Source organism: Saccharopolyspora shandongensis, from assembly GCF_900106995.1.
GTDB classification, from domain to species: Bacteria; Actinomycetota; Actinomycetes; order Mycobacteriales; family Pseudonocardiaceae; genus Saccharopolyspora; species Saccharopolyspora shandongensis.
In genome coordinates this window covers 169,885-225,976 of record NZ_FNOK01000011.1, presented here as the reverse complement: position 1 = coordinate 225,976, position 56,092 = coordinate 169,885, and the positions used below count along the sequence as shown (strand labels likewise).

The 56,092-nt window shown below is 69.9% G+C and carries 54 protein-coding genes, 4 tRNA genes and 2 rRNA genes (1 of these 60 cut by a window edge); 49 read left to right on the top strand and 11 right to left on the bottom strand.

Translation table 11 applies throughout. The annotated features are described in order from the left end of the window. From BLW84_RS14780 to BLW84_RS14690, 19 genes are all read left to right on the top strand, one after another. A 23S ribosomal RNA gene (locus BLW84_RS14780) occupies positions 1–252 on the top strand; the annotation flags it as partial. 141 nt (positions 253–393) lie between these two features. Beyond that, positions 394–510: ribosomal RNA gene (gene rrf, locus BLW84_RS14775) — 5S ribosomal RNA — on the top strand. A gap of 390 nt (positions 511–900) precedes the next feature. Then, a complete protein-coding gene (locus BLW84_RS14770; RefSeq protein ID WP_093265746.1) occupies positions 901–2,199 on the top strand; it encodes a geranylgeranyl reductase family protein in 1,299 nt (432 codons plus the stop codon). A 113-nt stretch (positions 2,200–2,312) separates the two neighbouring features. Beyond that, a complete protein-coding gene (locus BLW84_RS14765) occupies positions 2,313–2,723 on the top strand; it encodes an NADH-quinone oxidoreductase subunit A (protein ID WP_093265744.1) in 411 nt (136 codons plus the stop codon). Positions 2,724–2,793: 70 nt separating this feature from the next. Next, positions 2,794–3,468, top strand: coding sequence for a NuoB/complex I 20 kDa subunit family protein (locus tag BLW84_RS14760; RefSeq protein WP_093265743.1), 675 nt, complete (start codon positions 2,794–2,796; stop codon positions 3,466–3,468). 36 nt (positions 3,469–3,504) lie between these two features. Continuing rightward, positions 3,505–4,188, top strand: coding sequence for an NADH-quinone oxidoreductase subunit C (locus tag BLW84_RS14755; RefSeq protein ID WP_093265741.1), 684 nt, complete (start codon positions 3,505–3,507; stop codon positions 4,186–4,188). A 106-nt stretch (positions 4,189–4,294) separates the two neighbouring features. Then, entirely contained in the window at positions 4,295–5,650 is a 1,356-nt protein-coding gene (locus BLW84_RS14750) for an NADH-quinone oxidoreductase subunit D (protein WP_093265787.1), read from the top strand. Next, the gene (nuoE, locus tag BLW84_RS14745) at positions 5,647–6,417 is read left to right on the top strand and encodes an NADH-quinone oxidoreductase subunit NuoE (RefSeq protein ID WP_093265740.1); all 771 of its coding nucleotides are present in this window, start codon (positions 5,647–5,649) and stop codon (positions 6,415–6,417) included. The genes BLW84_RS14750 and nuoE overlap by 4 nt, the downstream gene beginning before the upstream one ends. Positions 6,418–6,425: 8 nt before the next feature. Continuing rightward, the gene (gene nuoF / locus BLW84_RS14740; RefSeq protein ID WP_093265785.1) at positions 6,426–7,727 is read left to right on the top strand and encodes an NADH-quinone oxidoreductase subunit NuoF; all 1,302 of its coding nucleotides are present in this window, start codon (positions 6,426–6,428) and stop codon (positions 7,725–7,727) included. Further along, complete coding sequence (locus BLW84_RS14735; RefSeq protein WP_093265738.1) at positions 7,724–10,246, top strand: NADH-quinone oxidoreductase subunit G; 2,523 nt, start codon at positions 7,724–7,726, stop codon at positions 10,244–10,246. Before nuoF ends, BLW84_RS14735 begins: the two co-directional genes overlap by 4 nt. Then, on the top strand, positions 10,243–11,556 hold the full coding sequence (gene nuoH, locus BLW84_RS14730) for an NADH-quinone oxidoreductase subunit NuoH (RefSeq protein ID WP_093265737.1): 1,314 nt from the start codon (positions 10,243–10,245) through the stop codon (positions 11,554–11,556). Before BLW84_RS14735 ends, nuoH begins: the two co-directional genes overlap by 4 nt. Beyond that, positions 11,543–12,109 (top strand): NADH-quinone oxidoreductase subunit NuoI, encoded by a 567-nt coding sequence (gene nuoI, locus BLW84_RS14725; protein ID WP_093265735.1) that lies wholly within the window; start codon positions 11,543–11,545, stop codon positions 12,107–12,109. The genes nuoH and nuoI overlap by 14 nt, the downstream gene beginning before the upstream one ends. Further along, positions 12,106–13,059, top strand: coding sequence for an NADH-quinone oxidoreductase subunit J (locus tag BLW84_RS14720; protein WP_093265734.1), 954 nt, complete (start codon positions 12,106–12,108; stop codon positions 13,057–13,059). The genes nuoI and BLW84_RS14720 overlap by 4 nt, the downstream gene beginning before the upstream one ends. After that, on the top strand, positions 13,056–13,355 hold the full coding sequence (gene nuoK / locus BLW84_RS14715) for an NADH-quinone oxidoreductase subunit NuoK (protein WP_093155324.1): 300 nt from the start codon (positions 13,056–13,058) through the stop codon (positions 13,353–13,355). Before BLW84_RS14720 ends, nuoK begins: the two co-directional genes overlap by 4 nt. 68 nt (positions 13,356–13,423) lie before the next feature. Continuing rightward, positions 13,424–15,397, top strand: coding sequence for an NADH-quinone oxidoreductase subunit L (nuoL, locus tag BLW84_RS14710; RefSeq protein ID WP_093265783.1), 1,974 nt, complete (start codon positions 13,424–13,426; stop codon positions 15,395–15,397). A 91-nt stretch (positions 15,398–15,488) separates the two neighbouring features. Further along, entirely contained in the window at positions 15,489–17,066 is a 1,578-nt protein-coding gene (locus BLW84_RS14705) for an NADH-quinone oxidoreductase subunit M (protein WP_093265732.1), read from the top strand. A gap of 41 nt (positions 17,067–17,107) precedes the next feature. Then, positions 17,108–18,649: an NADH-quinone oxidoreductase subunit NuoN gene (nuoN, locus tag BLW84_RS14700; RefSeq protein ID WP_093265782.1), complete on the top strand. Its 1,542-nt coding sequence runs from the start codon at positions 17,108–17,110 to the stop codon at positions 18,647–18,649. 46 nt (positions 18,650–18,695) lie between these two features. Next, a complete protein-coding gene (locus BLW84_RS14695) occupies positions 18,696–19,727 on the top strand; it encodes a polyprenyl synthetase family protein (RefSeq protein WP_093265731.1) in 1,032 nt (343 codons plus the stop codon). Between the two features lie 332 nt (positions 19,728–20,059). Further along, the gene (locus BLW84_RS14690; RefSeq protein ID WP_093265729.1) at positions 20,060–21,097 is read left to right on the top strand and encodes a LapA family protein; all 1,038 of its coding nucleotides are present in this window, start codon (positions 20,060–20,062) and stop codon (positions 21,095–21,097) included. Positions 21,098–21,109: 12 nt separating this feature from the next. On the opposite strand, the gene BLW84_RS14685 is transcribed toward BLW84_RS14690, so the two are convergent. Next, positions 21,110–21,553: an Lrp/AsnC family transcriptional regulator gene (locus BLW84_RS14685; protein ID WP_093265728.1), complete on the bottom strand. Its 444-nt coding sequence runs from the start codon at positions 21,551–21,553 to the stop codon at positions 21,110–21,112. A 74-nt stretch (positions 21,554–21,627) separates the two neighbouring features. Between BLW84_RS14685 and ddaH the strand changes: the two genes are divergently transcribed. After that, positions 21,628–22,482, top strand: coding sequence for a dimethylargininase (ddaH, locus tag BLW84_RS14680; protein WP_093265726.1), 855 nt, complete (start codon positions 21,628–21,630; stop codon positions 22,480–22,482). A gap of 58 nt (positions 22,483–22,540) precedes the next feature. On the opposite strand, the gene BLW84_RS14675 is transcribed toward ddaH, so the two are convergent. After that, positions 22,541–23,452 carry a YceI family protein gene (locus BLW84_RS14675; protein ID WP_093265724.1) on the bottom strand — a complete coding sequence of 304 codons (912 nt, stop codon included), beginning with the start codon at positions 23,450–23,452 and terminating at the stop codon, positions 22,541–22,543. A 253-nt stretch (positions 23,453–23,705) separates the two neighbouring features. On the opposite strand from BLW84_RS14675, the gene htpX reads away from it, so the two are divergent. Beyond that, positions 23,706–24,581 carry a zinc metalloprotease HtpX gene (htpX, locus tag BLW84_RS14670; protein WP_093265723.1) on the top strand — a complete coding sequence of 292 codons (876 nt, stop codon included), beginning with the start codon at positions 23,706–23,708 and terminating at the stop codon, positions 24,579–24,581. Between the two features lie 25 nt (positions 24,582–24,606). Here the strand turns inward: htpX and rfbA are convergent, their stop codons facing one another. From rfbA to BLW84_RS14650, 4 genes are all read right to left on the bottom strand, one after another. Beyond that, positions 24,607–25,488, bottom strand: a complete 882-nt coding sequence (gene rfbA, locus BLW84_RS14665) for a glucose-1-phosphate thymidylyltransferase RfbA (protein ID WP_093265721.1) — start codon at positions 25,486–25,488, stop codon at positions 24,607–24,609. Between the two features lie 20 nt (positions 25,489–25,508). Then, positions 25,509–26,000 carry a YajQ family cyclic di-GMP-binding protein gene (locus tag BLW84_RS14660; protein WP_093265720.1) on the bottom strand — a complete coding sequence of 164 codons (492 nt, stop codon included), beginning with the start codon at positions 25,998–26,000 and terminating at the stop codon, positions 25,509–25,511. Positions 26,001–26,190: 190 nt separating this feature from the next. After that, positions 26,191–26,272, bottom strand: a tRNA-Tyr gene (locus BLW84_RS14655). 72 nt (positions 26,273–26,344) lie between these two features. Beyond that, positions 26,345–26,653 (bottom strand): hypothetical protein, encoded by a 309-nt coding sequence (locus BLW84_RS14650; protein WP_093265718.1) that lies wholly within the window; start codon positions 26,651–26,653, stop codon positions 26,345–26,347. A 104-nt stretch (positions 26,654–26,757) separates the two neighbouring features. Between BLW84_RS14650 and BLW84_RS14645 the strand changes: the two genes are divergently transcribed. Beyond that, complete coding sequence (locus BLW84_RS14645) at positions 26,758–27,015, top strand: hypothetical protein (protein WP_093265717.1); 258 nt, start codon at positions 26,758–26,760, stop codon at positions 27,013–27,015. Between the two features lie 18 nt (positions 27,016–27,033). Here the strand turns inward: BLW84_RS14645 and BLW84_RS14640 are convergent, their stop codons facing one another. Then, positions 27,034–27,453 carry a TIGR03668 family PPOX class F420-dependent oxidoreductase gene (locus BLW84_RS14640; protein ID WP_093265780.1) on the bottom strand — a complete coding sequence of 140 codons (420 nt, stop codon included), beginning with the start codon at positions 27,451–27,453 and terminating at the stop codon, positions 27,034–27,036. Between the two features lie 28 nt (positions 27,454–27,481). On the opposite strand from BLW84_RS14640, the gene BLW84_RS14635 reads away from it, so the two are divergent. The 7 genes from BLW84_RS14635 (at position 27,482) to BLW84_RS14605 (ending at position 33,318) form a co-directional block, all read left to right on the top strand. Further along, complete coding sequence (locus BLW84_RS14635; protein WP_245761144.1) at positions 27,482–28,459, top strand: alpha/beta hydrolase; 978 nt, start codon at positions 27,482–27,484, stop codon at positions 28,457–28,459. A gap of 313 nt (positions 28,460–28,772) precedes the next feature. Continuing rightward, positions 28,773–31,406: a putative bifunctional diguanylate cyclase/phosphodiesterase gene (locus BLW84_RS14630; RefSeq protein ID WP_093265714.1), complete on the top strand. Its 2,634-nt coding sequence runs from the start codon at positions 28,773–28,775 to the stop codon at positions 31,404–31,406. A 133-nt stretch (positions 31,407–31,539) separates the two neighbouring features. Continuing rightward, positions 31,540–31,612: transfer RNA gene (locus BLW84_RS14625), tRNA-Thr, on the top strand. Positions 31,613–31,717: 105 nt separating this feature from the next. Continuing rightward, positions 31,718–31,793: transfer RNA gene (locus BLW84_RS14620), tRNA-Met, on the top strand. A 64-nt stretch (positions 31,794–31,857) separates the two neighbouring features. Beyond that, positions 31,858–32,022, top strand: coding sequence for a 50S ribosomal protein L33 (rpmG, locus tag BLW84_RS14615; protein WP_010315521.1), 165 nt, complete (start codon positions 31,858–31,860; stop codon positions 32,020–32,022). Positions 32,023–32,291: 269 nt separating this feature from the next. Beyond that, complete coding sequence (locus BLW84_RS14610; protein ID WP_093265712.1) at positions 32,292–32,756, top strand: MaoC family dehydratase N-terminal domain-containing protein; 465 nt, start codon at positions 32,292–32,294, stop codon at positions 32,754–32,756. A gap of 136 nt (positions 32,757–32,892) precedes the next feature. Further along, a complete protein-coding gene (locus tag BLW84_RS14605) occupies positions 32,893–33,318 on the top strand; it encodes a MaoC family dehydratase (RefSeq protein WP_093265711.1) in 426 nt (141 codons plus the stop codon). A gap of 60 nt (positions 33,319–33,378) precedes the next feature. Here the strand turns inward: BLW84_RS14605 and BLW84_RS14600 are convergent, their stop codons facing one another. After that, a complete protein-coding gene (locus BLW84_RS14600; RefSeq protein ID WP_093265709.1) occupies positions 33,379–34,608 on the bottom strand; it encodes a pyridoxal phosphate-dependent aminotransferase in 1,230 nt (409 codons plus the stop codon). Positions 34,609–34,813: 205 nt separating this feature from the next. On the opposite strand from BLW84_RS14600, the gene BLW84_RS14595 reads away from it, so the two are divergent. From BLW84_RS14595 to rplA, 5 genes are all read left to right on the top strand, one after another. Then, positions 34,814–34,886, top strand: a tRNA-Trp gene (locus tag BLW84_RS14595). A 30-nt stretch (positions 34,887–34,916) separates the two neighbouring features. Continuing rightward, a complete protein-coding gene (secE, locus tag BLW84_RS14590; protein WP_093265778.1) occupies positions 34,917–35,327 on the top strand; it encodes a preprotein translocase subunit SecE in 411 nt (136 codons plus the stop codon). Between the two features lie 82 nt (positions 35,328–35,409). Further along, on the top strand, positions 35,410–36,261 hold the full coding sequence (nusG, locus tag BLW84_RS14585; RefSeq protein ID WP_093265708.1) for a transcription termination/antitermination protein NusG: 852 nt from the start codon (positions 35,410–35,412) through the stop codon (positions 36,259–36,261). 157 nt (positions 36,262–36,418) lie between these two features. Next, entirely contained in the window at positions 36,419–36,853 is a 435-nt protein-coding gene (gene rplK / locus BLW84_RS14580; RefSeq protein ID WP_093265707.1) for a 50S ribosomal protein L11, read from the top strand. Between the two features lie 82 nt (positions 36,854–36,935). Further along, positions 36,936–37,643, top strand: a complete 708-nt coding sequence (gene rplA, locus BLW84_RS14575; RefSeq protein ID WP_093265706.1) for a 50S ribosomal protein L1 — start codon at positions 36,936–36,938, stop codon at positions 37,641–37,643. Between the two features lie 135 nt (positions 37,644–37,778). Here rplA and BLW84_RS14570 read toward each other — a convergent pair whose 3' ends face one another. Then, on the bottom strand, positions 37,779–38,630 hold the full coding sequence (locus BLW84_RS14570) for a hypothetical protein (RefSeq protein ID WP_093265777.1): 852 nt from the start codon (positions 38,628–38,630) through the stop codon (positions 37,779–37,781). A 317-nt stretch (positions 38,631–38,947) separates the two neighbouring features. On the opposite strand from BLW84_RS14570, the gene rplJ reads away from it, so the two are divergent. The 13 genes from rplJ (at position 38,948) to BLW84_RS14505 (ending at position 51,572) form a co-directional block, all read left to right on the top strand. After that, the gene (gene rplJ, locus BLW84_RS14565) at positions 38,948–39,475 is read left to right on the top strand and encodes a 50S ribosomal protein L10 (protein ID WP_093265704.1); all 528 of its coding nucleotides are present in this window, start codon (positions 38,948–38,950) and stop codon (positions 39,473–39,475) included. An 85-nt stretch (positions 39,476–39,560) separates the two neighbouring features. Beyond that, complete coding sequence (gene rplL, locus BLW84_RS14560) at positions 39,561–39,944, top strand: 50S ribosomal protein L7/L12 (protein ID WP_093265703.1); 384 nt, start codon at positions 39,561–39,563, stop codon at positions 39,942–39,944. Positions 39,945–40,200: 256 nt separating this feature from the next. Continuing rightward, a complete protein-coding gene (locus tag BLW84_RS14555) occupies positions 40,201–41,388 on the top strand; it encodes an ABC transporter ATP-binding protein (protein ID WP_093265702.1) in 1,188 nt (395 codons plus the stop codon). Positions 41,389–41,444: 56 nt separating this feature from the next. Beyond that, positions 41,445–42,176, top strand: coding sequence for an MlaE family ABC transporter permease (locus tag BLW84_RS14550; RefSeq protein ID WP_425441716.1), 732 nt, complete (start codon positions 41,445–41,447; stop codon positions 42,174–42,176). Positions 42,177–42,183: 7 nt separating this feature from the next. Continuing rightward, the gene (locus tag BLW84_RS14545; RefSeq protein ID WP_093265700.1) at positions 42,184–43,023 is read left to right on the top strand and encodes an MlaE family ABC transporter permease; all 840 of its coding nucleotides are present in this window, start codon (positions 42,184–42,186) and stop codon (positions 43,021–43,023) included. Then, on the top strand, positions 43,020–44,369 hold the full coding sequence (locus tag BLW84_RS14540; protein WP_093265698.1) for an MCE family protein: 1,350 nt from the start codon (positions 43,020–43,022) through the stop codon (positions 44,367–44,369). Before BLW84_RS14545 ends, BLW84_RS14540 begins: the two co-directional genes overlap by 4 nt. Beyond that, the gene (locus BLW84_RS14535) at positions 44,366–45,391 is read left to right on the top strand and encodes an MCE family protein (RefSeq protein WP_093265697.1); all 1,026 of its coding nucleotides are present in this window, start codon (positions 44,366–44,368) and stop codon (positions 45,389–45,391) included. The genes BLW84_RS14540 and BLW84_RS14535 overlap by 4 nt, the downstream gene beginning before the upstream one ends. Then, the gene (locus BLW84_RS14530) at positions 45,388–46,368 is read left to right on the top strand and encodes an MCE family protein (RefSeq protein ID WP_093265696.1); all 981 of its coding nucleotides are present in this window, start codon (positions 45,388–45,390) and stop codon (positions 46,366–46,368) included. Before BLW84_RS14535 ends, BLW84_RS14530 begins: the two co-directional genes overlap by 4 nt. Beyond that, the gene (locus BLW84_RS14525; protein WP_093265694.1) at positions 46,365–47,534 is read left to right on the top strand and encodes an MCE family protein; all 1,170 of its coding nucleotides are present in this window, start codon (positions 46,365–46,367) and stop codon (positions 47,532–47,534) included. The genes BLW84_RS14530 and BLW84_RS14525 overlap by 4 nt, the downstream gene beginning before the upstream one ends. Before the next feature lie 263 nt (positions 47,535–47,797). After that, on the top strand, positions 47,798–48,934 hold the full coding sequence (locus BLW84_RS14520) for an MCE family protein (protein ID WP_093265693.1): 1,137 nt from the start codon (positions 47,798–47,800) through the stop codon (positions 48,932–48,934). Then, positions 48,934–50,037, top strand: coding sequence for an MlaD family protein (locus tag BLW84_RS14515; RefSeq protein ID WP_093265691.1), 1,104 nt, complete (start codon positions 48,934–48,936; stop codon positions 50,035–50,037). Before BLW84_RS14520 ends, BLW84_RS14515 begins: the two co-directional genes overlap by 1 nt. 13 nt (positions 50,038–50,050) lie before the next feature. Next, the gene (locus tag BLW84_RS14510; RefSeq protein ID WP_143060949.1) at positions 50,051–50,578 is read left to right on the top strand and encodes a nuclear transport factor 2 family protein; all 528 of its coding nucleotides are present in this window, start codon (positions 50,051–50,053) and stop codon (positions 50,576–50,578) included. Positions 50,579–50,615: 37 nt separating this feature from the next. Beyond that, on the top strand, positions 50,616–51,572 hold the full coding sequence (locus BLW84_RS14505; RefSeq protein WP_093265690.1) for a hypothetical protein: 957 nt from the start codon (positions 50,616–50,618) through the stop codon (positions 51,570–51,572). A gap of 158 nt (positions 51,573–51,730) precedes the next feature. Here the strand turns inward: BLW84_RS14505 and BLW84_RS14500 are convergent, their stop codons facing one another. After that, positions 51,731–52,099 carry a DUF1801 domain-containing protein gene (locus BLW84_RS14500; RefSeq protein WP_093265688.1) on the bottom strand — a complete coding sequence of 123 codons (369 nt, stop codon included), beginning with the start codon at positions 52,097–52,099 and terminating at the stop codon, positions 51,731–51,733. 144 nt (positions 52,100–52,243) lie between these two features. Here BLW84_RS14500 and BLW84_RS14495 point away from each other — a divergent pair, with 144 nt between their 5' ends. Continuing rightward, positions 52,244–52,567, top strand: coding sequence for a YciI family protein (locus BLW84_RS14495; RefSeq protein ID WP_093265683.1), 324 nt, complete (start codon positions 52,244–52,246; stop codon positions 52,565–52,567). Then, positions 52,564–54,546 (top strand): sigma-70 family RNA polymerase sigma factor, encoded by a 1,983-nt coding sequence (locus tag BLW84_RS14490; protein WP_245761143.1) that lies wholly within the window; start codon positions 52,564–52,566, stop codon positions 54,544–54,546. The genes BLW84_RS14495 and BLW84_RS14490 overlap by 4 nt, the downstream gene beginning before the upstream one ends. 270 nt (positions 54,547–54,816) lie before the next feature. On the opposite strand, the gene BLW84_RS14485 is transcribed toward BLW84_RS14490, so the two are convergent. Then, positions 54,817–56,092, bottom strand: partial view of a CHAT domain-containing protein gene (locus BLW84_RS14485; RefSeq protein ID WP_093265681.1) — the 3' portion only. It continues 1,862 nt past the right edge of the window; the window shows 1,276 of its 3,138 coding nt (coding positions 1,863–3,138); its start codon lies off the right edge, out of view; its stop codon occupies positions 54,817–54,819.

Sequence of the window (56,092 nt, the reverse complement as noted above, 5' to 3'; positions counted from 1 at the left end):
TGTCCCTAGTACGAGAGGACCGGGACGGACGAACCTCTGGTGTGCCAGTCGTTCTGCCAAGGGCGTGGCTGGTTGGCTATGTTCGGGAGGGATAACCGCTGAAAGCATCTAAGCGGGAAGCCTGTTCCTAGATGAGGTCTCCCACCCTTTGTGGGTTAAGGCCCCCAAGAGATGATTGGGTTGACAGGCCAGATATGGAAGCACTGTAAGGTGTGGAGTTGACTGGTGCTGATAGGCCGAGGACTTGCTCACAAAGATTGCTACGCACCCACTATACGGTATCTGAGACAGCAACCAGGCCACGGTTGTGTGTTGATAATTGAATTGATGATCGCTTGTTGATCGTCGACATCCTTGAGTTTCCTGCCCCGTGTGTGGGTGGGGTTGAGGGTTGTCGGTGGCGATGGCGGGGAGGGTCCGCCCGGTCCCATTCCGAACCCGGTAGCTAAGCTCCCCAGCGCTGATGGTACTGCACTCGACAGGGTGTGGGAGAGTAAGACACCGCCGACACACTATTTGAGAAGGGTCCCTTCTTTTCCGGTTATCCGGAAGAGAAGGGACCCTTTTTTGTTCCCGCACAGTCCGGCGGAACCGGCAAAAATTGCCTCGGCTGGGAAAAATCACTCGCCTCCGGCCGCGGTGGCAACGCGGGCGCCGCCGCGTGGTCCTCGGGCGCGCCGGCCGAGCCCTCCGCGGGCGTGCGGAGGTCACCTGGTCGGCCTACTCCGACCGCTCTAACTGGGGCGATGCTCACTCGGGTGGCGTAGTTCGAGGGCTCGATCGCGCGGTTCGTCCGGCTTAGACTCGGGAGTTAGTGAACTCGTTCACAAGCGGGTTCCCCGGGGCGGTCCACCGGGACGAGCGGGCCGCGCCGCGCATTGCACCGGATCAAGGAGTGTCATGACCAGCGCCACCAGCCGCCGCCGACCGGACGAGGACGCCGAGGTGATCGTCGTCGGAGCAGGACCGGCCGGATCGACGGCTGCGACGTACCTGGCCCGCGCCGGCCTGGACGTCCTGCTTCTCGAGAAGAGCGTGTTCCCGCGGGAGAAGGTCTGCGGCGACGGCATCACCCCGAGAGGCGTCAAGCAGCTCATCGACCTGGGCATCGACACCCGCGAGGAAGCGGGCTGGCTGCACAACCGGGGCCTGCGGGTCGTCGGCGGCGGCGTGCGGATGGAACTGGACTGGCCGAGCCTGGCCGACTTCCCGCCCTACGGCGTGGTCCGCCCCCGCAACGACTTCGACGACCTGCTCGCCCGCAACGCCCAGCGCGCCGGGGCCCGGCTGCTGCAGCAGACCACCGTGACCGGCGCGATCACCGACGAGCGGACCGGCCGGGTGGTCGGCGTCGAGGCGAAGGCCGGACCGGACCGGACACCGGTCACCTACCGCGCGCCGTTGGTGTTGGCCTGTGACGGGGTGTCGGCCCGGCTGGCGCTGTCGGTGGGCATCGAGAAGCGCGACGAACGGCCGATGGGCGTCGCGGTGCGCCGGTACTACACGAGCCCGCGCTCCAAGGACGACTTCCTGGAGTCGCACCTGGAGCTGTGGGACCGCTCGAACCCCGACGAGCCGAAGCTGCTGCCGGGTTACGGCTGGATCTTCGGGATGGGCGACGGCACCGTCAACGTCGGACTCGGGATCCTGTCGACCTCCAAGGCCTACGGCAAGACGGACTACCGCCAGCTGATGCGGTCCTGGTTGGACGGTACCCCGGAGGAGTGGGGTTTCCGGGAGGAGAACGCCACCGGCCGGATCGGCGGCGCGGCGCTTCCGATGGGCTTCAACCGCACGCCGCACTACCGGAACGGGCTGCTGCTGGTCGGTGACGCCGGCGGGATGGTCAACCCGTTCAACGGCGAAGGCATCGCCTATGCGATGGAATCCGCCGCGCTGGCAGCGGAATGCGTGGTGCACGCCCTCGCCCGGCCGGCCGGCTTCTCGCGGGAGCAGGCGCTGCGCCGGTACCCGACGGCGGTGCAGCAGGCGCTCGGCGGCTACTTCCGGATGGGCAACATCTTCAGCAAGTTGATTGGCAATCCCACCGTCATGAAGGTGGCCACCAAGCATGGTCTGCCGAGGGCGACGCTGATGCGTTTCGTGTTGAAACTGTTGGCAAATCTGTACGACGAGAAGGGCGGCGACGCCATGGATCGTGTGATCAGCACCACTACTCGGCTGACCCCTAGCGCTTGACCGCGCGAGTCTGGTCAGATGTCCCGAGCAGTGTGCCAGACGTCTCAAAGTTAGGTTCGCCTCACTACGGAGTCGATACGGTCGACCGCATAGAGTGCGCACCGAAGCCGTAGATGTGTTCTGCGTCTCGGCGGGGGCCGCCGAAGGAGGGCAGCGGAGTGCTCGATCCCTACATCCCGCTGGTGCTGTTGTTCGCGCTGGCACTGGCGTTCGCGGTGTTTTCCGTCGCGATCGCGCCATTGGTCGGTCCCCGCCGTTACAACAAGGCGAAGCTCGACGCCTACGAGTGCGGCATCGAACCGTCGCCGCAGCCGGTCATCGGCGGCGGCCGGATGCCGGTCGCCTACTACCTGACCGCGATGTTGTTCATCCTGTTCGACATCGAGATGGTCTTCCTCTACCCGTTCGCGGTCTCCGCCGACGCCCTGGGCCTGTTCGGCGTGGTCGAGATCGTGCTCTTCATCGCCACCGTCGGTTTCGCCTACGTCTACGTGTGGCGCCGCGGCGGCCTCGACTGGAACTAGCACCGCCAAGCAAGACGACCGCACGACTCTTAAAGGACTAGCCGCAGCGAAGCGGGAAGGAGTGCCGGAGATGGGGCTCGAAGAGCAGCTGCCCAACGGCATCCTGTTGGCCAACGTGGAAAAGCTCGTCAACTGGACGCGGAAGACGTCGATGTGGCCGGCGACGTTCGGGCTGGCCTGCTGCGCGATCGAGATGATGACCGTCGGCGGTTCCCGCTACGACATCGCGCGCTTCGGCATGGAGCGGTTCTCCGCGACCCCCCGGCAGGCCGACCTGATGATCGTCGCGGGCCGGGTGACCAACAAGATGGCGCCGGTGCTGCGGCAGATCTACGACCAGATGCCGGAGCCGCGCTGGGTGCTGGCGATGGGCGTGTGCGCCTCGAGCGGCGGCATGTTCAACAACTACGCGGTCGTGCAGGGCGTGGACCACGTGGTGCCGGTGGACATGTACCTGCCGGGCTGCCCGCCGCGGCCGGAGATGCTGCTGGACGCGATCCTCAAGCTGCACGCCAAGATCATGGACGAGCCGATCAACGCGAAGCGTGCGCAGCTGCGGTTGGAGAGCGGCGAGCGCACCCCGATGATCCCGTCCTCCGAGCGGTACGCGCCGAAGAACGGGGCGCAGCGGCGCCGGGCCGAGCGGCAGCAGGCCAAGCAGCGCCGGGAGATGGGTTCCGATCCGTCGTTGGGGGCGCTGGACCCAGCGCCGAAGCGCCCCCGCGAGCTCAAAGCGGGCAGGTGAGTTCGGTTGGCAGACAATGAATCCCAGTCCGGGGCGGTGGAGCCGACCCGGCAGGGTTCCGCGCCGGTTTCCGGTCGCGCCCGGCAGGGCATGTTCGGGGTTCGCGGCACCGGCGACACCTCCGGCTACGGCGGTCTGCGGCTGCCGGCCTACGTGCCGCCCGCCGCGGAGCGCCCGTACGGCGGCTGGTTCGACGAGTTCGCCGACAACTTCTTCGCCGCGCTGAACGAGCAGGGCCTGCCCGCGGACACCGTGCAGCAGGTGACCGTCGATCGCGGCGAGATCACCTTCTACGTGCGGCGGGACCACCTGCTGGAGGTCTGCCGGACGCTGCGGGACGACCCGGCACTGCGCTTCGAGCTGTGCAGCTCGGTGTCCGGTGTGGACTACGGGCCGGAGGTGCCGCAGCGGCTGCACTCGGTGTACCACCTGACGTCGATGACCTACCGGCGCCGGATCAGGCTGGACGTCGCGCTGGAGATCGACGACCCGCACGTTCCTTCCGTCGTGCCGGTGTACCCGACCGCCGACTTCCAGGAACGCGAGGCCTGGGACATGTTCGGCATCGTCTACGACGGGCACCCGGCGCTGACCCGGATCCTGATGCCGGACGACTGGGACGGCCACCCGCAGCGCAAGGACTACCCGCTCGGCGGGATCCCGGTGGAGTACAAGGGCGCCGAGATCCCACCGCCGGACCAGCGCAGGGCGTACTCGTGATGGCCGGGCGGCGAAGGTTTTCCGCGATTTCAACGGAGATCGAACCTCTGATTTCCGTTGAAATCGCGGTCCGAGGACCGCAGCACACCGCGGAGAGGTGCTGGAGATGACTACCGAACCACTGGCCGACACCGGCCTCGACGACCCGCACGCGCACCCGGGCGAGGCGGAGTCGCGGGAGACCACCGAGGGCCGGGTCTACACCGTCACCGGCGGCGACTGGGACGAGTTCATCGACGAGACGGCCGGCGAGGAGCGGGTCGTCATCAACCTCGGCCCGCAGCACCCGTCCACCCACGGCGTGCTGCGGCTGGTGCTGGAGCTCGAAGGCGAGACGGTCACCAAGGCCCGTTCGGTGATCGGCTACCTGCACACCGGCATCGAGAAGAACACCGAGTACCGCACCTGGACGCAGGGCGTCACGTTCGTGACGCGGATGGACTACCTGGCGCCGCTGCACAACGAGGCCGCCTACTGCATGGCGGTGGAGAAGCTGCTGGGCATCGAGGCGCCGCGGCGGGCGCAGGTGTTCCGGGTGATGCTGATGGAGCTCAACCGGATCTCCTCGCACCTGGTGTTCCTGGCCACCGGCGCGATGGAGCTGGGCGCGACCACCGGCATGACCTACGGCTTCCGCGAGCGCGAAGAGGTCCTGCACCTGCTGGAGTACCTGACCGGCCTGCGGATGAACCACGCGTTCATCCGGCCCGGCGGCGTCGCCCAGGACCTCCCGGCGGACTACCGGGAGAAGATCCAGAACTTCATCAAGGTGATGGACAAGCGGCTGCCGGACTACGACAAGCTGTTCACCGGCCAGCCGATCTGGAAGCGGCGCCTGAAGGACGTCGGCTACCTACCGCTGGACGGCTGCCTGCAGCTCGGCGTCACCGGCCCGCTGCTGCGCTCCGCCGGGCTCGCCTGGGACCTGCGCAAGATCGAGCCGTACTGCGGCTACGAGGAGTACGACTTCGAGGTGCCCACCAGCACCGACGCCGACTGCTACGCCCGGTACCTGCTGCGGCTGGAGGAGATGCACCAGTCGCTGAAGATCATCCGGCAGTGCCTGGACAAGTTCGAGCCCGGCCCGCACATGGTGGAGGACGCGAAGATCGCGTGGCCGGCGAAGCTGAGCATCGGCCCGGACGGCATGGGCAACTCGCTGGAGCACGTCCGCAAGATCATGGGTCAGTCGATGGAGTCGCTGATCCACCACTTCAAGCTGGTGACCGAGGGCTTCGACGTGCCGCCGGGCCAGGTGTACGTGCCGATCGAGTCGCCGCGCGGCGAGCTCGGCTACCACGTGGTCTCCGACGGCGGCACCCGGCCGATGCGGGTGCACGTGCGGGAACCCAGTTTCGTGAACCTGCAGGCGATGCCTGCCATGGTCGAAGGCGGACTGGTGGCGGACGCGATCGCGTCGGTCGCCTCCATCGACCCGGTGATGGGCGGGGTGGATCGATGACCGAGCAGTTCGACTTCACCACGACGGAAGAGGCGGTTCACGAAGCCGTGCCTATTTCTGGCGCTACGTCGGTGTTCGGCGAGGACGTGCGGGCCGACGCGAAGCAGATCATCGCGCGGTACCCGGAGTCCCGGTCGGCGCTGCTGCCGATGCTGCACCTGGTGCAGTCCGTGCAGGGGCACGTCAGCGCCGAGGGAATCCAGTTCTGCGCGGAGCAGCTGGCACTGTCCACTGCGGAGGTCAGCGCCGTCGCGACGTTCTACACGATGTACAAGCGCAAGCCCTGCGGCCAGCACCTGGTGAGCATCTGCACCAACACCATGTGCGCGGCGCTCGGCGGCGACGCGATCTACCGGAAGGTCAGCGAGCACCTCGGCGTCGGGCACAACGAGACCGCCGGCACGCCGGGCGAAGAGGGCTCGGTCACCCTGGAACACGCCGAGTGCCTCGCCGCGTGCGACCTGGCCCCGGTGCTGCAGGTCAACTACGAGTACTTCGACAACCAGACGCCGGAGCAGGCGCTGGAGCTCGTGAAGGCGTTGCAGCGCGGGGAGAAGCCGGCGCCGACGCGCGGTCCCGCGCTCTCCGACTTCCGCGGCGCGGAGCGCCAGCTGGCGGGCTTCTTCGACGACCTCGAGTCCACTGTGGCCGGGTCGTCGGCGGCGGTCGAGACCCTGCGCGGCGCGCAGCTGGCCAACGAGCAGGGCTGGACCGCGCCGAGCATGCCCGACGACGCGGAACTCCCGCCGCTGCCGGAGAAGAAGTGAGGGTGGCCATGACCGAACCCAGCACCAGCCCGGTGACCCCGGTACTGACGAAGCGGTGGCTGTCGCCGACCTCCTGGACGCTGCGCACCTACGAGCAGCTGGAGGGCTACACCGCGCTGCGCAAGGCCCTGAAGGCGCACCCCGACCAGCTGATCGAGCTGGTCAAGGGCGCCGGGCTGCGCGGCCGCGGCGGCGCCGGGTTCCCGGCCGGGGTCAAGTGGAGCTTCATGCCCAAGGACCCGGTCAAGCCGCACTACCTCGTCATCAACGCCGACGAGGGCGAGCCGGGCACCTGCAAGGACATCCCGCTGATGATGGCCGACCCGCACTCGCTGATCGAGGGCTGCATCATCGCCAGCTACGCGATGCGCGCCAACCACTGCATGATCTACGTGCGCGGCGAGGCGCTGCACCCGATCCGGCGGCTGAACAACGCGGTCCGCGAGGCCTACCAGGCCGGATACCTCGGCAAGAACATCCTGGACTCGGGCTTCGACCTGGACATCGTGGTGCACGCGGGCGCGGGCGCCTACATCTGCGGCGAGGAGACGGCGCTGCTCGACTCGCTGGAGGGCAAGCGCGGTCAGCCGCGGCTGAAGCCGCCGTTCCCGGCGGCCGCCGGGCTCTACGCCTGCCCGACCACGGTGAACAACGTCGAGACGATCGCCTCGGTGCCCTTCATCGTCAACGGCGGCGCCGAGTGGTTCCGCAAGATGGGCACCGAGAAGTCGCCCGGCCCGAAGATCTACTCGATCTCCGGGCACGTCGAGCGGCCCGGCCAGTACGAGGCGCCGCTGGGCACCACGCTCCGCGAGCTGCTGGAGCTGGCGGGCGGCATGAAGGACGGCATCCCGCTGAAGTTCTGGACGCCGGGCGGCTCGTCGACGCCGATGTTCACCGCCGAGCACCTGGACGTGCCGCTGGACTTCGAGGGCGCCGCCGAGGCCGGGTCGATGCTGGGCACCACCGCGGTGATGGTGTTCAACGAGACGGTTTCGGTGCCGTGGGCCGTGATGAAGTGGACCCAGTTCTACGAGCACGAGTCCTGCGGCAAGTGCACGCCGTGCCGGGAGGGCACCTACTGGCTGGCGCAGGTGCTGGAGCGGATGGTCGACGGGCACGGCACCGAGGAGGACATCGAAACCCTCCTGGACGTGTGCGACAACATCTTCGGCCGCTCGTTCTGCGCCCTGGGCGACGGTGCGGTCAGCCCGATCGTCAGCGGCATCAAGTACTTCCGCGAGGAGTTCCTCGCGCTGTGTGAGAAGAACAAGACCGCTGAGTCCGCATTGGTTGGAGCGGCCCGATGACCGTGGCACCAGAAGCCGAAACCCGTCCGGTACCGGAGGGGTATGTTCGCCTGACCATCGACGGCATCGAGGTCGTGGCGCCCAAGGGCGAGCTGCTGATCCGGACCGCGGAGCGGATGGGCATCACCATCCCGCGGTTCTGCGACCACCCGCTGCTCGACCCGGCAGGCGCCTGCCGCCAGTGCCTCGTCGAGGTCGAGATGGGCGGGCGGCCGATGCCGAAGCCGCAGGCGTCCTGCACGATGACCGTGGCCGACGGCATGGTGGTCAAGACGCAGCAGACCTCGCCGGTGGCGGACAAGGCGCAGCAGGGCGTGATGGAGCTGCTGCTGATCAACCACCCGCTGGACTGCCCGATCTGCGACAAGGGCGGCGAGTGCCCGCTGCAGAACCAGGCGTTGAAGCACGGCCGGGCGGAGTCCCGCTTCCACGACACCAAGCGGACCTTCGCCAAGCCGGTGCCGATCTCCTCGCAGGTGCTGCTGGACCGGGAGCGCTGCGTGCTCTGCCAGCGCTGCACCCGGTTCTCCAAGCAGGTGGCGGGCGATCCGTTCATCGAGCTGCTGGAGCGCGGGGCGTTGCAGCAGATCGGCATCGGCGAGCAGCAGCCGTTCCAGAGCTACTTCTCCGGCAACACCATCCAGATCTGCCCGGTCGGGGCGCTGACCAGCGCGGCCTACCGGTTCCGGTCCCGGCCGTTCGACCTGGTGTCGACGCCCGGCCAGTGCGAGCACTGCGCGTCCGGCTGCGAGATCCGCAACGACTGGCGGCGCGGCAAGGTGATGCGGCGGCTGGCGGGCGACGACCCGGAGGTCAACGAGGAGTGGATCTGCGACAAGGGCCGCTTCGCCTTCCGCTACGCCACCGCCAACGACCGGATCACCCGGCCGCTGATCCGGGAGAACGGCGAGCTGCGGCCCGCGTCCTGGACCGAGGCGCTGCAGGCGGCCGCGAAGGGGCTCGCCGAGGCGCGTGACGCCGAAGGCGTCGGGGTGCTGCCCGGCGGCCGGCTGACCGTCGAGGACGCCTACGCCTACGCGAAGTTCGCGCGGATCGCACTGCGCACCAACGACATCGACTACCGGGCCCGGCCGCACTCCGACGAGGAGCTGCGGTTCCTGGAGTCCACTGTGGTCGGTACCAGCCCGGGCAACGGCGTCACCTACCGGGACCTGGAATCAGCGCCCGCGGTGCTGTGCGTGGCGTTCGAGCCGGAAGAGGAATCGCCGATCGTCTTCCTGCGGCTGCGCAAGGCGGCCCGCAAGGGTGCCACCAAGGTGTTCCACTTGGCACCGTGGGCCTCGCCGGGCGTGGAGAAGACGACGGTCATCGTGCACGACGGCGGACCGGTGCGGACCGGGTCGCTGGTGCCGTGCGTGCCCGGCGGCGAAGCCGCGGCGCTGCGCGAGCTCCCGTCCGATGTGGATGAAGCGCTGCGGCAGCCGGGAGCGGTCCTCCTCGTCGGTGAGCGCGCCGCGGAGGTCCCCGGGCTGTACTCGGAGATCCTGCGCACCGCGCAGCGGACCGGCGTGAGCGTCGCGTGGATTCCCCGCCGCGCCGGCGAGCGCGGCGCGATCGAGGTCGGCGTACTGCCGACGCTGCTTCCGGGCGGACGCCCGGTGGCCGATGCCGAAGCCCGCGCCGAGCTGGAGCGGCACTGGGGCCTCGCTCCGGCCGCCCTGCCCGCCCGCGCCGGCCGCGACGTCACCGGAATCCTCGCCGCGGCGGCCGCCGGAGACCTCTCCGGGCTGGTCGTCGGCGGTGTCGACCCCAACGACCTGCCCGACCCGGCGCTCGCCGAGAAGGCCCTGCGCCGCGCGGGCTTCGTGGTCAGCCTGGAACTGCGGCCGAGCGCGGTCACCGAGCACGCCAACGTGGTGCTGCCCATCGCGCCCAGCACCGAGAAGGCCGGCAGCTACCTGAACTGGGAAGGCCGCCACCGCGAGTTCCGCACCACCATCGAGGGCACCGGCGCGCTGCCGGACTGCCGGGTGCTGGACACCCTCGCGGTGGAGATGGACGTGGACCTGTTCACGCAGACCCCGGCCGCCGCGCTCGCCGAGCTCGAACGCGTCGGGCCGCACCTCGGCGCGGGGCTGCCCGCCCCGGACGAGCCGCCCGCGGCGGCACCGAGACCCGGCGCGGGGCAGGCGGTGCTGGCGACCTGGCGGCAGCTGCTGGACAACGGATCGATGCAGTCCGACGAGCCGAACCTGGCCGGCACCTCGCGGCGCACCATCGCGGTGCTCTCGCCGGGCACCGCGCAGCGGATCGGGCTCGGCGACGGGCAGCGCATCGAGATCCGCACCGCCAAGGGCGCGATCGTGCTCGCGGCGGAGCTCGCCGAAATGCCCGACGACGTGGTGTGGCTGCCCGCCGACTCCGGTGCCTCGAAGGTGCACCGGACGCTGGGCGTCGGCCACGGCGCGGTCGTCGACATCGCCGCCACCACGGCGATGTCTCCCGCCGCCGGAAACGGCTACGGCGGCACGACCCACCTCGACGGGGGGAGAGCATGACCAGAACCGCGGAACTGCTCGCCGACGATCCGCTCTGGCTGATCCTGCTGAAGGTCGTCGTGATCTTCGTGTTCCTGGTCGTCATGACGTTGTTGACGATCTGGGCGGAGCGCCGGGTGATCGGGCGGATGCAGCACCGGCCCGGCCCCAACCGGGCGGGCCCGTTCGGGTTGCTGCAATCGCTGGCGGACGGCCTGAAGCTGGCCTTCAAGGAAGACATCCGGCCGGTGCTGGCCGACAAGTGGGTGTACTTCCTGGCCCCGGTGATCTCCGCGACGCCCGCGCTGGTGTCGTTCTCGGTGATTCCGATCGGCCCCGAGGTCACCATCTTCGGCGAGCCCACCGCGTTGCAGCTGGTGGACCTGCCGGTCGGCCTGCTGGTCGTGCTGGCCTGCGCCTCCATCGGCGTCTACGGCATCGTGCTGGCCGGCTGGGCCTCCGGCTCGCCGTACCCGCTGCTGGGCTCGCTGCGCTCGGCGGCGCAGGTGATCTCCTACGAGATCGCGATGGGCCTGTCGTTCGTCGCGGTCATCATGTACGCGGGCACGCTGTCCACCTCGGGCATCGTCGAAGCGCAGAAGGACGGCTGGTTCTTCCTGCTGCTGCCGTTCAGCTTCGTCGTCTACGTGGTGTCCATGGTCGGTGAGACCAACCGCGCCCCGTTCGACCTGCCGGAGGCGGAGTCGGAGCTGGTCGGCGGGTTCCACACCGAGTACTCGTCGCTGAAGTTCGCGCTGTTCTTCCTCGCCGAGTACATCAACATGGTCACCGTCTCGGCGCTGGCGACCACGCTGTTCCTCGGCGGCTGGCACGCACCGTGGCCGCTGTCGCTGATCGGCGACGGGGTGCTCAACACCGGCTGGTGGCCGGTGCTGTGGTTCCTCGGCAAGACGGTGGCGTTCCTGTTCTTCTTCATCTGGCTGCGCGGCACGCTGCCCCGCCTGCGCTACGACCAGTTCATGAACCTGGGCTGGAAGTTCCTGGTCCCGCTCAGCCTGCTGTGGATCATCGCGGTCACCGTGATCCGCGCGCTGCGCAACGAGGAAGCGGTCAGCTCGCAGCAGTTCCTCATCGGCGGCGGCATCGTGATCGCGATCCTGCTGGCGGCGACGTTCCTGATCCCGGACCGCAAACCGGCCAAGGACGCCGACGAGATCCCGCTGGCCGGCAGCGGATACCCCGTTCCGCCGCTGGACCTGCAAGTCCCCGAGACCCCGCCGCGCCGCACCCCGGTGCACAGCGGTGCCGACCGCACTGCGGGCGAGGTCGCGGGTCCGGAAGGCGAGGAGGCGCCTCATGGGAATGTTTGATCCGATCAAGGGCTTCGGCGTCACCTTCTCGACCATGTTCAAGAAGGTCGTCACCGAGGAGTACCCCGAGGTCAAGAAGATCCCGGCGCCCCGGTTCCACGGCCGCCACCAGCTCAACCGGCACCCGGACGGGCTGGAGAAGTGCGTCGGCTGCGAGCTGTGCGCGTGGGCGTGCCCGGCCGACGCGATCTTCGTGGAGGGCGGCGACAACACCGAAGAGGCCCGGTACTCGCCCGGTGAGCGCTACGGCAAGGACTACCAGATCAACTACCTGCGCTGCATCGGCTGCGGGTTGTGCATCGAGGCCTGCCCGACGCGCGCGCTGACGATGACCAACGAGTACGAGACCGCCGACGACAACCGCCAGGACCTGATCTACACCAAGGCGGACATGCTGGCGCCGCTGCTGCCCGGCATGGAGCAGCCGCCGCACCCGATGCGGCTCGGCAACGACGAGCAGGACTACTACGTGCGCGGGCCGGAATTGGCCAAGCAGCGGGGAGTCCCGGCGGAGCAGACGGTCGAGTCCGGGCATGAGGAGGCCGGGAGATGACCAGCGAAGCGGTGCAGTTCCTGGCGCAGGCGCAGAGTAGCGTCGTAGCGGGCACTGTGGGCACCGGCGAGACGGTGGCCTTCTGGGTGCTCGGACCGCTGGCGCTGGTCGGCGCGCTGGGCATGGTGTTCGCCCGCAACGCGGTGCACTCCGCGCTGTGGCTGGTGCTGACGATGCTGTGCCTGGGCGTGCTCTACATGGCGCAGAGCGCACCGTTCCTCGGGTTCACGCAGATCATCGTCTACACCGGCGCGATCATGATGCTGTTCCTGTTCGTGCTGATGATGGTCGGCCGCGACTCGTCCGACTCGGTGGTCGAAGTCCTGCGCGGGCAGCGGTTGTGGGCCGGGGTCGGCGGCATCGGCCTGGCGGCCCTGCTGGTGTCCGGCCTGGCGCGGGCGCTCACCGCGGTGACGCCCGCCGCGCCGCTGAACCCGTGGACGCCGACCGGCGGCGGTGCGGGCGGCCTCGGCCGGTTGATCTTCACCGACTACCTGTTCCCGTTCGAGCTGACCTCGGCGCTGCTGATCACCGCCGCGGTGGGCGCGATGGTGCTGGCCTACGGCGGCAAGGGCCGCGGCCCGCGGCTGAGCCAGCGGGAGCGGGCCGAAGCCCGGTTCCGCGGCTCCCGCCCGTCGCCGCTGCCCGGGCCCGGCGTGTACGCGACGGCCAACTCGGTCGCCGTCCCGGCGCTGCTGCCCGATGGCTCGGTGGCGCCGGAGTCGCTGTCCGAGCTGCTGGAGAACCTGCCCGCGGACCGGCTCGGCGACGAGCGGCGCGCGGTCGCCGGCCGGCAGCCGGGTCCCGACCCGCACGCGCTGACCGGCGGGCACCACGAGGAGACGCCCCCGGCGCCCGAGCAGAAGTCGCCGCACACCAACGGGAACGGGGCCCACCACAACAACGGCCACGAGTCCGAGCACGTCTCCTCCGAGGAGGTCCGGCAGTGACCCCCACCTACTACCTGCTGCTGTCGGCGTTGCTGTTCACCATCGGCGCCGTCGGGGTGCTGGTGCGGCGCAACGCGATCGTGGTGTTCATGTGCATCGAGCTGATGCTCAACGCGGTCAACCTGACGCTGGTGACCTTCGCGCGCATCGAGGGTTCGGTGCACGGGCAGGTCATGGCCTTCTTCGTGATGGTCGTCGCCGCGGCCGAGGTGGTGGTCGGCCTGGCCATCATCATGTCGATCTTCCGGACGCGTCGCTCGGCCTCGGTCGACGACGCCAACCTGCTGAAGTACTGAGAGGGCGCGTGGTGACGGCAATGATGACTACCGGGGCCTTCTCCCTCACCGGGCTCCCGCCGGACGCGATGGCCCCGGCGGGAGCGTTCCAGGAGGCCGCCTGGCTGGTGATCGCGTTCCCGGCGCTGGGCGCGTTGATCCTGCTCGTCGCCGGGCGCCGGGCCAACGGCTGGGGGCACATCCTCGGCTGCGCCACCGTGATCGCGTCCTTCCTGTACGGGCTCGGGCTGTTCAGCTCCGTGGTCGGACTCGGCGAGGAGAGCAGGGTGCGGGAGTTGCACCTGTTCTCGTGGATCCCGGTGAACGCCCTGCAGGTCGACTTCGGGATCCGGATCGACCCGCTGTCGATGGTGTTCGTGCTGCTGATCACCGGCGTCGGCGCGCTGATCCACATCTACTCGATCGGCTACATGTCGCATGACCAGGAAGGCCGCACCGGGCGGGACAACACCGAACGCCGCCGGTTCTTCGCCTACCTGAACCTGTTCGTCGCGGCGATGCTGATCCTGGTGCTGGGCAACAGCTTCGTGACCCTGTACCTCGGCTGGGAGGGCGTCGGTCTCGCGTCCTACCTGCTGATCGGCTTCTGGCAGGGCCGGCCGTCGGCGGCCGCGGCGGCGACCAAGGCGTTCGTGATGAACCGCGTCGGCGACGTCGGGCTGGCGCTGGCGATCTTCCTGCTGTTCGCCAACCTCGGCACCACGCAGTACACCGAGGTCTTCGCCCGCGCCGGTGAGCTGACGCCGGGCGTGCTGCTGGCCATCACGCTGTTGCTGCTGCTGGGCGCCTGCGGCAAGTCCGGCCAGGTGCCGCTGCAGGCGTGGTTGCCGGACGCGATGGAGGGCCCGACCCCGGTGTCCGCCCTCATCCACGCGGCGACGATGGTCACCGCGGGCGTGTACCTGATCGCGCGGTCCAACCCGCTGTTCACGCTCTCGCCCGGTGGGCAGCTGGCCGTCACCATCGTCGGTGCGGTGACGCTGCTGGTCGGCTGCATCATCGGCTGCGCCTACGACGACATCAAGAAGGTCCTGGCGTACTCCACGGTCAGCCAGATCGGCTACATGATGCTGGCCGTCGGGCTCGGCCCGGCCGGATACGCGCTGGGCATCATGCACCTGCTCACCCACGGCTTCTTCAAGGCCGGGCTGTTCCTCGGCGCCGGTTCGGTGATGCACGGCATGAACGACGAGGTCGACATGCGCAAGTTCGGCGGCCTCTACCGGTTCATGCCGATCACCTTCGCCACCTTCGGGCTCGGCTACCTGGCGCTGATCGGCTTCCCGTTCCTGTCCGGGTACTACTCGAAGGACGCGATCATCGAGGCGGCGTTCGGCCAGGAGGGCTGGCGCGGCTGGGTGTTCGGCGGCGCGGCGATGCTGGGCGCGGCGATCACCGCGTTCTACATGACCCGCCTGGTGCTGATGACGTTCTTCGGCGAGAAGCGCTGGGAGAAGCTGAATGCGGAGAATGCGCCCGGGGGCGCGAACAGAGCCTTCCACCCGCACGAGTCGCCCGCGGTGATGACCGCGCCGATGATCGTGCTGGCCATCGGTTCGGTCGCGGCGGGCATGTTCCTCGCCGGCGGCGACCGGCTGGTCGGGTTCCTGACGCCGTCGCTGGGCGAGCTGCGCGAGGCCGAGCACACCGCGATCCCGCACGCGCTGATCCCGGTGCTGACCGTCGCGCTGTCCGCGCTGGGCGCGCTGATCGCCTGGCTGGTGGTCGGTCGCAAGCCGGTGCCGGTGGAGCGCCCGGAGCGGGTTTCGCCGATCGTCCGCGCGGCCCGCGCGGACCTGGGCGGCAACGCGCTGAACAACGCCTTGGCGGTGCGGCCGACGTTCGGCCTGTCGCGCGGGCTGGTCACCGTGGACCGCAAGGGCGTTGACGGCGCGGTCAACGGCATCGCCGGGTTCCTCGGCTTCAGCTCCGGCCGCCTGCGCCGGCTGCAGACCGGTTTCGTCCGGTCCTACGCCCTGTCCATGCTCTTCGGCGGAATCCTGCTGATCGCCGCCCTGATGGCAGTGGGGATCCCGACATGACGACCTGGCTGCGCCCCGGACCGCAGTTTCAATTGAAACTGCACGTCCACTGTGGACTCGGTCGGTTGAGCGAGCTCCGGGAGGAGATCCGATGACCCTGCTCGTCGCACTGATCCTGCTGCCGATCGCCGGGTCGGTGGTGGTGGCGCTGCTGCGCGGCAACGCGCCGGTGGCCAAGTGGACCGCGCTCGGGTTCTCCCTGGTGGAGCTGGTGATCGCGCTCGCCGCGTGGGCCGCCTACGACCCGGCGGGTCCGCGGCTGCAGCTCACCAGCTCGGTGGAGTGGATCCCGGCGTTCGACATCCGGCTCTCGCTCGGCGTGGACGGCATCGCGCTGGTGATGATCGCGGTGATCGCGCTGCTCACCCCGCTGGTCCTCGGCTACAGCTGGGGCGAGCGGCTGCCCGCCGGGCGCACCCACGGCGGCTTCTTCTCGCTGCTGCTGCTGGAGCAGGCCCTGACGGTGGCGGTGTTCGCCGCGACCGACCTGTTCCTGTTCTACGTGCTCTTCGAGATCATGCTGATCCCGATGTACTTCCTCATCGGCGGCTACGGCGGCGAGAAGCGCACCTACGCCGCGGTGAAGTTCTTCCTGTACTCCTTCCTCGGCGGCCTGATCATGCTGGCCTCGGCGATCGGCGCGTACGTCTACAGCGCGGAGGTCACCGGCACCGGCACGTTCGACTGGGCGACGCTGGTGCCGGTGCTCGCCGGAGCGCCGACCAGCGTGCAGGTGTGGCTGTTCCTCGGGTTCTTCACCGCGTTCGCCATCAAGGCCCCGCTGATCCCGTTCCACACCTGGCTGCCGGACGCGGCGCAGCAGGCGCCGATCGGCGTCGCGGTGATCGTCGTCGGTGTGCTCGACAAGGTCGGCACCTTCGGCTTCCTGCGCTACAGCCTGCCGCTCACGCCGGAGGCGTCGAAGCTGCTCGCCCCGCTGGTGCTGGTGCTCGCGGTGATCGGCGTGCTCTACGGCTCGCTGCAGGCCTTCGGCCAGACCGACCTCAAGCGCTTCATCGCCTACGTGTCGATCGCGCACTTCGGCTTCATCGCGCTGGGCATCTTCGCGTTCACCTCGCAGGCGCAGGTCGGCGCGGTGTCGTACATGATCAACCACAGCATCGCGACCGGCATGCTGATCCTGGTGATCGGCATGGTGATCGCGCGCGGCGGCTCCACCCGGATCGCCGACTACGGCGGCATGGCGAAGGTGGCGCCGCTGCTGGCCGGCACGCTGCTGATCGCCGGGCTGAGCACCCTGTCGCTGCCGGGCACGAACTCGTTCATCAGCGAATTCCTGGTGCTGGTCGGCGCTTTCCGGACGCAGCCGGTCTACACCGTGCTCGCCACCATCGGCATGGTGCTGGCCGCCGTCTACGTGCTCTGGCTGTACCAGCGGACGATGCAGGGCCCGGTGCGCGGCGACGCGCTGCTGGGCTCCGCCGGCGGCCCGGGCGCGGTGACCGACCCGAACAAGCCGGGCGCGCACCGGCTGCGGGTGGCCGACCTCGGCGCCCGCGAGATCGCGGTGCTGACCCCGCTGATCGTGCTGGTGCTCGCGTTGGGCTTCTACCCGAAGCCGGTGTTGGACGTGATCAACCCGTCGGTCGCGGCGACCATGAGCGAGGTCGGCGTCACCGACCCCGTGACCTCGCAGGGAGGTAACTGACAGTGGGTGCTTTGACGCAGGGGCCGGCTGCCTTCGCGCAGCTGCCGCCCGTGGAGATCCCGCCGATCGACTACGCGGCCATCGCGCCGATCCTGGTGATCCTCGGCGCGGCCTGCCTGGCGATCCTCGTCGAGGCGTTCCTGCCGCGGCACCAGCGCTGGTCGGCGCAGGTCGGGCTGAGCCTGGTGGCGATCGTCGCCGCCGGGGTGGCGCTGGCGGTGTACGCCCGTTCCGGCGTCACCGGCGTGACCACGCTGTCCGACACCCTCGCGATCGACCCGCCCACGCTGTTCCTCTGGGGCACCCTCCTCGCCCTCGGCCTGGGCGCGATCCTGCTGATCGCGGACCGCTCGGTGGAGCCGGGCGGCGCGTTCGTCTCCGAGTCGCGGGCGAGCGACGGGCCGGGCGCGATGACCCGCGCGGCCGCCGGGGTCGCGGGGATGCGCACCGAGGTCTTCCCGCTCGCCCTGTTCTCGCTCGGCGGGATGATGGTGTTCTGCGCGGCGAACGACCTGCTGACGATGTTCATCGCGCTCGAGGTGCTGAGTCTGCCGCTGTACCTGATGTGCGGGCTGGCCAAGCGCCGCCGCCTGCTGTCGCAGGAGGCGGCGGTCAAGTACTTCCTGCTCGGCGCGTTCGCCTCGGCGTTCTTCCTGTACGGCCTGGCCCTGCTCTACGGCTACGCGGGTTCGGTGAAGCTGCAGGCGATCGCGGACGCCACCGCCGGTTCGGACCGCTCGGACACGCTGCTGTTCGCCGGGCTCGGCCTGCTGCTGGTGGGCCTGCTGTTCAAGGCCTCGGTCGGCCCGTTCCACACCTGGACCCCGGACGTCTACCAGGGCGCGCCGACCGCGGTCACCGGCTTCATGGCCGCCTGCACCAAGGTCGCCGCGTTCGGCGGGATCCTGCGGGTGCTGCAGGTCGCGTTCCAGGCTTCCAGCTGGGAGTGGCGCGGCGTGCTGTGGGCCGTCGCGATCGTCTCGATGGTCATCGGCGTGGTGCTCGGCCTGACGCAGCGCGACATCAAGCGGATGATCGCCTACTCGTCCGTCGCGCACGCCGGGTTCATGCTGATCGGCTCGCTGGCGCTGACCGGTCGCGGGCTGTCCGCCACGCTGTTCTACCTGCTCGCCTACGGGTTCACGACGATCGCCGTGTTCGGGGTGATCAGCCTGGTGCGACGTGCCGATGGTGAGGCAACTCACCTTTCGGACTGGGCCGGGCTGGCGAAGCGTTCGCCGCTGGTCGCAGGCGTGTTCACCTTCCTGTTGTTCGCCCTCGCCGGCATCCCGCTGACTAGCGGTTTCGTCGGGAAGTTCGTGGTGTTCGAGGCGGCGTTGGCCGACGGCATGGCGCCGCTGGTGGTGGTGGCCCTGGTGGCCAGTGCGGTTGCCGCCTTCTTCTACCTTCGTGTCATCGTGCTGATGTACTTCAGCGAACCCGCCGAGGACGGCCCCACCGTCAGCGTGCCGGGTGCGTTCACGACAGCGGCGATCACGCTCGGTGTGGTCGTCACGCTGTTGCTGGGCGTGCTGCCGACTTTGGCGCTGGACTGGGCGAACGTCGGCGGCTTCGTGTCGTAGAGTGCTCGCCCGTAGGGCGAACCGGGGGAGCGAAGGCGACGGTGACGTGAGCAAGCCAGCGGGTGACCCGATCAACGATCTGACCGCGGGTGGATTGGGCGGGTTCGTCGACATCGCCGACGAGGCGTTGGCCGACTCGGTGCGGCAGGGCATGGACCGGGTGGAGCGGCTCCTGCGCGAATCCGTGCGCAGCGACCTCGAGTTCGCCACCCGCACCTCGCTGCACCTGGTGGACGCGGGCGGCAAGCGGTTCCGGCCGCTGTTCACGCTGCTGGCCGCGCAGTTCGGCGACCCCGACGCGGACGAGGTGATCAAGTCCGCCGCGGTGATCGAGATGATCCACCTCGCCACGCTCTACCACGACGACGTGATGGACGAGGCGACCATGCGGCGCGGCGCGACCAGCGCCAACGCCCGCTGGGACAACTCGGTGGCGATCCTGACCGGTGACTTCCTGTTCGCCCGGGCGTCCCGGCTGATCGCCGATCTCGGCGGCGCCGCGGTCCGGGAGATGGCGGGCACCTTCGAGGCGCTGGTCACCGGCCAGATGCGGGAGACCGTCGGGGTCGGCGAGGACGAGGACGCCGTCGAGTTCTACCTGAAGGTGATCTTCGAGAAGACCGGTTCGCTGATCGCCACCGCCGGGCGGTTCGGCGCCTGGTTCTCCGGCGCGAACGAGGCGACGATCGACGGCCTGGAGCGGATCGGCCGGATCATCGGCACCGGTTTCCAGATCTCCGACGACATCATCGACATCGCCTCGCCGGCCAAGGAATCGGGCAAGACCCCGGGCACCGACCTCCGCGAAGGCGTGCGGACGCTGCCGATGCTGCACGCGCTGGCGGACCCGGACACCTCCCCGCGGCTGCGCGAACTGCTGTCCCGGCCGCTGACCGAGGACGCCGAGGTCGACGAGGCGCTGGAGCTGCTGCGCGGGTCCAGCGGGCTCGCGCGGACCCGCGCCACCCTGGACGAGTACGCCGACGACGCCCGCAAGGAACTTGCCTCGCTGCCCGACGTCCCGGCCCGCGAAGCGCTGTCGGCGCTGGTCGACTACGTGGTGGCGCGCACCCGCTGATCGCCGGTGGAACCTGTTTCCAGGCTTGTTTTGCTTGGCGGCCCCTGCGGGATTTACGGGCGCCTTCTCGTTGTGGGATTCCCGACGTCGTGAAGACCGATTCACCACGTCGGGGCTTTCCTGGTGAGAAGGCACCCGCGGCGGTGTCGTTGCGCAGGCGGGCTAGGCGGCTGCGCCGCTTCGAAGAAGAAGCACACGTGCCCGGAAAGTTGCGCAAGCACCACCCACGTGTGTCACGAGCCGGTCAAGCTGGTCCGCGGCCGGGCTGCCGCGTGATAGGTATCCCCGGAGAAATGGCGGCGCTGCTGGAGCCCTGAGGAGGGACATCTCTCGTGATCACCTGGCTGTTCACCCAGGTGTGGCTGTGGAGCCTCGCCGCGTTCGCGCTGGGTGCGCTGATCACCTGGCTGCTCTTCGTCCGCCCGCTGCGCAGGCAACTGGCCGAACTCACCGCCGGCTACCCGGAGGACGAGTACGCGTACGAGCAGGACGAGCAGATCGCGGCCGAGGCCCCGCTGGACCTGCTGCAACCCGCGCCGCCGCGCTGGGAGCGGCCGGACGATCCCGAGGTCGGCGACTGGAGCCGGGCCCCGCGCGCCTGGGTGGCGCCGGAGAAGGCCAAGCCCGAGCGGTCCGACTCGGACAGCGAGTGGTTCCGCCAGTGGGACCAGCGCGTGAACGGGGTCGACCAGGCCGATGCCGCCGTGACCGCGGTGCAGCCGCGGGTGCCACCAGAGGCTGAGTTCCCGAAGCCCGAGTTCCCGAAGTCCGAGTTCCCGAAGTCTGAGTTCCCGAAGTCCGAGGAGCCGGGTGCGGACGAGCCGACGGAGTCGGTGAAGCACGTGCAGCCGCCCGCGGAAGCGCCGGTGGAACCGCCGGCCGCGGAGCGGAAGGCGGAGGAGCCGGCGACCGACATCTCGGCGTGGCCGGAGGCCGAGCCCGAGGAGGCGCAGGTCTCCGGGCGGCTCGAAGGCGCGGACGACGCGACGGAGTCGCGGTTGTCCGGGCAGCTGCGGTCGCTGTTCGAGAACGTGGAGCCGCGCAGCGGCGCAGCGGCGGAGACGCCGTACGTGCCACCGGTCGGAGCGGATGCGACGCAGGTGATCCCGAAGGTCCCAGACCGGGGATCGGAGAGCGCGGAGGGGGCGGCGGAGCCGCCGCCGCTGCCGCGGCGGACGCCCGGCGCCGGGCCGCGGCCCGGGCGGGAGGGCGGCTCGGGGCCGATGATCAAGGGCCACTCCGCGTCCCGGCAGTACCACAGCCCCGAATCGCCGGCCTACGACAAGATCGTCGCCGACGTGTGGTTCCGCACCCCGGCCGATGCGGAGATCGCCGGCTTCGAACCCTGGAACGGTCAGCGCACCACGTGACGCGCCGGACGCTCACTCCGGTTGGGGCTGGCGTTCCAGGAGCCGGGAGAGCACCACGGTCGACACCGTTCGGCTCACGAACTCGACCGACCGCAGGCGCTCCATCGCCTCTTCGAGGTGGTGGATGTTCGCCGCCCGCAGGTGCACGATCGCGTCCGCCTGCCCCGACACCGTGTAGGCCGCGACCACTTCCGGCAGCGGTTCCAGGCCGTTGCGGATCCGGTGCGCGGGGACGTTGCCATCGCAGTGCACCTCCACGAACGCCTCCGTGCCCCAGCCCAGCGCCTCCGGGTCCACGACGGCCGTGAACCCCTGCAGCACGCCCTGGTCCAGCAGCTTGTCCACCCGGCGCTTCACCGCCGGCGCCGACAGGCCGACCTCCGCGCCGATCTCCGCGTAGCTCGCCCGGGCGTCGGCCACCAGGCGCGAAATGATTCGTTGGTCCAAGGCGTCCATACGCAATATTCTGCCGCAAAGAACGAACGTAGCGTTATTGATGGGTGGTCAGGGGAACACTTAGATTTCGATTCATGACGGTTACCGCCGGTCCGGCTCTTGAGACCCTCGCGCCGCCCCAGACCACCACGCGGCACTACGTGATGTGCGCGCCCAAGTACTTCACCGTCGAGTACTCGATCAACCCGTGGATGGACCCGGGCACGCCGGTGGAAGCCGACCTGGCGATGGCCCAGTGGGCGGAGCTGAAGCGCACCTACGAACGGCTCGGGCACGTCGTCGAGCTGGTCGAGCCGCAGCCGGGCCTGCCGGACATGGTGTTCGCGGCCAACTCGGCGACCGTGATCGACGACCGGGTGCTGGGCGCCCGGTTCCGCGCGCCGCAGCGGGCCGCCGAGGCCGAGCACTTCCGGCGCTGGTTCGTCACCCGCGGCTACCGGAACCTGGTGATGCCGTCCCGGATCAACGAGGCGGAGGGCGACTTCGCCTGGACCGGCCGGGTGCTGCTGGCGGGCAGCGGGTTCCGCACCGATCCCGAAGCGCACGCGGAGGCCCAGGAGGTGCTCGGGGTGCCCGTGGTCTCGCTGCGGCTGGTCGACCCGCGCTACTACCACCTGGACACCGCGCTGTTCGTGCTGGAGCGCGGCGAGCGGGCGCAGATCGCCTACTTCCCGGATGCCTTCTCGCCCGGGTCGCGCCGCGTGCTGGAGCGGATGTTCCCGGATGCCGTGATCGCCGACGCCACCGACGCCGCCTGCCTCGGCCTGAACGGGGTTTCCGACGGGCGGCACGTGGTGCTGCCCGCGGAGGCGACCGGGCTCGCCGCGCAGCTGGCCGCCCGCGGCTACGAGCCGGTCCTGCTGGACATCTCCGAGCTGCGGAAGTCCGGCGGCGGCCCGAAGTGCTGCACGATGGAACTCCACGCCTGAGGGGCCGGGGTGCGAAGGGCGTCGTCGACCTGCAGCGACGCCCTTCGTCGTGGCGGCCCTACTGGTCCAGGACGGCCTGCACGCCGAGCTCGATGCTGATCGTGGGGCCGACCACGGCGATGCCCTTGGCCAGGGTGGCCTGCCAGTTGACCGAGTAGTCCTCGCGGCGCAGCGTCGCGGTCGCGTGGCAGGCGACCCGCAGGTCGCCGTCGAAGCCGGGCCCCTGCCACTTCCGCTGGCCCAGGTAGTTGGTCTCCAGCTGGACCGGGCTGCTGGTGCCGCGCAGCGCCAGGCGGCCGCTGATCATCCAGCGGTCGGCGCGCAGGTGCGTGAACCGGTCGCTGCTGAAGGTGATCCGCGGGTGGTTGGCCACGTCGAAGAAGTCCGCCGACCGCAGGTGGTCGTCGCGCATCTTCACGCCGGTCTCGATGCTGGCCGCGTCGATGGCCACCTGGATCCGCGAGTCCTCGAACCGCGGCGCCACCTCCACCACGCCGTCGTAGTTCTTGAACATCCCGTGGATCTTGGACATGCCGATGTGCTGGGCGATGAACCGGATCTCGGTGTGGTACGGGTCGAACCGGTAGCGGCCCGGGCGCGGCAGTTCCAGCGAGGCGTCCGGCTCCAGGCGGATGCCGCCGAGCGCGTAGTGCTGGTTGACCCGCACCTCCACGCGGGTGGTGTACCGGCGGTAGCCGCCCGCGCTGATCGACACCTTGTGGGTGCCGGGCGCGATCGAGGTGGCGAAGCAGCCGTAGCTGTCGGTGGTGCCGTGCGCGGACCGCTGGTTCAGCCGGTCCAGCAGCGTCACGGTCGCGCCGGGCAGCAGCGCGCCGCTCTCGTCGTGCACCTGGCAGGTCAGCAGGCCGCTGTCGAGCGGCGTCGGGGGGAGGAAGCCGCCGGAGATGCCGGTTCGCGCCGGCGTGCCCTTGCTGGTCGAGTTCTTGCGACGCAGCCTGGCGAAGATCATTCGTGCCCTCTTCCCGTCCTCCGGTCCCCGAACCGGATAAAAGTTGTGATTTCAACTAACTGACCATGGTAAGGCCGCGAGCGCGGTGGTCCGGCCTCCCGGCGGCGTTGGCTTCAGCACATCCGCCCAGCGGAACTACGACTCGCGCCGAATCGTTTTCTGGGTGACCTTCGGATTACGTGGAATGGTGTTCGGGGAGGCCATCCATCTCGGTCGGGGAACCGGGGCTGGCCCTCGGGCGGAGGCAGGCACGGTGCACAGTCACGTCAACGGTTTGAAGACCGCTCTGCTGCTCGGCGGAATGAGCGCGCTGGTCCTGCTGGTCGGGTCGATCTTCGGCCGGGCTGGCCTGGTCATCGCGTTCTTCGTGGCGCTGGGCATGAACGGTTACGCGTACTTCAACTCGGCCAACCTGGCCCTGCGCGCGATGCGCGCCCGGCCGGTGTCGGAGGCCGAGCAGCCGGCCATGTACCGGATCGTGCGCGAGCTGGCGACCTCGGCGCGGCAGCCGATGCCCGCGCTGTACATCAGCCCGACGCGCGCGCCCAACGCCTTCGCCACCGGGCGCAATCCGCGCAACGCCGCGGTGTGCTGCACGGCGGGGGTCCTCGAACTGCTCAACGAGCGCGAGCTGCGTGCCGTGCTCGGCCACGAGCTCTCGCACGTCTACAACCGCGACATCCTGATCTCCAGCGTCGCCGGGGCGCTCGCCAGCGTGGTGACCTTCCTGGCCAACTTCGGGATGTTCTTCGGCATGTTCGGCAGCCAGGACGAGGACCGGCCCAACCCGTTCGCGATGCTGCTGGTGGCGCTGCTGGGCCCGATCGCGGCCGCCGTGGTGCAGATGGCCGTCAGCCGCTCCCGCGAGTACCAGGCGGACGCGTCCGGGGCGCAGCTGACCGGGGATCCGCTGGCGCTGGCGTCCGCGCTGCGCAAGCTGGAGCGCGGCACCCAGCAGGCGCCGCTGTCACCGGAACCGCAGCTGGTGTCCCAGTCGCACCTGATGATCGCGAACCCGTTCCGGCCCGGCGAGCGGCTGGCGAGGCTGTTCTCCACGCACCCGCCGATGGCCGATCGAATCCGCCGCCTCGAAGGCATGGCCGGGCACCAGCTCCCGCCGGCCTGGTGACGCGATTTCCGCCGAAGCCGGTGGCTCAGCCCGAGGCGCCGGAGCGGCGGGCGACGTCCATGACGTACTGGCCGTAGCCCGACTTGGCCAGCTTGGCGCCGAGCTCGAAGCACTCGTCCGCCGAGATGTAACCCATGCGCAGGGCGATCTCCTCCAGGCAGGCGATCCGCACGCCCTGCCGGTGCTCCAGCACCTGCACGAACTGCGAGGCCTCCACCAGCGAGTCGTGGGTGCCGGTGTCCAGCCAGGCGAAGCCGCGGCCGAGCTGCGTCAGCCGCGCCCGGCCCGCCTGCAGGTAGGCGAGGTTGACGTCGGTGATCTCCAGCTCGCCGCGGGCCGACGGCGTCAGCCCCTTGGCGATGTCCACCACGTCGTTGTCGTAGAAGTACAGGCCGGTGATGGCCATGTTGGACTTCGGCTCCGTCGGCTTCTCCACGATCGACACCAGCCGGCCGTCCTCGCCCACCTCGCCGACGCCGTAGCGCTGCGGGTCGCGGACCGGGTAGCCGAACAAGGTGCAGCCGTCGAGATCGCGAACGCACTGCTGGAGGACCCGGGAGAAGCCCTGCCCGTAGAAGATGTTGTCGCCGAGCACCAGTGCCACCGGGTCATCGCCGATGAAGTCCGCCCCGATCACGAACGCCTCGGCGAGCCCGTTGGGCTGGGCCTGCTCGGCGTACTCGATGCGGATGCCGAACTGGGAGCCGTCCCCGAGCAGCCGCCGGAACAGCGGCATGTCGGCCGGGGTCGAGATGAGCAGCACTTCCCGGACGCCGGCCAGCATCAGCACCGACAGCGGGTAGTAGATCATCGGCTTGTCGTAGACCGGGAGCAGCTGCTTGGACACGGCCTGCGTCAGCGGATGCAGGCGCGTTCCGTTGCCGCCCGCCAGCACGATCCCCTTCACCTGGATCCTCCAGCGGTGGTTTACCGGAAATTCTCGAACTGGAGCGGGGCGTCGAAGTCGCCGGACTTCAGCAGCTGGATCACGGCCTGCAGGTCGTCCTTCTTCTTGCCGGAGACTCGCAGCTGCTCGCCCTGGATCTGGGCCTGGACGCCCTTGGGGCCCTCGTCGCGGATCTTCTTGGAGATCTTCTTCGCGATCTCCTGCGTGATGCCCTGCACGACCTTGCCGGTGGCCCGGAAGATCTGACCGGAGCTGGCCGGCTCACCCATGTCCAGCGCCTTCAGCGAGATGCCGCGCTTGATCAGCTTCTCCTTGAAGACCTCGATGGCGGCCTTGCAGCGCTCTTCCGTCTCCGACTCCAGCACCACGCCGTTCTCGCCCGACCACTGGATCTTGGAGCCGGTGCCGCGGAAGTCGAACCGGTTGGCGAGCTCCTTGGCCGCCTGGTTCAGCGCGTTGTCCACCTCTTGGTGGTCCACCTTGCTCACCACGTCGAAGGACGGGTTTGCCACGTGACTACCTCCTGTTGAGCCGAAGCAGCGCGAGCTGCGAAGTTCTGCCGCCACACGCTACCGGCCAACCCAGCACACCGGAGACCGGTCGAGCCGGAGTCGATTCGCGCTCGTTCCCGGCGTCGGCCACGAACAGCGCAAACGAAGATGCCCCCGCGACCGGATCGATCACAGGGGCATCTTCGCTGAGTGCCAGGTGGAGGATTCGAACCTCCGAAGGCATTGCCGGCTGATTTACAGTCAGCTCCCTTTGGCCGCTCGGGCAACCTGGCGTGCGCACCAGCATCGCTGGCTTGCGAGGAAATAATACATACCGGCCGCCACCGGAATTCCAGGGGGCCCGCTCAGCCCGGCTCGGGATGGAAGACCAGCGCATCGGCCTGGGCCAGGCCCGCGTCGAGCGCCGCGCGGGCCACCTCGGGCAGCCCGTCGCGAAAATCCGGCCCGGCGGCCTTGACGAGCACCATCAGCCGCTTCGCGAGCCCGCGGGCCTGGGTGAGGCGGATCTCATCGGCCGCCAGCACCTGGCGGGAGTCGGCGATCAGCTTGCGGTAGCGGTGGTTGAGCTCGGCGTGTTCGTCGACGACGTCCAGCGCGCTCGCCAGATCCGCGAGTTCCGCCGTGCTGACCAGGACAAAGTACGGATCGGGCACGAATCCGCAGCCTAGTTGACCCGCGCCCGCCGGCCGCCGGGCGCGGGTTGGCGTCTTCTCGGCAGCACCGGCCGACGGTGCCGCGACCGGGCTAACCTGGGCAGATGGCCATAGATCGAGCAGGTCGGGCGAAGCGGCGGCAGGAGCAGCGCGCCGCGGAGCCGCCCACCCCGGCGCAGCCCGAGGAGCAGCGCCGGACCGCCTCGGCGGCGCTGGGCGTCGAGGGCCTGTTCAGCGCGGGAGCCAGGCACCAGCTGGAACAGCTCGCCTGGGTCGAGGTCGTCAAGGAGGACGACCGGGAGGCGGGCGGCCCGCTCGACCTCGACTCGGACGTCGTCCACCTGGAGCGGAAGCGGGCCTGAGGCCCCGTCGCCGGAGCATCACGGCGGTTCGGCCGACCAGGCGCTCCACCGCGTCACCCGGATCACGATCAACGTGCCCGTCGGCGGATTCTCCCGGTACTGCGGGTACTTCTCCGCGAGCGCCGCGACGAGGTCCGGGCGCGCCGCGCCGCCGGTCTGCTCCGCCTCGCCGTCGGCGCGCGCCCACCACAGGCGGGACCAGTCGTCCTCGTAGTGGTCGGCGAGCAGCGCCACCTGCGGGTTCGCGGCGATGTTGCGCAGCCGCCTGAGGTTCGTGGTCCGCTTCGGCTTGTGATCCACTGCGGTGACGATCACATCCCCGCGGATCGCGAAGGTGATCGGCACCAGATGCGGTCGTCCCAGCTCATCGGTGCTGGCCAGGCGCGCTACCCGTGCCCTCGCGAACCAGGTCCGTGCCTGCTGTTGGCTGATGCGCATCGTCCGGTCCGGTCCGTATGTTCGGAGTGTGCCTTCGGCTCCATCCACCCCAGGGTCCGCCACCGTCGTCGGCCCCGGCTACCGCGACCAGCAGTACTGGCTCCGCTACCAGGACTTCTTCCCCGGTGCGCTCCGCGTCACCGCGGAGAACGCCCCGGCCGAGCAGTGGTGGCCGTGGCGCGGCACGGCGGTCCACCTCGACCGCGTCGCGCGCCCGCGCGCTCCGACCAAGCTGATCGCGTTGCACGGAGTCGGCACCTACGGCCGCATGCTCGCCCCGTACGGGCGGCTGCCATCGCTGGCGGACTTCGAATTCATCGCCCCGGACCTGCCCGGCTTCGGCCTGACCGGCGCCTCCCGGCGCGCGATCACCTACCGGGACTGGGTTTCCTGCGTGCTGGACCTGGTCGAGGCCGAGCGGTCTCGCGACGAGCGGCCGATCGTGCTGCTCGGCATCAGCACCGGCGGCCGGCTCGCCTACGACGTCGCCGCGCAGGCCGGCGGCGCGGTGGCCGGCGTGATCGCGACCTGCCTGGCCGACCCGCAGCGCGACGACGTCCGGCGGCGGCTCGCGGCCCGGCCGGAGATGGCCCAGTGGGCCGGGCTGCTGACGCTGGTCCCGAAGCCGCTCGCGGCGGCGCGGGTGCCGGTGCACTGGCTGACGAACATCGCCGCCGCGTCCAACCACGGCCAGTTCGCCAACCTGGTGTGGGCCGACGAGATCGGCGGCGGCAGCTGGCTCGCGTTGGGCTTCGCCCGCAGCTGCCTGGCCACTCCGCCCGCGGTGGCGCCCGAGGACTACGCTGGGCCGCCGCTGCTGCTGGCGCACCCCGACGACGACCGGTGGACGCCGCTGCTGCTGTCCCGCCAGTTCTTCGACCGGATCGCCGGGCCCACCCGCTTCGCGCCCCTCAGCGGCGCCGGCCACCTCCCGGTGGAGGAGTCGGGGCTGGCGGATCTCGACCGCGCGGTCCGGGATTTCCTCGACGAGTTCGGACTGCAGTAGTAACCGTCCGTTTTCGCCGATCGCGTACGGTATCCGGCCCGATCGGTTGCTGCGGCGATCATCACAAAATGTCGGGGTGCGACTCATCGCACCCGGCGGACCGCGGCGCTCGGCGGTCGTTGTGAAATCTTTGCAGGTCAACTCGCGGAGCTGTGCAAAGATGTCGGCGCGAACCACCCGCATCAACGCAGATGCGTGCGTCTGGCAGATGCGACGGGGACCATTGGCCCCTGGCCTTCCGCGCGGTCGTGCGTCACGATTTGCCTCGGCATTCGTGTGGTGCGCACGCGCCGCCGGCTTGGGAGGAGCGTGGATGATCGAGCGTCACCGCTCCCTCGGTCCGCAATCCGGCCTGGAATCCGCCCGCCCACCGGTGCGCGCCGAGGTGGACCCGGTCCGGCGCCGGATGTTCACCGGCTTCTCGTTCGTGGTCCTCGCCGCCGGCATCCTCGCGTCCGCCGCGACCTCCGCCTGGCTGCCCTTCCACTACCGCTCGGACCTGCTGTTCATCGGCCCGCTGCTGGCCATGGGCTTCCTGCTGGCCGAGCAGCTGACCATCGACGTCGACGTGAAGCGGGTCGGCTGGACCATCTCGTTCACCGAGATCCCGCTGATCCTCGGCCTGCTGACGGTGCCGTTCGAGGTGGTGCTCGCGGCCAACCTGCTGGCCGGGCTCGGCGCGCAGGTCGGCCGTCGCGCGGCCACCCACGTCGTCTACAACGCGGGCGTCCTGTGCCTGGAGATCGCGGTGCCGTTCGCGGTGGCCAACGCGGTCAACCTGGCGCTGGTCGGCGTGGCCCCGGCCTGGTTCGGCCCGGTCGTCGGCACCCTGACGTCGCCGCTGATCAGCTGCGCCTTCGCGCTCGCCGCGCTGCACGTGCTGGGCGGCGCGATGCGGGTGTCCGCCGGCGTGCGGCTCGCGGTGAACACGCTGGCCGTGGGCCTGCTCAACACCTCGGTGGGCCTGGTGGGCTACGAGGTCTCGATCAGCACGCCGTGGGGCTGGCTGCTGGTGGCGCTGGTCGCGGTGGCCGTGATCGGCCTGTACCGCGCCTACTCCGGCCTGCTGCGCGAGCAGCGCGACCTGGAGGCGCTCAGCGACGTCAGCCTGAGCGTGGCCCGCTCCGGGCAGACCGCCGCGCACGGCCCGTCCGACGCCGTGACCGGCGAGCCGGAGGTGTCGGTCAGCGAGTGGGAGCCGGTCGCGGAGCGGATCCGGGAGCAGCTGAACGCGACCCGCGTGGTGCTGCGGCTGCGGCTGGATCCCAGCGGCGAGGTCAGCACGCTGGTCGCGGGCGAGCCGCTGCCGGAGCTGGCGCAGCAAGCCGCGCCCTCGGCCCTGCGCGACGACCCGCTGCTCCAGCTGCCGGGCAGCCACGTGCGCTCCTTCCGGACGCTCGAGGCGCCCGAAGAGGTTCGGCGCGCGCTGCGCCAACGCGGCGCCTATGAGGCGCTCGTGGTGCCGCTGCGCGGCGCGAGCCAGCTGCTCGGTGCGGTGGAGGTGCACGACCGGGTCAGCCGGTGGCGCGGCTTCGGCCGGGCCGACGTGCGACTGCTGCACACCCTGGCCAGCCACCTCGCGACCGCGATGGACAACCGCAGGCTGCTCGCGCGGCTGCGGCACGACGCCTACCACGATCCGCTGACCGGCCTGCTCAACCGGACCGGCTTCCGCGAGATGGCCGCCGAGGAGCTGCGCAACGGGCGCACCGCGGTCGTGCTGCGGATGGACCTCGACGTGCTCACCACCGTCAGCGAGGCCCTCGGCTACACCTGGGGCGACCGGATGATCGTCGCCGCCGGGCGCCGGATGCGCGACGAACTCGGCGAGGCGCCGCTGGCCAGGCTCGAAGCGAACTCCTTCGCGGTGCTGCTGCTGGACCACAGCGAGGCGCAGGCGCACGAGTTCGCCCAGCACCTGCGCGAGGTGATCGGCAAGCCGTACCCGCTGGACCGGATCGTGGTGGAGGCCGCGGGCGTCGCCGGGTACGCCTCGTCCGCGCCGGCCGACGGCGAGTGCGAGACCGACATCGACACCCTCCTGCAGCGCTCCGACGTCGCGGTCCGGGCGGCCCGCAACGGCGAGGACGGGGTGCGCGGCTACGCCCCCGCGATGGGCCAGGTCTTCCTGCGCCGCTTCCAGCTGGTCACCCAGTTCCGGCAGGCGCTGGACACCGGCCAGGTCGAGGTGCACTACCAGCCGAAGGTCGCGCTGCCCGAACGCCAGGTGGTGGGCGCCGAGGCCCTCGTGCGCTGGTCGCACCCCGAGTACGGGCGGCTGGACCCGGACGAGTTCGTGCCGCTGGTGGAGGCGACCGGGCTGGTCGACGCGCTCACCTCGTTCGTCATGGAGTGCGCGCTGGTCAAGATCCGGCAGTGGATGGATCGCGGCCTGCGGATGTCGGTGGCGGTGAACCTGTCGGTGCGCAACCTCGCCGACGAGACCTTCCCGGACCGGGTCGGCGAGGCGCTGCTGCGCCACGACATCCCGCCGGAGCTGCTCACCTTCGAGCTGACCGAGTCCGGCGTGATGGCCGATCCCGAGCGCTCCTTGCCGCTGCTGCGGCGGCTGCACGCGATGGGCGTGGTGCTGGCGGTGGACGACTTCGGCACCGGCTACTCGTCGCTGGCCTACCTGCGGCAGCTGCCGGTGGACGAGGTGAAGATCGACAAGAGCTTCGTGCTCGGCATGGGCACCGACCTCGGCGACATGGCGGTGGTGCGCTCCATCGTCGAGCTCGGGCACTCGCTGGACCTCGCGGTGGTCGCCGAGGGCGTGGAGGACGACGCCGCCCGCGATCAGCTGGTGGAGATGGGCTGCGACGTCGCCCAGGGCTACCTGATCTCGCGCCCGCTTTCCGAGGAGCGGTTCGAGGCGTGGCTGCAGGCCCGCACCAAGCGCGGCCGGGGCGCCCGGTCCGAGACCGTCCTCACACTCCTGCACTGAGCCCGGTTTTCGCCTCCGCGCGCCGCCCGAGGGCCGAAAACCCCGCCATGACCTGCGTTTTCACGAAAAGGTACCCCCCTGTTTCGAGGAGGTGCGGGTGGTGTGTAAAGTTCTAGACGTTCCGCAAGGAAACGCCCCAATAGCTCAGTCGGCAGAGCGTCTCCATGGTAAGGAGAAGGTCTACGGTTCGATTCCGTATTGGGGCTCGAAAGACAGCTGCGGTACTCGGTAAACTGGGTGCTGTGGCTGTTTTGCATGGGATATCCTGCGTCGGCTGAGGCGCGAGGTGCGTGCACCGAAGGTCCCAGCATGGCGGTGTAGCTCAGTCGGTAGAGCAAGCGGCTCATAATCGCTGTGTCGCCGGTTCAAGTCCGGCCACCGCTACCAGTCACGGGTTCGCGCGGATCTCCAGCGAACCGTTCCGGATTACGACAGAGAGAAAGGCACCCCCGTGGCCGCCACCGATGTCCGACCCAAGATCACGCTGGCGTGCGAGGAGTGCAAGCACCGCAACTACATCACCAACAAGAACCGGCGCAACGACCCGGACCGTTTGGAGATGAAGAAGTTCTGCCCGAACTGCGGTACGCACAAGCTGCACAAGGAAACCCGCTGACCGATCGGGCGGACCCTGCTCGCGCTTCGCGCTTCGCCGAGGCTCGGTCAGGGTGCTGTTTGGGGGCCGAGCCCCCCAAGCTCCCTACGGTGCGGTGGCCGCCTTGCGGCGGCTCCTCGCGAGGAGTGCAGTTCCCGGCCTGTGTGCCAACCAGCCTTATCCGAAAGCCCGTCCTGAATCTGGGGCGGGCTTTCGTCGTTCTGGGGCGAGGTCGGGCGGCGGTCGTTCGGGGCGCAGGTGGGGCCGACCTCGTCGGGTAGCCTGCGGGCGTGCCGCTTGACCAGTCATTCATCGGGCGTGAGTACCCGCCCACGGCCGCCTACGAGGTGGGCCGGGAGAAGATCCGCGAGTTCGCCGCGGCCATCAAGGACGACTCGCCGCTGTACCGCGACGCCGACGCCGCCAAGGCCGCCGGCTACCCGGACGTGATCGCGCCGCCGACGTTCGCGGTGATCCTCTCCATGGCCGCCCACGACGCGATCGTCGAGGACCCGCAGCTCGGCCTGGACTACAGCCGCGTGGTGCACGGCCAGCAGGAGTTCACCCACCACCGGCCGATCCGAGCGGGCGACCGCCTCGTCACCGTGGTGCACGTGGACGACATCAAGGCCCGCGCGGGCAACGACTTCCTGACGGTGCGCGCCGAGATCGGCACCGTCGACGGCGAGCCGGTGTGCACCGCGAAGTCGATGCTGGTGGCCCGCGGCACGGCCGACGAGGGGGAGGGCGCATGAGTAGCCCTGTGCCAACCCGAGTCCTCCTCAACCGCACCTCAGGGGAACGTGACGCGAACCAGCCACAAGAAACTGCGAAAAGCGGGATTGAGCCGGACGCAACCACAACTGTGAAACGCGGAGAGGCGGAACTGGCATGAGCGTTCGGATGTCCGAGGTCGCCGTCGGCGACCAGCTGCCGGCGCTGAGCGTGCCGCTCACCCGCGCCGACCTGGTCCGCTACGCAGGCGCGTCCGGCGACTTCAACCCGATTCACTGGAACGGGCGGTTCGCGACCGAGGTCGGCCTGCCCGACGTGATCGCCCACGGGATGCTCACGATGGCCGTCGCCGGCCGCCTGGTCAGCGAGTGGACGGGCGACCCGGGCGCGATCTTGCACTACGGCGTGCGGTTCACCCGGCCGGTGGTGGTCCCCGATGACGGAACCGGGGCGATGGTCGAGCTGACCGGCAAGGTCGCGAAGAAGAACGACGACGGCACGGTGAAGATCAACATCACGGCCCGCAGCGCGGACCAGGGCGTCCTCGGCGGCGCCAGCGCCACTGTCCGACTCCCGGAGTAGCGAGAACGTGAAAGGCTCCCCCGGCTGCTCGGCCGGGGGAGCCTTTCGCGTGTTGTGGGACTACTTGGCCTCGCCGAGGAGTTCCGCCATCCGGGTCACGCCGGTGACGAGGTCCTCGTCGCCGAGGGCGTAGGACAGGCGGAAGTAGCCCGGGGTGCCGAAGGCCTCGCCCGGGACCACCGCGACCTCCGCCTGCTCCAGCACCAGGCTCGCCAGCTCCACGCTGGTCTCCGGGCGGACGCCGCGGATCTCCTTGCCCAGCAGGCCCTTGACCGACGGGTACGCGTAGAACGCGCCCTGCGGCTCCGGGCAGCTGACGCCGGGGATCGCCGAGAGCAGCTCGACGATCTTGCGGCGGCGGCGGTCGAACGCCGAGCGCATCTCCGCGACGGCGTCCAGGGAGCCGCTGACGGCCTCCAGGGCGGCCCGCTGCGAGACGTTGGCGACGTTGGACGACAGGTGCGACTGGAGGTTGCTGGCCGCCTTGATGACGTCCTGCGGGCCGATCATCCAGCCCACCCGCCAGCCGGTCATGGCGTAGGTCTTGGCGACCCCGTTGAGCACCACGCAGGTGTCGGCGAGCTCCGGGACCACGGCGGGCATCGACACGTGCCGGGCGTCGCCGTAGACCAGGTGTTCGTAGATCTCGTCGGTGATCACCCAGATGCCGTGCTCGACCGCCCAGCGGCCGATCGCCTCGACCTGCTCCGGCGGGTAGATCGCGCCGGTCGGGTTGGACGGCGAGTTGAACAGCAGCACCTTGGTGCGCGGCGTCCGCGCGGCCTCCAGCTGCTCGATGGAAACCAGGTAGCCGGTCGACTCGTCGGCGGGCACCACGACCGGAACTCCACCCGGCAGGGTGATCGCCTCCGGGTAGGTGGTCCAGTACGGGGCGGGCAGCAGCACCTCGTCACCCGGGTCGATCAGCGTCTGGAACGCCTGGTAGACGGCCTGCTTGCCGCCGTTGGTTACCAGCACCTGATTGGCCTGCACGGTGTAGGCGGAGTCCCGCAGGGTCTTCGCGGCGATGGCCTCGCGCAGCTCCGGCAGGCCGGCCGCCGGGCTGTAGCGGTGGTTCTTCGGGTCGGAGCAGGCGGCGATGGCGGCATCCACGATCGGCTGCGGCGTCGGGAAGTCCGGCTCGCCGGCGCCGAACCCGATCACCGGTCGGCCGGCCGCCTTGAGCGCCTTCGCCTTGGCGTCCACGGCCAGCGTGGCGGACTCGCTGATCCCGCCGATCCGCGCGGACACCCGCGCCCTGGTCTCTTGGTCTGTCTGAGGTGCGGCCATGCTTGCATCCTGACAGATGCGGCGTGTCGTCGAACACGCTCCCCACCTGCGGCGGAGTTGTTCATGACCCGGCTCAGGGGGTGCCGTTGGAGCAAGGTCGTCGGCGTGCCGTACACTTTCGAACCTGGATGCCTGAACACCGTGGAACCCCGGTTCCAAGGCCGGTGGCGGGCGTCCTGAATGCGGTCGAGCTCCAGGGCCGCAAAGGGGTGTAGCTCAATTGGCAGAGCAGCGGTCTCCAAAACCGCAGGTTGCAGGTTCAAGTCCTGTCACCCCTGCGTCGATGCGACGGTGAGCGGAGGATGGGCGTGAGCGAGGACCGCGAGCAGGAGCAGGACGGAGCGCGCGAAGACGCAGCCCGTCCGTCCAGCGCCGCGGCGCGGCGCGAGCGCCGTGCCTCCGCCCGTCCGGCCGGTCGCAAGGGCCGGTCCGGTGAGCCGGGTTCGGCCGGAGCGGACTCGGCGCGCACAACTGAGTCGAAGGGTCGGCCGACCCCGTCGCGGGATGGCCGGCAGGGTCGGGTTTCGCTGTTCCGGAAGATCGGACGCTTCCTGCGCGAGGTCGTCGCCGAACTGCGCAAGGTCATCTGGCCGACACGCAAGGCGCTGGCGACCTACACCCTCGTGGTGCTGGTCTTCGTCAGCATCATGGTGGCGTTCGTGGCCGGCGTGGACGTGCTCTTCGCCAAGGGCGTGGGCTGGCTGTTCGGCTCCGGCTGAACGGCTGCGGGCCCGCCCTAGGTGGTGCCGGCGGCGGAACGACGACCCGGCACGCAACGCACGAGAGGAAGCGAGACCGACTGTGACCTCCCACGAGGGCCAGGAATCCACCGGCCTCACCGACGAGCAGGTGCAGCCCGAGGCCGCGGAGGCCGAGGCGACCGCCGACTCGGTCGACGCAGTCGAATCCGCGGACAGCGCCGACTCCGGCGAGGACACCGACTCGGCCGACGAGGCCGAGGAGTCGGCTGAGGACGCCGACGAGTCCGGTGAGGAAGACGAGGCCGGCGAAGAAGGCGAAGCCGGCGAGGAAGCGCCCGCCGAAGCGGACCCGGTCGAGGAGCTGCGCGCGGCGCTGCGGCGCGCCCCCGGCGACTGGTACGTCGTGCACTCCTACGCGGGCTACGAGAACAAGGTCAAGACCAACCTCGAAACGCGGGCCCAGACGCTCGACGTCGAGGACTTCATCTTCCAGGTCGAGGTGCCGACCGAAGAGGTCACCGAGATCAAGAACGGCCAGCGCAAGCTGGTGCAGCGCAAGGTGCTGCCCGGCTACATCCTGGTCCGGATGGAGCTCAACGACGCGTCCTGGAGCGCGGTGCGCAACACGCCGGGCGTCACCGGCTTCGTCGGCGCCACCTCCAAGCCGTCGCCGCTGACCATCGACGACGTGCTGAAGTTCCTGGCGCCGCAGGTCGAGGAGAAGAAGGCCGAGCCGGGCAAGAAGGCCGCCGCGGCCGGCGCCGCCAAGCCCGCGGTCGAGGTCGACTTCGAGGTCGGCGAGTCCGTCACCGTCATGGACGGGCCGTTCGCGACCCTGCCCGCGACGATCAACGAGGTCAACCCGGACGCCCAGAAGCTCAAGGTGCTGGTGTCGATCTTCGGCCGCGAAACGCCGGTTGAACTTTCGTTCAGCCAGGTTTCCAAGATCTGACCGCCCTCCCGCGGGTGCGGGAGAGCGGCGGCTGCGCGCGGATCTGGCAGGACCCGTGCGCAGAACCGGGCGAAGCCACCGTTTCGTGGTCTCGCCGATTCGGCTCCGCCACTAGGCGGGGCCGGGCAACCGGATAGCGAAGACACAGGAAGCAAACATGCCGCCCAAGAAGAAGAAGCTCGCAGCGATCATCAAGCTGCAGATCCAGGCCGGCCAGGCCAACCCGGCCCCGCCGGTCGGCCCGGCGCTGGGTCAGCACGGCGTCAACATCATGGAGTTCTGCAAGGCCTACAACGCCGCCACGGAGAGCCAGCGTGGCAACGTCGTGCCGGTCGAGATCTCCGTGTTCGAAGACCGCTCCTTCAGCTTCGCGCTGAAGACCCCGCCGGCGGCCAAGCTGCTGCTCAAGGCGGCGGGCGTGGCCAAGGGCAGCGGCGAGCCGCACAAGACCAAGGTCGGCAAGGTCTCCATGGACCAGGTCCGCGAGATCGCGCAGACCAAGATGGCCGACCTCAACGCCAACGACATCGACCAGGCCGCCAAGATCATCGCCGGCACCGCCCGGTCGATGGGCCTGACGGTCGAGGGCTGACCCAGCCGGACGGCTGGCAGTGTGGGAGGGCTCTAGCGCAGCCCGACCAACCACAACTGATCCACCTGCGATAGGGACAGAAATGGCAAAGCGCAGCAAGGCATATCAGCAGGCGGCCGAGCTGATCGATCGCGCGCGGCTGTACGCGCCGACGGAGGCCGCCGAGCTGGCCAAGAAGACCGCCAAGGTCAAGTACGACGCCACCGTTGAGGTGGCGCTGCGGCTGGGCGTCGACCCCCGCAAGGCAGACCAGATGGTCCGCGGCACCGTGAACCTGCCGCACGGCACTGGTAAGACTGCCCGCGTCATCGTGTTCGCCGTCGGGGACAAGGCCGCCGAGGCCGAGGCCGCCGGTGCGGACGCGGTTGGTTCCGAGGACCTGATCGAGCGCATTCAGGGCGGCTGGCTCGATTTCGACGCGGCGATCGCCACCCCGGACCAGATGGCCAAGGTCGGCAAGATCGCTCGGGTGCTCGGCCCGCGCGGCCTGATGCCGAACCCGAAGACCGGCACCGTCACTCCGAACGTCACCAAGGCGATCACGGAGATCAAGGGCGGTAAGATCAACTTCCGCGTCGACAAGCAGGCCAACCTGCACTTCATCATCGGCAAGGTGTCCTTCGACACCGAGAAGCTGGTGGAGAACTACGCGGCGGCGCTGGACGAGATCCTGCGCGCGAAGCCGTCGGCGTCGAAGGGCCGGTACCTGAAGAAGGTCACCTTCACCACCACGATGGGCCCGGGCATCCCGGTCGACCCGAACGCGACCCGGGTCGCGGCCTCGGCCTGATCCCGGAGTTCCGCTGAGAGGGCGGGCCACCCCACCAGGGGCGGCCCGCCCTTTCGCTATCCAAGCTTCGTTTTAGCTGGTCAGGTTCCGTGAGTGCTTTGGGGCGCCATAGCACCCCAAAACGCTCACGGGCGGTCAGCGGTCGCAGTCGTCGGCTTGGAGGGCGTAGGCACTGATCGTCCAGCCGCCGTCCGGCTGCTTGGTGAGCTTGAAGGTGCCGAGCCGGGGGCCGCCGTTGACCCGAACCCGGCAGCCGAGGACCTGAGCCTCCGACCCGATTTCGGTCACCGCGTTGTGGTCGAACTTAGGGTTCGCGTACGCGTTCGGGTCGGTGATCTGGCTGTGCAGCTGGCGCGCTGCAGTGGCGCAGTCCGATGCCCCGTGGGCTTGGAAGAAGCCGGATTTGCCATCGTCGCTGAACAGATCGCAGGTCCGCTCAGGGTTCGGTCCGCGCAGCCAGTTGTAGACGCCGCGCACTGCCTGTTGCGGGTTCTCTGACTTAACCGGCACCGAGTCGACCGGCACGCCCCCGTTGCTGGTTCCATCGCCGTTGCCACTGGAGCCGCCGAAAAAGGAGGTGACCTGGTTGATCAGGTAGCTGATTAGCCACAGTGCCAGCAGCAGTGCTAGTACCCAGTAGATCAGGCGGCGGACCAGCTTGTAGCGCAGCAGGCCCAGGGCTCGCTTCCACCAGGCCTTCTTCGGGTCTTGCGGCTTCGCCGCCGGGGGCACCGCGGGCGGCGGGACCGCTACGTCACCGCCCTGGGACTGCTGCCATTCGCGGAACTTCTGGAACTCCAGGAATTGCTGGTACTGGCGGAACTCCGCGTCGTCCGCCGACTGCTGCGGGCGGGCCGGTGCGTCGGTCTCGACGACCTCGCTGTCCACCACCTCGGCGTCGACGACCTCCGCGGTGCGCGATTTCTCCGGCAGGTTCGGGCCGGGCTCCGGGCGGGGCGACTCGTGCTGATCAGCCACGCCCAACATGATGCCCGGCCGTCGCATCCAGGTCACGACCGGTGACCGCCGGAAATCGAGGCGGGGGTGGTTGGTGGGCCCCGGGGCGGGTCGCGTACGCTGGTCGAGGTTCCACCCAAGACCGTAGGTCTTCTTCGCACCCCGCCAGGGGTGGGGAGAACGAAGGTCCCGTGAGATGCGGGCGGCCCGCGCAGGAGGGACGAGGCTATCCGTGCGCGCCACTGCGCGCCCATGATCTTGACGCCCCGTGCTTGCTGCGCCGGGGCGTTTTGTCGTCTCAGGACCGGCTGGATGCGGATCACAGTCGGAGATAGAGAGGAGGCGACATGGCGAAGCCCGACAAGGTTGATGCGGTTACCGAGATCGCGGACAAGTTCAGCAACTCGAGCGCTGCGGTCGTGACCGAGTACCGCGGGCTGTCCATGGCGCAGCTGTCCGAGCTGCGTCGTGCCCTCGGTGCGGGCACCTCGTACCGTGTCGCGAAGAACACGCTGGTCAAGCGTGCCGCCGAGCAGTCCGGCGTCGAGGGCCTCGACGACCTGTTCGTCGGCCCGACCGCCATCGCCTTCGTCGAGGGCGAGCCGGTCGACGCGGCCAAGGCTCTGCGTGAATTCGCCAAGGACAACAAGGCCCTGGTGATCAAGGGCGGTTACATGGACGGCCGCGCGCTGTCCGTGTCCGAGGTCGAGGGCATTGCCGACCTCGACTCCCGCGAGGTCACGCTGGCCAAGCTGGCCGGTGCCATGAAGGCCAAGATGGGCCAGGCCGCCGCGCTGTTCGCCGCGCCGGCGTCCCAGGTGGCTCGGTTGGCTGCCGCTCTGCAGGAGAAGAAGAGCGGCGAAGCCGACGCCTGAGTCCCTTCGGGCGCAGTTGTCGGTTGCAAGAACTCCCCACCCGGGCACTCCCGTTCCCGGGCACTGAACTGAAAGGAACGCCGCCGTGGCGAAGCTGAGCAACGATGAGCTGTTGGACGTCTTCAAGGAGATGACCCTCCTGGAGCTGTCGGAGTTCGTGAAGCAGTTCGAGGAGACCTTCGACGTCACCGCCGCCGCCCCGGCCGCCATCGTGGCGGGCCCGGCCGGCGCTGCTGCCCCGGCCGCCGAGGAGCAGGACGAGTTCGACGTCATCCTCGAGGGCGCTGGCGAGAAGAAGATCCAGGTCATCAAGGTCGTCCGTGAGATCGTCTCCGGCCTGGGCCTGAAGGAGGCCAAGGAGCTGGTCGAGGGCGCTCCGAAGCCGATCCTGGAGAAGGTCGAGAAGGAGAAGGCCGAAGAGGTCAAGGCCAAGCTGGAAGAGGCCGGCGCTTCGGTCTCCGTCAAGTGAGCATCTGACTGACGGTAAAGGGCGAGCACTCGCGGTTGCGGGTGCTCGCCCTTTTTGCTGTCCAGGAAAGAAGAATCGCTTTTACCGGACAAATCCTGTGGTTCTCGAATCGAAGTGAACTGGCGAGTAACCCGTTCGCGTCAGGCTCGTTGCATAGGTGTGACGCCGATGACCTTCGTTAAGCGCGTCACATGTGCCAGGCTGCCTCACCGGAGTGATACCCGATGGGGTTAATTCGAGGAACGCGGAGGTGCGGATGGGCGTCGAGGTGGTTGTCGACGGACTGTCGAAGTCCTTCGGCGCGCAGACCATCTGGCGGGACGTCACGCTGACGCTTCCTCCCGGCGAGATCAGCGTGCTGCTCGGGCCTTCCGGAACCGGCAAGTCGGTGTTCCTGAAGTCCTTGGTCGGCCTGCTGAAGCCGGAGCAGGGCAAGGTCGTCATCAACGGCACCGACATCTGCACCTGCTCGGAGCGCGAGCTCTACGAGATCCGGAAGATGTTCGGCGTGCTGTTCCAGGACGGCGCGCTGTTCGGGTCGATGAACCTCTACGACAACATCGCGTTCCCGCTCCGCGAGCACACCCGCAAGGGCGAGACCGAGATCCGCGACCTGGTGCTCGAGAAGATGGAGATGGTGGGTCTCCTCGGTGCCGAGGAGAAGCTGCCCGGCGAGATCTCCGGCGGTATGCGCAAGCGCGCCGGGCTGGCCCGCGCGCTGGTGCTGGACCCCGAGATCATCTTGGTCGACGAGCCCGACTCCGGGCTGGACCCGGTCCGCACCGTGCTGCTGAATCAGCTGATCGTCGACCTGAACGCGCAGATCGACGCCACGATCCTGATCGTCACGCACGACATCAACACCGCCCGGACGGTGCCGGACAACATCGGCATGCTCTACCGCCGGAACCTGGTGATGTTCGGGCCGCGCGAGGTGCTGCTGACCTCGGCCGAGCCGGTGGTGGTGCAGTTCCTCAACGGGCGTGCCGACGGGCCGATCGGCATGAGCGAGGAGAAGGACATCGGGCCGTCCGAGCTGGCGCGGCTGAGCGAGCTCGCCGTGCCGCCGATGATGGCGCAGCTGGAGGTCTCGCCGGGAATGCCGGAGCGGACCGCGGTGCGCCGCCGCAAGGACCGGGTGCTGCGCCAGCTGCGGACGCTGAACCCGTCGGCGCAGCAGGAGATCATCAAGACGCTGACCCCGGACGAGCTGGCGCTCTACGGCTTTTCCGCCCCCGCGACCGGTGCGTGGCCGCAGCAGGCCGAGCCGGTGCAGGTGCCGGCCGCGGACCGGCTGCCGCCGGCGGCGGTCGCCGACGTGCCGCCGCAGCAGGTGCGCCCGACGCCCCACCCCCGGCAGCCCGAGGCGACGTCGTGGGACGCCGAGGAGCCGGCCGAGTCGTCGCGACGCCGCTGGTTCGGCCGCAAGCGGGGTGAGTCGTGAGTTCGCCGTCCCAGGTGCGGTTCCCTGGTGCGGGCGGGCTTCGCGAGACCGGCCGCATGTTCGCGCTGGCGCTCGACGTGGTGCGGGCGATGCCCAGCCGGCCGTTCCAGATCCGCGAGTTCATCCAGCAGTGCTGGTTCATCGCCAGCGTGACGATCCTGCCGACCGCGCTGGTGTCGATCCCCTTCGGCGCGGTGATCGCGCTCCAGCTCGGCTCGCTGACCAGGCAGATCGGCGCCCAGTCGTTCACCGGCGCCGCGAGCGTGCTGGCGATCATCCAGCAGGCCAGCCCGATCGTGACCGCGCTGCTGATCGCCGGGGCCGGCGGTTCGGCGATCTGCGCGGACCTCGGTTCCCGGAAGATCCGCGACGAGATCGACGCGATGGAGGTCCTGGGGATCTCGCCGATCCAGCGGCTGGTGGTGCCGCGGGTGCTGGCCGCGATGCTGGTGGCGCTGCTGCTCAACGGCATGGTCAGCGTGGTCGGCGTGCTCGGCGGCTACACGTTCAACGTGATCATGCAGGGCGGCACGCCCGGCGCGTACATGGCGAGCTTCAACGCGCTGGCGCAGCTGTCCGACCTGTGGATCGGGGGGCTGAAGGCGGTGATCTTCGGGTTCCTGGCCGGCGTGGTGGCCGCCTACCGCGGCCTGCACCCGCCGCCGGGGCCGAAGGGCGTCGGGGACGCGGTGAACCAGTCGGTGGTGATCACCTTCCTGCTGCTGTTCGCCGTGAACTTCGTCCTGACGACGCTCTACTTGCAGCTCGTCCCGCCAAAGGGAATGTGACGGGGACATGGTGACCATCTCGCAGCGCGCGAAGCGCGCGGCCCGGCGGCCGCTGGTGATGCTGGACGACCTGGGCGACCAGATGTCGTTCTACCTGCGCTCGCTGGCGTGGATTCCGCGTGCCGTCGTCCGCTACGCGAAGGAGACGGTGCGGCTGCTGGCCGAGGTGAGCTTCGGTAGCGGCGCATTGGCGGTGATCGGCGGCACGGTCGGCGTGATGATCGGCCTGACGCTGTTCACCGGCACCGTGGTCGGCCTGCAGGGCTTCGCGGCGCTGGACCAGATCGGCACCTCGGCGTTCGCCGGCTTCGTCTCCGCGTACTTCAACACCCGCGAGATCGCGCCGCTGGTCGCCGGGCTCGCGCTGTCGGCGACGGTCGGCTCCGGCTTCACCGCGCAGCTGGGCGCGATGCGCATCTCCGACGAGATCGACGCGCTGGAAGTCATGGGCGTGCCGAGCCTTCCGTACCTGGTGACGACCCGCGTGATCGCCGGGTTCATCGCGGTGATCCCGCTGTACGTGCTGGGCCTGCTGACCTCGTACATCGCCGCCCGCGCGGTCACGATCTACATCTACGGCCAGTCCGCGGGCACCTACGACCACTACTTCAACCTGTTCCTGCCGCCCGAGGACGTGCTGTGGTCCTTCGGGAAGGTGCTCGTCTTCAGCGTGGTGGTGATCATGACCCACTGCTACTACGGCTACCGCGCCAGCGGCGGCCCGGCCGGTGTCGGCATCGCGGTGGGTCGCGCGGTGCGGACCGCGATCGTGACCACCGCGCTCCTCGACTTCTTCCTCAGCCTCGCGATCTGGGGCACCACGACGACGGTTCGGATCACGGGATGAGTACGCGAAGCGCGTTGACGACGCTCCGGCGGCGTGCCTTCGGCTTGGCGTTGCTGATGAGCATGGTGCTGTTCATCGGGCTGACCGTGGCGATCTACCAGAAGGCCTTCGCGTCCAGCGTGGACGTCGTGCTGAAGGCGCCGTCGACCGGGAACCAGCTGCTGCCCGAGTCGGACGTGAAGGTGCGCGGCATGGTCGTCGGCCGGGTGGTGAGCGTGACGTCCACAGGGGACGGTGCGGAGCTGCGGCTGGCGCTGGACCCGGAGCGGGCCGAGCAGCTGCCGTCGAACGTGTCGGCGCGGCTGCTGCCGCGGACGCTCTTCGGCGAGCGGTACGTGTCGCTGGAACTGCCGCAGCAGGCGTCGGCCAAGGCGCTGGCCTCCGGCGACGTGATCGAGCAGGACCGCACCCGCGCGGGCATCGAGCTGGAGCAGGTGCTGGCCGACGCGATGCCGGTGCTGCAGGCGGTCCACCCGGACGACCTGGCCGTGACGCTGAACGCGCTGGACCAGGCGTTGGCGGGGCGCGGCAAGCCGCTGGGCGAGACGCTGTCGCAGCTGAACACCTACCTGGACGGGCTCAACCCGTCGGTGCCGGACCTCAAGAAGAACTTGCAGGAGCTGGTCGGCGTCGCGCGGACCTACGAGCAGGCCGCGCCGGACGTGCTGGAGGCGCTGGACAACTTCAGCACCACCGCCCGGACCCTGGTGGCGCAGCGGGAGAACCTGACCGCGCTCACCTCGCAGCTGACCACCAGCTCCGGTGACCTGACCGGCTTCCTGCGGGACAACCGGCAGAACATCATCCAGCTCGGCGAGGCGCAGCGGCCGACGCTGGACGTGCTGGCCAAGTACGCGCCCGAGTACCCGTGCTTCCTGCAGGAGATGGCGGAGTTCGTGCCGCGGATGCGGCAGGTGCTGGGCGAGGGGAGCGCCGAGCCGGGCCTGCACATCACCCTGGAGGTCGTCGCGACCCGCGGCAAGTACCGGCCGGACCAGGACGAGCCGGAGTTCGCCGACAAGCGCGGTCCGCGCTGCTACAACTTCATGCAGCTGCCGGATCCGGTGCCGGAGTACCCGCCGGACGGACCGTTCAAGGACGGCTCGGTTCCGCCGCCCGCGTCGCGGCCGGCCGACGGCGGCCTGAACCCGCCGTCGATGGGCCAGGGCTACCTGCCCGCCAGCACCTCGCCGCAGTCCGCGACCTGGGTGAACTCCCCGGCCGAGCGGGACATGGTGGCGGTGCTGCTGGCACCCGCGGTGGGCCGCCCGGCGAGTGAGGTGCCGGACTGGGGCTCGCTGCTGGTCGGGCCCGTGCTTCGCGGAGCGGAGGTGAGCTACCGGTGAACGGCCGCAGCATCGTCGCGCCACTGGTGAAGTTCCTGATCTTCGTGCTGATCACCGTGCTGGCCACCGGGTTGCTGGTGCTGACCATCGCCAACCGGGACCTGCGCGCGTCGGAGTCCTACACGGCGCGGTTCACCGACGTCACCAACCTCAACGAGGGCGACGAGGTGCGCATCTCCGGGGTCAAGGTCGGCCAGGTGGAGAGCATCGAGGTGGTCGACCGGCGGCTCGCCGAGGTGCGGTTCAACGTGTCGGACCGGCGGCTGCCGGGCTCGGTGACCGCCACCATCAAGTACCGGAACCTGGTGGGCCAGCGGTACATCGCGCTGGAGCAGGGCGCGGGCGAATCCGGTGGATTCCTGGCCCCGGGCGCCGAGATCCCGCTGGAGCGCACCAAGCCGGCGCTGGACCTGACCGTGCTGCTGGGCGGGTTCAAGCCGCTGTTCCAGGCGCTCTCGCCGGAGGACGTGAACAAGCTGTCCTACGAGATCATCCAGGTGCTGCAGGGCGAGGGCGGCACGGTGGAGAGCCTGCTGGCCCACACCGCCTCGCTGACCTCCACGATCGCCTCCCGCGACCAGGTGATCGGGCAGGTCATCGACAACCTCAACGGCGTGCTGGACACCGTCAACGCCCGCGACCAGCAGCTGTCCGAGCTCATCGGCCAGCTGCAGCAGGTGGTGTCCGGGCTGTCCGCCGACCGGGATTCGATCGGCTCCGCGATCACCGCGATGGACGGCCTGACGAACAGCACCGCGGGCCTGCTGACCGAGGCGCGCCCGGGGTTGCAGCAGGACATCGCGGGCCTCGGCGAGCTGTCGAAGAACCTCAACGACCACGAGCAGCTGACCGAGCGGGTGCTGCAGAACATGCCCGGCAAGCTCGAAACGATCGGCCGGACCGCCAGCCACGGCTCCTGGTTCAACTTCTACTCGTGCAAGATGAGTGGCACGGTGGGCATCGGCGACCTGAACCTGCCGCTGCCGCTGATGCCGGTGACGCAGCCGAGGTGCCAGCGATGACCGCATTCTCCCAGCGCGATCCGCTCAAGATCGGCATCGCCGGCCTCCTCGCGCTGGTGCTGATGTTCCTGCTCGCGCTGAACTTCGAGCGCCTGCCGTTCATCGGCGGCACCACCTACACGGCGCAGTTCACCGAGGCCGCCGGGCTGCGGCCGGACAGCGAGGTGCGCATCGCCGGGGTGAAGGTCGGCACCGTCTCGGACGTCGAGATCGAGGACGACCACGTGCTGGTCAGCTTCCGGGTCGGCGACGCGTGGCTGGGCGACCACACCACCGCCGCGATCCGGATCAAGACGCTGCTCGGCCAGAAGTACCTGGCGCTGGATCCGCAGGGCGGCGAGGAGCTGTCGCCGTCCGAGCCGATCCCGCTGCAGCGCACCGTGTCGCCCTACGACGTCATCGAGGCGTTCAGCGACCTATCGTCCACTGTGGACAAGATCGACACCGGGCAGCTCGCGGAGAGCTTCCGCACGATGTCGGACACGTTCAAGGGCACGCCCGACGAGGTCAGCGGCGCGCTGGACGGGTTGTCGCAGCTGTCGCGGACCATCTCCTCGCGCGACGAGCAGCTGGAGCACCTGCTGAACAACACGTCGCAGGTGTCGAAGACGATCGCCGACCGCAACGCCGACTTCGAGAAGCTGCTGGCCGACGGCAACCTGCTGCTGCAGGAGATCCGGGCGCGGCGGGATTCGATCAGCGGCCTGCTGGACGGCACCCGCACGTTGTCCCAGCAGCTCAGCGGGCTGGTCGACGACAACAACGCGCAGATCGGCCCGGCGCTGCAGCAGCTGGACCGGGTCACCAAGATGCTGCAGCGCAACCAGGACAACCTGAACCGCAGCCTCGCGATGTTCGCCCCGTTCACCAGGTACTTCTCCAACGTGCTGGGCAACGGCCGCTGGTTCGACACCTACATCTGCGGCCTGCTGCCGCCCGCCATCGGTCCGATCAACCAGAAGGGCTGCCAGCCATGACCAGCGCACGCCCGTCGCTGACCAGGACGCTGTCGATCGCCGTGGTGGTCGCGCTCGCCGCGACCGTCGGGGTGTGGTGGCTGTTCTTCGGCGCCGCCGAGCGGAAGGTCACCGCGTACTTCCACGCCGCCGTGGGCATCTACCCGGGCGGTGACGTGCGGATCCTCGGGGTTCCGGTGGGCACCGTCGACGAGGTCGTGCCGCAGGGCCAGCTGGTGCGCGTCGTGATGAGCGTGGACCGCGACGTGAAGGTGCCCGCCGACGCGGGCGCGGTGGCGGTCGCGCCGAGCGTGGTCAGCGACCGCTACGTGCAGCTCGCCCCCGTCTACCGGGGCGGGCCGGAGCTGGCCGACGGCGCGGTGATCCCGAAGGAGCGCACCGCGACCCCGGTGGAGCTGGACCAGATCTACCGCAGTCTCAACGACATCACGACCGCGCTGGGGCCCGACGGCGCCAACGCCGACGGCGCGCTGACCGACCTGCTCAACACCAGCGCGGCGAACCTCGATGGCAACGGGAAGGCGCTGTCGGAGACCATCCGCAACCTCGGCGAGGTCGGCACCACGTTGTCCGGCAACAGCGATCAGCTGTTCGCCACCGTCGACAACGTGCAGCGCTTCACCACGATGCTGGCCGAGAACGACGACCAGGTGCGCCGGTTCAACACGCAGATGCAGCAGGTCAGCTCGTTGCTGGCCGGCGAGCGCGAGGACATGAGCGCGGCGCTGGCGGAGCTGGCCGTGGCGCTGGGCAAGGTCGAGTCCTTCGTGCGGGACAACCGGGGCCTGGTGAAGTCCAACGTGGACCAGCTGAACGCGGTGGCGAACGTGCTGGTGGAGCAGAAAGCAGCGCTCAGCGAGTCGCTGAACAACGCGCCGCTGGCGCTGAGCAACCTCAACAACGCCTACAACGGCGCGGCGGGAACGCTGGACACCCGCGCGAACTTCAACGAGCTGAACCAGCCGCCGGTGGTGGCGGTGTGCAAGATGCTGCAGCAGCATAGCCCGTCGGACCTGCCGAAGGACGTCAGCGACGCGTGCAAGTCGCTGCAGCCGATCCTCGACGGCGTGGTGAAGCTGCCCACTCCGGCGGAAACCCTCAACGCCATCCAGAACGGCAAGCTCCCATCATTGCCGCTTCCCCTGTCCCCAGGAGGTGACCGGTGAAGCGACTGTTTCCAGACTCACCTTCCGTGGCGGTGCGGGCAGCGGAACCTCAGGGGCCTTCTCGCTGTGGGATCCCCGACATCATGAATGCCAATTCACCACGTCGGGGCTGTCCTCGCGAGAAGACCCCTGAGAACCCGCGGCGGTGCGAGTTGCGTAGGTGGGCTAAGCGGCTGCGCCGCTTCAAAGACAAAGGCAAAAAGCAGTCTCTGGAGTGGTTCCGCGCGAGACCGCCGCTTCCTCGCGGACTGCAGGTCGGTGCCGTGGCGACCGCGGCGCTCGTCGTGCTCGGCGGGTGCGGTTCGCAGGGCGTCTACGACATGCCGCTGCCCGGCGGAGCCGACCTCGGCAGCTCCCCCTACGAGGTCAAGGTGCGCTTCGCCGATGTGCTGGACCTGGTGCCCAACGCCGGGGTGCGGGTCAACGACGTGTCGGTCGGCCGGGTGTCGACCATCGGCCTGGCCCCCGACTCCTGGCAGGCCGAGGTGACCGTGCAGGTCAACGGCGACGTCAAGCTCCCGGCCAACGCGACCGCCCGGCTGCGGCAGTCCAGCCTGCTCGGCGAGAAGTACGTCGAGCTCGCCGGCCCACCGGAGGGGCAGTCCGGCGTCGGCCGCCTCGCCGACGGCGCCCTGATCGGCCTCGACCGCACCGGCCGCAACCCCGAGGTGGAAGAGGTGCTCGGCGCGCTGTCCATGCTGCTCAACGGCGGTGGCGTGGCGCAGCTGCAGAACATCACCAAGGAGCTCAACGCCGCGCTGGAGGGCCGCGAGTCCGACGTCCGCGGCCTGCTGTCCAATTTGGACGAACTGGTCGCCGGGCTGGACGCGCAGCGCGACGACATCACGCGGGCGCTGGACAGCATCAACCGCCTCAGCGCCCGGCTCAACGAGCAGCGCGGGAGCATCGACACCGCGCTGCGCGACCTGGAACCCGGGCTGCGGGTGCTCAACGAGCAGCGCACCCAGCTGGTCACCATGCTGCAGTCGCTCGACGAGCTCTCCGGCGTCGGCACGGACGTGGTCAACAAGTCCCGCGACGACCTGGTGCACAACCTCAACCAGCTCGCCCCGGCCCTGAACCAGCTGGCCGCGGCGGGCGAGAGCCTGCCGAAGTCGCTGGAGGTGCTCGTCTCGTTCCCGTTCCCGGACAACGCGGTCGACGGCATCGGCAACAGCGACTTCACCAACCTCTACGCCAACGTGGACCTGAACCTCACCCACGTGCTGGAGAACCTCGGTCGCAGCCGGCAGCCGCTGATCCCGCTGCCGGACGCCCTGAAGTCCATCCCGCTGCCGCTGACGCCGCAGGCACCGCCGGAGCTGCCCGCGCAACCGCCGGCCGAGCCGGAGCGCGAATCCGGCGGCCTGCTGGGCTCGTTGTTGGGAGGTGGCCGCTGATGCTCACCCGTCGAGTGCGCCTGCAGATCATCGCGTTCGTCGCGATCGCCCTGGCCGGCGTCAGCTACGCCGGAGCCCGCTACGCGGGCCTGGACCGGCTGTTCGGCCCGCGCGGCTACGTGGTGACGCTGCAACTCGCCGACACCGGCGGCGTCTTCAACAACGCCGAGGTCACCTACCGCGGGGTGCCGGTCGGCCGGGTCGGCGACCTGAAGCTGACCGGCACCGGCGTGGAGGTGCCGCTGGACATCGAATCCAGCGCGCCGCGGATCCCGCGCGACGTGCAGGCGGTGGTGACCAACCGGTCCGCGGTCGGCGAGCAGTACGTCGACCTGCGGCCCAAGCGCGACGACGGCCCGTTCCTGGAGAACGGTTCGGTGATCGCGCAGGAATCCGCGACCACGCCGCTGCCGGCGGAAAGCCTGATGACGAACCTGGACGCGTTCGCGAACTCGGTGCCGGAGGAGTCGCTGCGCACCGTGGTCAGCGAGCTCGGCACGGCGTTCCGCGACAACGGCGGCCACTTGCAGACCATCCTGGACACCAGCCGCGAGTTCACCGCCGCCGGGCAGGAGCACTTGCCGCAGACGGTGCAGTTGCTCGAGGACGGCAAGACGGTCCTCGCCACCCAGAACGAGCAGGGCTCGGCGATCAGGTCGTTCGGCGAGGACCTGCGGCTGCTGTCGGAGTCGGTGAAGAACTCCGACGGCGACCTGCGCGCGGTGATCGAGCGCGCCCCGCCGGCGGCCCGCCAGGTCAGCGCGGGCCTACAGGAGAACCAGCAGCTGAGCCCGCTGCTGGCGAACCTGACGACCACCTCGCGGATCCTGGCCAAGCGCGTCGACGGCATCGAGCAGATCATGACGCTGTACCCGGCGATCGTCACCGCCAGCAACACGGTGGTGCCCGGCGACGGCACCGCGCACTTCGGCCTGGTGCTCAACGTGTTCGACCCGCTGCCCTGCACCAAGGGCTACGAGTCGACCGAGCGCCGCGCCGGCGACGACTTCCGCGAGATGCCGCTGAACCCCAACGCGCACTGCGCGGAGCCCCGGGGCAGTGACACGTCGGTCCGCGGCGCGCAGAATGCACCGGGACAGTAGGGAGGAGGCGGACATGACCACCGGAACCGCTGAGCGGAAGCGCCCGGTCCTGGCCCTGATCACGGGCCTGACACTGCTCTCGATCGGCGTGGTGGCCAGCTTGTTCTTCGGCGTCACCTGGGCGCTGGCCGGCAGCGGCGACTCGGTCGCCCGCGCGGAGGTGCGGGACGCGGCGCTGCGCGACGGGACGAGCGCGATCATCAGCTTCAACAGCCTCGACTTCCGGGATGTGGACGGCGGCCTGAAGCGCTGGGAGGACAACTCGACGGGCCCGCTGCGCGACGAGATCCGGCAGGGTCGGCAGAACTACGCCACCCAGATCACCCAGGCCAAGAGCAGCACCGCGGCCCGCGTGCTCGACGCGGGGATCGTCGAGCTCGACGAGAACGCGGGCAAGGCCCGGATGATCGCCGTCGTGCAGGTGACGGTCACCATCGATGGCCAGCCGCCGACCAACAAGCAGGACCGCTACCAGGCCGAGCTCACCCGCGAAGGCGAGACCTGGAAGCTCAGCGGGCTCGGCACCGTGCCGGTCGGCTGAACGGCGACACTCGCAAGCAATTCGAGGAGTGCAGTCAGTGCCAAGCAACCGCCGCAAGACCCCCACCCGCCGTCCCAAGGTGGCGGGCCTGCGCAACCGCGAAACCCTGCTCGGCGACGCCCTCCAGGAGGAGGCCCGGGAAGCCCGGCGCGCCGAGGGAGAGCGGCAGGCTGCCAACGGGACCGCGAAGCGGGAGCCGGAGGTCGAGGCCCCGGGCAACGGATCCGTCGAAGCCGCGCCGGAGCGCGGCGACGCCGCGACGGCGGCCGGTCCGGTGCAGCCGACCGTCGAGGTCGGCGCGCCGGGGCGCGGCGAAGCCGGTTCGGAGGAGCGAAGCGAGGCCGTAGAGGCGAAGCCGGTCGCAGAGGCCGGCGAAGCGGCCGATGCGGCGGCGGAGCCGGCGGGGTCCAGCGGCGTAGCCGCGGCGCCGTTCGGCGCGCAGCAGGCGTGGTCCGGGGCGCAGCCCGGCGCGGCGGCGTCCGGCAAGAAGTCGCTGACGGGCCTGGTGTGGACGGTCTGGATCCTCGCGGTCCTGTTCATCGGGGCGGCGGTGTTCCTCGGCATCAAGGCGTTCGACGCGCGCTACTCCGGGGCCGGGGCCAACCAGGCGCTGGTCTCGGCCGGGGCCACCAGCGAGGTCAACGGCCAGATCAGCGATGCCGTGGAGAAGGTGTTCTCCTACGACTTCAACGACACGGCCAAGACCGAGACCGCCGCGCGGGATCTGCTGGTCGGCTCGGCGGTGCAGAAGTACGACGAGCTGTTCAAGGTGGTCCGGGAGCAGGCTCCGCAGCAGCAGCTGATCGTCACCACGACGGTGAAGAGCAGCGCGGTGACGATGTTGCAGGGCGACCGCGCCGAGCTCCTGCTGTTCGTCGACCAGCACGCGATGCGCGCCAACACCGGCGAGAGCAACGTCGGCCCGGCACAGATCTCGGTGAGCGCCGAGAAGCAGGGCGAGAAGTGGAAGATCACCCAGATCACCCTCCGCTGACCGACGCCGCGAGCCCGCAGGGACGCCGTTTTCGCGCGAAACCGTCATCCCGCAGGCGTGGGGACGCCGTTTTCGCGCGAAAACGGCGCGCGGCACACCAGAACGATCACGAGGAGCAGCGTCGGGTGGTCGCCCGGCGCTGCTCCTCGTGGTTCGGGTCAGTCGGCTGCGGTTTCCAGGTCGCGGGTCGCGCGCAGCCAGTCGGTGAACAGCTCGGCGTCGATGTCGGCCGGGGTGCGGAGCTTGACGCTCGCCATCGCCCGTGAGCCGGGTGCGAGGCGGCCGGAGGCGTCGGTGATCTCCTGGCCGCGCCAGAAGCCGAAGGTCACGTGGGCGGAGTACGCCTTGATGAAGCAGACCGGCGACTTGCCGGGCGCCGGGCCGAGGCTCCACACCGGGTGGCCGTGCCAGACCGCTCCTGCGCCGGGCAGCGCCTCGTCGATGAGCGGAAGCAGCTCGTCGGCGATCGCGCGCTGGGCCTCGGGGAGCGAGGCGGCGTACTCCTGCACGGTGGCGAACTTGGCCATGGCTTCGTCCTTCCTGTTGCGGTGCTCGGGTTCTCGCCAACACGTCGAACCGGCGATGCGACAGGGAATGCGCTCGTTCCCCGTCGCATAGGCTTGTCCGACGCTGATGCGGAAAGCAGCTCAGCGAAGGAAGGGGAAGGCGCCGTGCGCTACCTGATGATGACCAAGGCTTCCGATGCCGCTCCCGACGAGAGCCTGTACGTCGAGATGGGCAAGTTCGTCGAGGAGCTGACCGCGGCCGGGGTGCTGCTGGCCACCGGCGGCCTCGAACCCGGCGGCGTCCGGGTGACCTCCGCGGACGGCGAGATCACCGTGACGGACGGGCCGTTCGCCGAGGCGAAGGAGTCGGTGGCGGGATTCGCGCTGATCGAGGTCCGGTCCAAGGAGGAGGCGATCGAGCTGGCGCGCCGGTTCCGCAAGATCGTCGGTGACGGCGAGAGCGTGGTCCAGCAGGTCTTCGGCCCGTGACCCCCGGTTCGCGCCGCCCCGACCGGGGCGGCGCGCCCGCCGTGCGGCGCACCGTCGACGCGATCTGGAAGCTCGAATCGGCCCGGATCATCGCCGCGCTCACGCGGCTGGTGCACGACGTCGGCCTTGCCGAGGAGCTGGCCCAGGACGCGCTCGTGGCTGCGCTGGAGCAGTGGCCTGCGGGCATCCCGGACAACCCGGGCGCCTGGCTGATGGCGATCGCCAAGCGTCGCGCCATCGACCACATCCGGCGATCCCGCCGCTTGGAGGAGAAGCACGAGCAGCTGGCGCGCGAGCAGGAGCAGCAGCAGGATCTCGAACAGGACGACGTGCTGCGGCTGATGTTCATCTCCTGCCACCCGGTGCTGCCGATGCAGGAGCGGGTCGCGCTGACGCTCCGGCTGCTGGGTGGCCTGACGGCCGCGGAGATCGCCCGGGCGTTCCTCGTCAGCGAGCCGCAGATCGCCCGGCGGATCGCCGTGGCGAAGCGGACCCTGGCCCAGGAGCAGGTGCCGTTCGAGCTCCCGGACGGCCCGGAGCTGGCCGATCGCATCTCGTCGGTGCTCGGAGTCGTCTACCTGATCTTCAACGAGGGGTACTCGGCGACCGCCGGCGACGACCTGTTGCGCCCCGGGCTCTGCCAGGAGGCGCTGCGGCTGGGGAGGTTGCTGGCCGAGCTGGCGCCGCACGAGGCCGAGGTGCACGGCCTGGTCGCGCTGATGGAGATCCAGGAGTCGCGATCGGCCGCGCGCACCGGCCCGTCGGGGGAACCCGTCCAGCTGCACGAGCAGAACCGGGGTCGCTGGGACCAGCTGCTCATCCGCCGGGGTTTCGCCGCGCTGCTGCGGGCGCGGGAGATCGGCGGCACTCCCGGCCCGTACGTGCTGCAGGCCGCGATCGCCGTGTGCCACGCGCGGGCGCGGACCGCCGAGGACACCGACTGGGCGCAGATCGCGGCGCTGTACGAAGCGCTGTCCCGGCTGTTGCCGACGCCGATCGTGCAGCTCAACAAGGCCGTGGCGGTCGGCATGGCGCGCGGGCCGGAGGCCGGGCTCGCGCTGGTCGATTCGTTGGGCACCGATCCGGTTCTGCAGAACTACCACCTGCTGCCCAGCGTCCGGGGCGACCTCCTGGCGCGGCTCGGGCGCGGCGGAGAGGCGAAGCCGGAGTTCGAGCGGGCCGCGGTGCTCACCCAGAACACCGCGGAACGCGCCTTCTTGCTCCGCCGCGCGGAAGAGCTCGCCGGCAGCGGCGATTCCGGCCCGACGCTCGGGGCGGCGGTCGAGGAGTTCCTGGCGCGCGACGAACTCAACGCCGCGACGATCCGCTCCTACGCGCAGACCCTGCGACGGCTGCGCCTGGCCCTGGGTGATCGACCACTAGCCGCCATGACTGCTGAGCAGGTGGCGCGGGTGTTCGAGACGGCATGGGGCTCGGCGGCGGCGAAGACGTGGAACCGGCACCGTTCGGCGATCCGGTCGTTCGGCGCCTGGGCGGGCCTGGACGACCTGGCTGCGGGCCTGGACCGCCGTGCCGAAACGCGCTCCCCGGCGCTGCCGATCGACCACGCGCAGCTCGACGAGATCTGGAACCGCCCCGGGATCCCGCTGCGGGAACGCACCTTGTGGCGGCTGCTGCACGAATCCGGGGCCGCGGTGACGGCGGTCCTGTCCCTGAACGTCGAGGACCTGGACCTGGACGACCGGCGCGCCCGGGTGGCCGGAACTTGGGTGAGCTGGCGATCCGGCACGGCCACGCTGCTCCCCGAGCTGGTGGCGGGCCGCACCCGGGGCCCGCTGTTCCTGACCGATCGCAGGCCCGGGCCGGTCCGGACGCCCCGGGGCGGCGACCTGTGCCCGGAGACGGGCCGCAGCCGCCTGTCCTACGAACGGGCCGAGTACCTGTTCAAGCGAGCCACCGCGACCCTGGATCCGGCCGGCGACGGCTACACCCTCCGGCGGCTGAAACCCCGGCCCTGAAAGCGAAATCCACCCGCCGACCCGAATTCCGATTTTGCCCAATGGGGCCGTTTCAGAATGGTGCGCGGGCACGTGCGAGACGCGGCGGCCTGGGATGCGGGCGGCGATTTCGCGCGAAATCGCCACCCGCCAAGCGTGGGGATTGGCGATTTCGCGCGAAATCGCCAACGGTGTCAGTGAAGCGGGGCATTCGGGCGGAGCCATGCGGGAACGACCTCTGGGGCGTTTCTCCAGGACCGCGGATGTGCCCCGGTTCCGCCGGGGATGGCGTCACGGTCCGATGTGGACGTGGGCCGCCCAGACGCAGTGCTCCTCGGGGTAGCGGGCCCGGAGCTGGCGGGCCGCGTTGTGCAGGGCGTAGGACGAGCGGTCCGTGTCGAACTCCTCGCCGCCGAACACCGCGGCGTAGACGTCGGCGAGCACCTGCACCGCGCTCTCCGGGTCGATCTCCCACAGGGTGCCGATGACGTGCGTGAACCCCGCGAAGCCCAGCGCTCCCGGCAGGGACACCGCCGCCGCGCACGGCGGGTCGGCCGCCGTCGCGCACTGGCCGAGGTAGCCGAACTCCGCTTCCTCCAACGGCACCTGGCCCAGCTCGACCACGCCCAGCGGCCGGTGCGGCGACTCGCGGTCCAGCAGCAGCGCCGCCGCCGGCTGCGCCGGGAACTGCGAACTCGGCTCGCACACGTGCAACCACGGGTGCTCCGGCAGCATCTGCAGCATCTCGGCCGCGTTGGTGCTCTCCACCGCCGCGATCTCCGCCGACGGCCAGTACTGCGCCAGGACCTGGTTCTGCGGCGGCAGTTCCCGCCCGACCAGCTCCGCCGATCCGGCCGCCACCAGGGCCCGGCCGCCCGTCGGCACCGGCCGCTGCGTCGCCCGGAGCAGGCAGCCCAGCGTCGGGGTGTACGACGACACCACGCGGTCCAATGTGGACTCCCCGGTTCGCGAGGTCGCCGCGTGCACCGGGAGGAACGCCATCGCGCCGAGGGCGCTCCACCACATCCTCGGCCACCGGGCGCCGGGCTCCGGCGTGCGCAGGTAGCCCATCCGCTCCATGACCGGGCGCGCGATCCGGTCCCAGGTCCAGTCGAGCCCGTCGGCCAGCGCCTCGTGGTCGTCCTGCTGCGCGGCGGCCAGCAGCTCGGCCGCCCGGTCGGCCGCGGTCTCCGGCGCGGCGTTGGGCAGCGGCACGGTCAGCACCCGCCCGGCGATGAGCACCAGCGCATCCGACCGGTAGCGGCTGAGGTTGACCAGCGCCGCGCAGCCGTCCGGCACCGCGTCCGACAGCTTCTCGATCGGCGTGCGCTGCAGGTGGCCCGGCTGCACCTGGCGGATCTCCGCGAGCAGCTCGTCCCAGGTGTCCGCCAGCCGCATCCGGTCGTCGGACCCGAGGAGCACCGGCTCGTCCACCGGCCGGTCCAGCAGCCGCCGCACCCGGACCGCCTCGTCGGCGAGGTCCGGGTGGGTGCGGTGCAGCTCGCCGAGTTCGCCGCCGGTCGGCAGGAAGTCCGCCAGGACCGCGTTCCGCCCGTGCTCCAGCAGC

Excerpts from the sequence above, each read along its gene's own strand:
- BLW84_RS14770 (WP_093265746.1), top strand. The coding sequence starts at position 901 with ATGACCAGCGCCACCAGCCGCCGCCGACCGGACGAGGACGCCGAGGTG.
- BLW84_RS14765 (WP_093265744.1), top strand. The coding sequence starts at position 2,313 with ATGTGTTCTGCGTCTCGGCGGGGGCCGCCGAAGGAGGGCAGCGGAGTG.
- BLW84_RS14760 (WP_093265743.1), top strand. The coding sequence starts at position 2,794 with ATGGGGCTCGAAGAGCAGCTGCCCAACGGCATCCTGTTGGCCAACGTG.
- BLW84_RS14750 (WP_093265787.1), top strand. The coding sequence starts at position 4,295 with ATGACTACCGAACCACTGGCCGACACCGGCCTCGACGACCCGCACGCG.
- nuoE (WP_093265740.1), top strand. The coding sequence starts at position 5,647 with ATGACCGAGCAGTTCGACTTCACCACGACGGAAGAGGCGGTTCACGAA.
- nuoF (WP_093265785.1), top strand. The coding sequence starts at position 6,426 with ATGACCGAACCCAGCACCAGCCCGGTGACCCCGGTACTGACGAAGCGG.
- BLW84_RS14735 (WP_093265738.1), top strand. The coding sequence starts at position 7,724 with ATGACCGTGGCACCAGAAGCCGAAACCCGTCCGGTACCGGAGGGGTAT.
- nuoH (WP_093265737.1), top strand. The coding sequence starts at position 10,243 with ATGACCAGAACCGCGGAACTGCTCGCCGACGATCCGCTCTGGCTGATC.
- nuoI (WP_093265735.1), top strand. The coding sequence starts at position 11,543 with ATGGGAATGTTTGATCCGATCAAGGGCTTCGGCGTCACCTTCTCGACC.
- BLW84_RS14720 (WP_093265734.1), top strand. The coding sequence starts at position 12,106 with ATGACCAGCGAAGCGGTGCAGTTCCTGGCGCAGGCGCAGAGTAGCGTC.
- nuoL (WP_093265783.1), top strand. The coding sequence starts at position 13,424 with ATGGCCCCGGCGGGAGCGTTCCAGGAGGCCGCCTGGCTGGTGATCGCG.
- BLW84_RS14705 (WP_093265732.1), top strand. The coding sequence starts at position 15,489 with ATGACCCTGCTCGTCGCACTGATCCTGCTGCCGATCGCCGGGTCGGTG.
- BLW84_RS14685 (WP_093265728.1), bottom strand. The coding sequence starts at position 21,553 with ATGGACGCCTTGGACCAACGAATCATTTCGCGCCTGGTGGCCGACGCC.
- ddaH (WP_093265726.1), top strand. The coding sequence starts at position 21,628 with ATGACGGTTACCGCCGGTCCGGCTCTTGAGACCCTCGCGCCGCCCCAG.
- BLW84_RS14675 (WP_093265724.1), bottom strand. The coding sequence starts at position 23,452 with ATGATCTTCGCCAGGCTGCGTCGCAAGAACTCGACCAGCAAGGGCACG.
- BLW84_RS14645 (WP_093265717.1), top strand. The coding sequence starts at position 26,758 with ATGGCCATAGATCGAGCAGGTCGGGCGAAGCGGCGGCAGGAGCAGCGC.
- BLW84_RS14640 (WP_093265780.1), bottom strand. The coding sequence starts at position 27,453 with ATGCGCATCAGCCAACAGCAGGCACGGACCTGGTTCGCGAGGGCACGG.
- BLW84_RS14630 (WP_093265714.1), top strand. The coding sequence starts at position 28,773 with ATGATCGAGCGTCACCGCTCCCTCGGTCCGCAATCCGGCCTGGAATCC.
- BLW84_RS14605 (WP_093265711.1), top strand. The coding sequence starts at position 32,893 with ATGAGCGTTCGGATGTCCGAGGTCGCCGTCGGCGACCAGCTGCCGGCG.
- BLW84_RS14600 (WP_093265709.1), bottom strand. The coding sequence starts at position 34,608 with ATGGCCGCACCTCAGACAGACCAAGAGACCAGGGCGCGGGTGTCCGCG.
- rplK (WP_093265707.1), top strand. The coding sequence starts at position 36,419 with ATGCCGCCCAAGAAGAAGAAGCTCGCAGCGATCATCAAGCTGCAGATC.
- rplA (WP_093265706.1), top strand. The coding sequence starts at position 36,936 with ATGGCAAAGCGCAGCAAGGCATATCAGCAGGCGGCCGAGCTGATCGAT.
- BLW84_RS14570 (WP_093265777.1), bottom strand. The coding sequence starts at position 38,630 with ATGTTGGGCGTGGCTGATCAGCACGAGTCGCCCCGCCCGGAGCCCGGC.
- rplJ (WP_093265704.1), top strand. The coding sequence starts at position 38,948 with ATGGCGAAGCCCGACAAGGTTGATGCGGTTACCGAGATCGCGGACAAG.
- BLW84_RS14555 (WP_093265702.1), top strand. The coding sequence starts at position 40,201 with ATGGGCGTCGAGGTGGTTGTCGACGGACTGTCGAAGTCCTTCGGCGCG.
- BLW84_RS14550 (WP_425441716.1), top strand. The coding sequence starts at position 41,445 with ATGTTCGCGCTGGCGCTCGACGTGGTGCGGGCGATGCCCAGCCGGCCG.
- BLW84_RS14545 (WP_093265700.1), top strand. The coding sequence starts at position 42,184 with ATGGTGACCATCTCGCAGCGCGCGAAGCGCGCGGCCCGGCGGCCGCTG.
- BLW84_RS14540 (WP_093265698.1), top strand. The coding sequence starts at position 43,020 with ATGAGTACGCGAAGCGCGTTGACGACGCTCCGGCGGCGTGCCTTCGGC.
- BLW84_RS14530 (WP_093265696.1), top strand. The coding sequence starts at position 45,388 with ATGACCGCATTCTCCCAGCGCGATCCGCTCAAGATCGGCATCGCCGGC.
- BLW84_RS14525 (WP_093265694.1), top strand. The coding sequence starts at position 46,365 with ATGACCAGCGCACGCCCGTCGCTGACCAGGACGCTGTCGATCGCCGTG.
- BLW84_RS14515 (WP_093265691.1), top strand. The coding sequence starts at position 48,934 with ATGCTCACCCGTCGAGTGCGCCTGCAGATCATCGCGTTCGTCGCGATC.
- BLW84_RS14510 (WP_143060949.1), top strand. The coding sequence starts at position 50,051 with ATGACCACCGGAACCGCTGAGCGGAAGCGCCCGGTCCTGGCCCTGATC.
- BLW84_RS14500 (WP_093265688.1), bottom strand. The coding sequence starts at position 52,099 with ATGGCCAAGTTCGCCACCGTGCAGGAGTACGCCGCCTCGCTCCCCGAG.